General features: G+C 70.5%; 57 protein-coding genes, 3 pseudogenes and 1 riboswitch. Of the genes and pseudogenes, 30 read left to right on the top strand and 30 right to left on the bottom strand.

The features are described from left to right. Positions 1-137 precede the first annotated feature (137 nt). The gene (locus R4I43_RS33035) at positions 138-659 is read right to left on the bottom strand and encodes a VOC family protein (RefSeq protein ID WP_324269651.1); all 522 of its coding nucleotides are present in this window, start codon (positions 657-659) and stop codon (positions 138-140) included. Between the two features lie 109 nt (positions 660-768). Here R4I43_RS33035 and ligD point away from each other — a divergent pair, with 109 nt between their 5' ends. Next, positions 769-2,331, top strand: coding sequence for a non-homologous end-joining DNA ligase (gene ligD / locus R4I43_RS33030; RefSeq protein WP_324269650.1), 1,563 nt, complete (start codon positions 769-771; stop codon positions 2,329-2,331). A gap of 175 nt (positions 2,332-2,506) precedes the next feature. Here ligD and R4I43_RS33025 read toward each other — a convergent pair whose 3' ends face one another. The 5 genes from R4I43_RS33025 to R4I43_RS33005 all read right to left on the bottom strand — a co-directional run bounded on the left by R4I43_RS33025 (position 2,507) and on the right by R4I43_RS33005 (position 6,089). Further along, positions 2,507-3,184 carry an iron-sulfur cluster assembly protein gene (locus tag R4I43_RS33025; protein ID WP_324269649.1) on the bottom strand — a complete coding sequence of 226 codons (678 nt, stop codon included), beginning with the start codon at positions 3,182-3,184 and terminating at the stop codon, positions 2,507-2,509. Next, positions 3,181-4,185, bottom strand: coding sequence for an amidohydrolase family protein (locus R4I43_RS33020; protein ID WP_324269648.1), 1,005 nt, complete (start codon positions 4,183-4,185; stop codon positions 3,181-3,183). The genes R4I43_RS33025 and R4I43_RS33020 overlap by 4 nt, the downstream gene beginning before the upstream one ends. A 15-nt stretch (positions 4,186-4,200) precedes the next feature. Beyond that, positions 4,201-5,229 carry an NAD(P)-dependent alcohol dehydrogenase gene (locus R4I43_RS33015; RefSeq protein WP_324269647.1) on the bottom strand — a complete coding sequence of 343 codons (1,029 nt, stop codon included), beginning with the start codon at positions 5,227-5,229 and terminating at the stop codon, positions 4,201-4,203. Between the two features lie 173 nt (positions 5,230-5,402). Next, positions 5,403-5,792 carry a cold-shock protein gene (locus tag R4I43_RS33010; RefSeq protein ID WP_324269646.1) on the bottom strand — a complete coding sequence of 130 codons (390 nt, stop codon included), beginning with the start codon at positions 5,790-5,792 and terminating at the stop codon, positions 5,403-5,405. A gap of 96 nt (positions 5,793-5,888) precedes the next feature. Next, the gene (locus R4I43_RS33005; protein WP_324269645.1) at positions 5,889-6,089 is read right to left on the bottom strand and encodes a hypothetical protein; all 201 of its coding nucleotides are present in this window, start codon (positions 6,087-6,089) and stop codon (positions 5,889-5,891) included. Positions 6,090-6,300: 211 nt separating this feature from the next. Between R4I43_RS33005 and R4I43_RS33000 the strand changes: the two genes are divergently transcribed. Continuing rightward, positions 6,301-7,056: an enoyl-CoA hydratase/isomerase family protein gene (locus tag R4I43_RS33000; RefSeq protein WP_324269644.1), complete on the top strand. Its 756-nt coding sequence runs from the start codon at positions 6,301-6,303 to the stop codon at positions 7,054-7,056. A 195-nt stretch (positions 7,057-7,251) separates the two neighbouring features. Then, positions 7,252-8,394: an alkaline phosphatase PhoX gene (locus R4I43_RS32995; protein WP_324269643.1), complete on the top strand. Its 1,143-nt coding sequence runs from the start codon at positions 7,252-7,254 to the stop codon at positions 8,392-8,394. On the opposite strand, the gene R4I43_RS32990 is transcribed toward R4I43_RS32995, so the two are convergent. Then, complete coding sequence (locus R4I43_RS32990) at positions 8,395-8,856, bottom strand: MarR family winged helix-turn-helix transcriptional regulator (protein WP_324269642.1); 462 nt, start codon at positions 8,854-8,856, stop codon at positions 8,395-8,397. It lies immediately after the preceding gene. Between the two features lie 58 nt (positions 8,857-8,914). Between R4I43_RS32990 and R4I43_RS32985 the strand changes: the two genes are divergently transcribed. The 3 genes from R4I43_RS32985 (at position 8,915) to R4I43_RS32975 (ending at position 10,781) form a co-directional block, all read left to right on the top strand. Continuing rightward, positions 8,915-9,322 carry a DUF5313 family protein gene (locus tag R4I43_RS32985; protein WP_324269641.1) on the top strand — a complete coding sequence of 136 codons (408 nt, stop codon included), beginning with the start codon at positions 8,915-8,917 and terminating at the stop codon, positions 9,320-9,322. Positions 9,323-9,378: 56 nt separating this feature from the next. Continuing rightward, positions 9,379-9,975, top strand: a complete 597-nt coding sequence (locus R4I43_RS32980) for a helix-turn-helix domain-containing protein (RefSeq protein ID WP_324269640.1) — start codon at positions 9,379-9,381, stop codon at positions 9,973-9,975. A gap of 65 nt (positions 9,976-10,040) precedes the next feature. Further along, entirely contained in the window at positions 10,041-10,781 is a 741-nt protein-coding gene (locus tag R4I43_RS32975; RefSeq protein WP_324269639.1) for an SDR family NAD(P)-dependent oxidoreductase, read from the top strand. A gap of 24 nt (positions 10,782-10,805) precedes the next feature. Here the strand turns inward: R4I43_RS32975 and R4I43_RS32970 are convergent, their stop codons facing one another. The 3 genes from R4I43_RS32970 to R4I43_RS32960 are packed head-to-tail and all read right to left on the bottom strand — an operon-like array spanning position 10,806 to position 13,386. Next, on the bottom strand, positions 10,806-11,759 hold the full coding sequence (locus R4I43_RS32970) for a pyridoxal-phosphate dependent enzyme (RefSeq protein ID WP_324269638.1): 954 nt from the start codon (positions 11,757-11,759) through the stop codon (positions 10,806-10,808). A gap of 35 nt (positions 11,760-11,794) precedes the next feature. Then, complete coding sequence (locus R4I43_RS32965; RefSeq protein ID WP_324269637.1) at positions 11,795-12,196, bottom strand: Zn-ribbon domain-containing OB-fold protein; 402 nt, start codon at positions 12,194-12,196, stop codon at positions 11,795-11,797. An 11-nt stretch (positions 12,197-12,207) separates the two neighbouring features. Then, on the bottom strand, positions 12,208-13,386 hold the full coding sequence (locus R4I43_RS32960) for a thiolase family protein (protein ID WP_324269636.1): 1,179 nt from the start codon (positions 13,384-13,386) through the stop codon (positions 12,208-12,210). Positions 13,387-13,503: 117 nt separating this feature from the next. Here R4I43_RS32960 and R4I43_RS32955 point away from each other — a divergent pair, with 117 nt between their 5' ends. The 3 genes from R4I43_RS32955 (at position 13,504) to R4I43_RS32945 (ending at position 15,851) form a co-directional block, all read left to right on the top strand. Beyond that, entirely contained in the window at positions 13,504-14,241 is a 738-nt protein-coding gene (locus tag R4I43_RS32955) for a gamma-glutamylcyclotransferase (protein ID WP_324269635.1), read from the top strand. Between the two features lie 22 nt (positions 14,242-14,263). Then, positions 14,264-15,223, top strand: a complete 960-nt coding sequence (locus R4I43_RS32950) for an adenosine deaminase (RefSeq protein WP_324269634.1) — start codon at positions 14,264-14,266, stop codon at positions 15,221-15,223. 82 nt (positions 15,224-15,305) lie between these two features. Continuing rightward, the gene (locus R4I43_RS32945) at positions 15,306-15,851 is read left to right on the top strand and encodes a type 1 glutamine amidotransferase domain-containing protein (RefSeq protein ID WP_324269633.1); all 546 of its coding nucleotides are present in this window, start codon (positions 15,306-15,308) and stop codon (positions 15,849-15,851) included. A gap of 1 nt (position 15,852) precedes the next feature. Here the strand turns inward: R4I43_RS32945 and R4I43_RS32940 are convergent, their stop codons facing one another. From R4I43_RS32940 to R4I43_RS32925, 4 genes are all read right to left on the bottom strand, one after another. Further along, entirely contained in the window at positions 15,853-16,470 is a 618-nt protein-coding gene (locus tag R4I43_RS32940) for a class I SAM-dependent methyltransferase (RefSeq protein WP_324269632.1), read from the bottom strand. A gap of 44 nt (positions 16,471-16,514) precedes the next feature. After that, entirely contained in the window at positions 16,515-17,438 is a 924-nt protein-coding gene (locus tag R4I43_RS32935) for a DivIVA domain-containing protein (RefSeq protein WP_324269631.1), read from the bottom strand. Between the two features lie 251 nt (positions 17,439-17,689). Further along, on the bottom strand, positions 17,690-18,091 hold the full coding sequence (locus tag R4I43_RS32930) for a VOC family protein (RefSeq protein WP_324269630.1): 402 nt from the start codon (positions 18,089-18,091) through the stop codon (positions 17,690-17,692). 232 nt (positions 18,092-18,323) lie between these two features. Then, complete coding sequence (locus R4I43_RS32925) at positions 18,324-18,761, bottom strand: MarR family winged helix-turn-helix transcriptional regulator (protein WP_324269629.1); 438 nt, start codon at positions 18,759-18,761, stop codon at positions 18,324-18,326. 125 nt (positions 18,762-18,886) lie between these two features. Between R4I43_RS32925 and R4I43_RS32920 the strand changes: the two genes are divergently transcribed. Together R4I43_RS32920 and R4I43_RS32915 are read left to right on the top strand one after the other, a co-directional pair. Beyond that, a complete protein-coding gene (locus R4I43_RS32920; RefSeq protein WP_324269628.1) occupies positions 18,887-19,465 on the top strand; it encodes a quercetin 2,3-dioxygenase in 579 nt (192 codons plus the stop codon). Then, entirely contained in the window at positions 19,462-20,286 is an 825-nt protein-coding gene (locus R4I43_RS32915; RefSeq protein WP_324269627.1) for an alpha/beta hydrolase, read from the top strand. The genes R4I43_RS32920 and R4I43_RS32915 overlap by 4 nt, the downstream gene beginning before the upstream one ends. A 49-nt stretch (positions 20,287-20,335) precedes the next feature. On the opposite strand, the gene R4I43_RS32910 is transcribed toward R4I43_RS32915, so the two are convergent. The 3 genes from R4I43_RS32910 to R4I43_RS32900 form a co-directional block, all read right to left on the bottom strand. Continuing rightward, positions 20,336-21,013 (bottom strand): GntR family transcriptional regulator, encoded by a 678-nt coding sequence (locus R4I43_RS32910; protein ID WP_324269626.1) that lies wholly within the window; start codon positions 21,011-21,013, stop codon positions 20,336-20,338. Positions 21,014-21,111: 98 nt separating this feature from the next. Continuing rightward, a complete protein-coding gene (locus R4I43_RS32905) occupies positions 21,112-21,927 on the bottom strand; it encodes a peptidoglycan-binding domain-containing protein (protein WP_324269625.1) in 816 nt (271 codons plus the stop codon). Between the two features lie 134 nt (positions 21,928-22,061). Beyond that, entirely contained in the window at positions 22,062-22,286 is a 225-nt protein-coding gene (locus tag R4I43_RS32900) for a helix-turn-helix domain-containing protein (RefSeq protein ID WP_324269624.1), read from the bottom strand. A gap of 52 nt (positions 22,287-22,338) precedes the next feature. Between R4I43_RS32900 and R4I43_RS32895 the strand changes: the two genes are divergently transcribed. Both R4I43_RS32895 and R4I43_RS32890 read left to right on the top strand, forming a co-directional pair. Further along, positions 22,339-22,959, top strand: a complete 621-nt coding sequence (locus tag R4I43_RS32895) for an MSMEG_1061 family FMN-dependent PPOX-type flavoprotein (protein ID WP_324269623.1) — start codon at positions 22,339-22,341, stop codon at positions 22,957-22,959. An 11-nt stretch (positions 22,960-22,970) separates the two neighbouring features. Further along, complete coding sequence (locus R4I43_RS32890; protein ID WP_324269622.1) at positions 22,971-23,105, top strand: hypothetical protein; 135 nt, start codon at positions 22,971-22,973, stop codon at positions 23,103-23,105. A 123-nt stretch (positions 23,106-23,228) separates the two neighbouring features. Here R4I43_RS32890 and R4I43_RS32885 read toward each other — a convergent pair. Both R4I43_RS32885 and R4I43_RS32880 read right to left on the bottom strand, forming a co-directional pair. Continuing rightward, positions 23,229-24,218: pseudogene (locus R4I43_RS32885) on the bottom strand (RNA-guided endonuclease InsQ/TnpB family protein). A 19-nt stretch (positions 24,219-24,237) separates the two neighbouring features. Continuing rightward, entirely contained in the window at positions 24,238-24,429 is a 192-nt protein-coding gene (locus R4I43_RS32880; RefSeq protein ID WP_324269657.1) for a helix-turn-helix domain-containing protein, read from the bottom strand. A 106-nt stretch (positions 24,430-24,535) separates the two neighbouring features. Between R4I43_RS32880 and R4I43_RS32875 the strand changes: the two genes are divergently transcribed. The 4 genes from R4I43_RS32875 (at position 24,536) to R4I43_RS32860 (ending at position 26,683) form a co-directional block, all read left to right on the top strand. Beyond that, positions 24,536-24,988 carry an NUDIX domain-containing protein gene (locus R4I43_RS32875; RefSeq protein WP_324269621.1) on the top strand — a complete coding sequence of 151 codons (453 nt, stop codon included), beginning with the start codon at positions 24,536-24,538 and terminating at the stop codon, positions 24,986-24,988. An 85-nt stretch (positions 24,989-25,073) separates the two neighbouring features. Next, positions 25,074-25,250, top strand: coding sequence for a hypothetical protein (locus R4I43_RS32870; protein ID WP_324269620.1), 177 nt, complete (start codon positions 25,074-25,076; stop codon positions 25,248-25,250). Beyond that, positions 25,247-25,711, top strand: a complete 465-nt coding sequence (locus tag R4I43_RS32865) for a cytochrome P450 (RefSeq protein ID WP_324269619.1) — start codon at positions 25,247-25,249, stop codon at positions 25,709-25,711. Before R4I43_RS32870 ends, R4I43_RS32865 begins: the two co-directional genes overlap by 4 nt. A 183-nt stretch (positions 25,712-25,894) precedes the next feature. Further along, positions 25,895-26,683, top strand: coding sequence for an NPP1 family protein (locus R4I43_RS32860; RefSeq protein WP_324269618.1), 789 nt, complete (start codon positions 25,895-25,897; stop codon positions 26,681-26,683). A 19-nt stretch (positions 26,684-26,702) separates the two neighbouring features. On the opposite strand, the gene R4I43_RS32855 is transcribed toward R4I43_RS32860, so the two are convergent. After that, positions 26,703-27,548, bottom strand: a complete 846-nt coding sequence (locus R4I43_RS32855) for an SMP-30/gluconolactonase/LRE family protein (protein ID WP_324269617.1) — start codon at positions 27,546-27,548, stop codon at positions 26,703-26,705. 94 nt (positions 27,549-27,642) lie between these two features. Continuing rightward, entirely contained in the window at positions 27,643-29,106 is a 1,464-nt protein-coding gene (locus R4I43_RS32850) for an AAA-type ATPase lid domain-containing protein (protein ID WP_324269616.1), read from the bottom strand. Positions 29,107-29,283: 177 nt separating this feature from the next. On the opposite strand from R4I43_RS32850, the gene R4I43_RS32845 reads away from it, so the two are divergent. The 5 genes from R4I43_RS32845 (at position 29,284) to R4I43_RS32825 (ending at position 33,642) form a co-directional block, all read left to right on the top strand. Continuing rightward, positions 29,284-30,282 carry an amidohydrolase family protein gene (locus tag R4I43_RS32845; protein ID WP_324269615.1) on the top strand — a complete coding sequence of 333 codons (999 nt, stop codon included), beginning with the start codon at positions 29,284-29,286 and terminating at the stop codon, positions 30,280-30,282. A gap of 1 nt (position 30,283) precedes the next feature. Further along, positions 30,284-31,018, top strand: a complete 735-nt coding sequence (locus R4I43_RS32840) for a metal-sulfur cluster assembly factor (protein ID WP_324269614.1) — start codon at positions 30,284-30,286, stop codon at positions 31,016-31,018. After that, the gene (locus R4I43_RS32835) at positions 31,015-32,040 is read left to right on the top strand and encodes an NAD(P)-dependent alcohol dehydrogenase (protein ID WP_324269613.1); all 1,026 of its coding nucleotides are present in this window, start codon (positions 31,015-31,017) and stop codon (positions 32,038-32,040) included. The genes R4I43_RS32840 and R4I43_RS32835 overlap by 4 nt, the downstream gene beginning before the upstream one ends. Before the next feature lie 15 nt (positions 32,041-32,055). Next, complete coding sequence (locus R4I43_RS32830) at positions 32,056-32,379, top strand: putative quinol monooxygenase (RefSeq protein WP_324269612.1); 324 nt, start codon at positions 32,056-32,058, stop codon at positions 32,377-32,379. A gap of 78 nt (positions 32,380-32,457) precedes the next feature. Further along, a complete protein-coding gene (locus tag R4I43_RS32825) occupies positions 32,458-33,642 on the top strand; it encodes an MFS transporter (protein WP_324269611.1) in 1,185 nt (394 codons plus the stop codon). Here R4I43_RS32825 and R4I43_RS32820 read toward each other — a convergent pair. Together R4I43_RS32820 and R4I43_RS32815 are read right to left on the bottom strand one after the other, a co-directional pair. Next, the gene (locus R4I43_RS32820; RefSeq protein ID WP_324269610.1) at positions 33,632-34,216 is read right to left on the bottom strand and encodes an MSMEG_1061 family FMN-dependent PPOX-type flavoprotein; all 585 of its coding nucleotides are present in this window, start codon (positions 34,214-34,216) and stop codon (positions 33,632-33,634) included. The genes R4I43_RS32825 and R4I43_RS32820 overlap by 11 nt on opposite strands. A 40-nt stretch (positions 34,217-34,256) precedes the next feature. Then, positions 34,257-35,255: an iron-siderophore ABC transporter substrate-binding protein gene (locus R4I43_RS32815; RefSeq protein WP_324269609.1), complete on the bottom strand. Its 999-nt coding sequence runs from the start codon at positions 35,253-35,255 to the stop codon at positions 34,257-34,259. A 190-nt stretch (positions 35,256-35,445) separates the two neighbouring features. On the opposite strand from R4I43_RS32815, the gene R4I43_RS32810 reads away from it, so the two are divergent. The 7 genes and pseudogenes from R4I43_RS32810 (at position 35,446) to R4I43_RS32780 (ending at position 42,198) form a co-directional block, all read left to right on the top strand. Further along, entirely contained in the window at positions 35,446-36,216 is a 771-nt protein-coding gene (locus R4I43_RS32810) for an SDR family NAD(P)-dependent oxidoreductase (protein WP_324269656.1), read from the top strand. 90 nt (positions 36,217-36,306) lie between these two features. Beyond that, positions 36,307-36,954: an amidohydrolase family protein gene (locus tag R4I43_RS32805; RefSeq protein ID WP_324269608.1), complete on the top strand. Its 648-nt coding sequence runs from the start codon at positions 36,307-36,309 to the stop codon at positions 36,952-36,954. Continuing rightward, positions 36,891-37,247 (top strand): annotated as a pseudogene (locus R4I43_RS32800) (amidohydrolase family protein); the annotation flags it as partial. The gene R4I43_RS32805 and the pseudogene R4I43_RS32800, both read left to right, overlap by 64 nt. After that, a riboswitch (cobalamin riboswitch) is annotated at positions 37,245-37,426 on the top strand. (Overlaps the previous pseudogene by 3 nt.) Positions 37,427-37,492: 66 nt before the next feature. After that, positions 37,493-38,482 carry an ABC transporter substrate-binding protein gene (locus tag R4I43_RS32795; protein ID WP_324269607.1) on the top strand — a complete coding sequence of 330 codons (990 nt, stop codon included), beginning with the start codon at positions 37,493-37,495 and terminating at the stop codon, positions 38,480-38,482. Then, complete coding sequence (locus tag R4I43_RS32790; RefSeq protein ID WP_407691355.1) at positions 38,479-39,501, top strand: FecCD family ABC transporter permease; 1,023 nt, start codon at positions 38,479-38,481, stop codon at positions 39,499-39,501. The genes R4I43_RS32795 and R4I43_RS32790 overlap by 4 nt, the downstream gene beginning before the upstream one ends. A 42-nt stretch (positions 39,502-39,543) precedes the next feature. After that, on the top strand, positions 39,544-40,551 hold the full coding sequence (locus R4I43_RS32785) for a Gfo/Idh/MocA family protein (RefSeq protein WP_324269606.1): 1,008 nt from the start codon (positions 39,544-39,546) through the stop codon (positions 40,549-40,551). Positions 40,552-40,602: 51 nt separating this feature from the next. Further along, entirely contained in the window at positions 40,603-42,198 is a 1,596-nt protein-coding gene (locus tag R4I43_RS32780) for an SMP-30/gluconolactonase/LRE family protein (protein ID WP_324269605.1), read from the top strand. Between the two features lie 168 nt (positions 42,199-42,366). On the opposite strand, the gene R4I43_RS32775 is transcribed toward R4I43_RS32780, so the two are convergent. From R4I43_RS32775 to R4I43_RS32765, 3 genes are all read right to left on the bottom strand, one after another. Beyond that, complete coding sequence (locus R4I43_RS32775; protein WP_407691354.1) at positions 42,367-42,570, bottom strand: DUF397 domain-containing protein; 204 nt, start codon at positions 42,568-42,570, stop codon at positions 42,367-42,369. A gap of 233 nt (positions 42,571-42,803) precedes the next feature. Next, entirely contained in the window at positions 42,804-43,007 is a 204-nt protein-coding gene (locus R4I43_RS32770) for a DUF397 domain-containing protein (RefSeq protein ID WP_324269653.1), read from the bottom strand. Positions 43,008-43,106: 99 nt separating this feature from the next. Continuing rightward, entirely contained in the window at positions 43,107-43,361 is a 255-nt protein-coding gene (locus R4I43_RS32765; RefSeq protein WP_324269652.1) for a Scr1 family TA system antitoxin-like transcriptional regulator, read from the bottom strand. On the opposite strand from R4I43_RS32765, the gene R4I43_RS32760 reads away from it, so the two are divergent. Then, positions 43,296-43,622: a hypothetical protein gene (locus R4I43_RS32760; RefSeq protein WP_324269658.1), complete on the top strand. Its 327-nt coding sequence runs from the start codon at positions 43,296-43,298 to the stop codon at positions 43,620-43,622. The genes R4I43_RS32765 and R4I43_RS32760 overlap by 66 nt on opposite strands. A gap of 7 nt (positions 43,623-43,629) precedes the next feature. Here the strand turns inward: R4I43_RS32760 and R4I43_RS32755 are convergent, their stop codons facing one another. The 4 genes and pseudogenes from R4I43_RS32755 to R4I43_RS32740 all read right to left on the bottom strand — a co-directional run. Further along, positions 43,630-44,037, bottom strand: coding sequence for a VOC family protein (locus R4I43_RS32755; protein ID WP_324269604.1), 408 nt, complete (start codon positions 44,035-44,037; stop codon positions 43,630-43,632). After that, a complete protein-coding gene (locus tag R4I43_RS32750) occupies positions 44,034-44,900 on the bottom strand; it encodes an AraC family transcriptional regulator (RefSeq protein WP_324269603.1) in 867 nt (288 codons plus the stop codon). The genes R4I43_RS32755 and R4I43_RS32750 overlap by 4 nt, the downstream gene beginning before the upstream one ends. 29 nt (positions 44,901-44,929) lie before the next feature. Beyond that, positions 44,930-45,187 carry a hypothetical protein gene (locus R4I43_RS32745; protein ID WP_324269602.1) on the bottom strand — a complete coding sequence of 86 codons (258 nt, stop codon included), beginning with the start codon at positions 45,185-45,187 and terminating at the stop codon, positions 44,930-44,932. Between the two features lie 18 nt (positions 45,188-45,205). Then, a pseudogene (locus R4I43_RS32740) lies at positions 45,206-45,349 on the bottom strand (transaldolase); the annotation flags it as partial.

Here is a 45,349-nt window from a genome sequence, read left to right as displayed (position 1 = left end):
GCAAGCACTACGCCACTTCACCACCAGCCCCCGCAAAATCGGCCGCATCGTCCAAGCAGCACTCGTACTCACCCACCACGAACACGGCCGCCTGACCTAACCCCTACTGAGAACACCTCAATGGAAATCGTGCGCGGTCAGTCCTCCAGCAGTGGCGTGCCGTTGAACACGGCGAGTTCCTCGCGGTAGAACTCCAGGCCGATGCCGTTGGGGTCGCGGATGTAGAGGCTGTCGTCGACGCCCCGGTCGGGACCGGTGTAGGCGATGCCGGCCTCGTCGAGGCGCCCGCGGGCGGCGGCGAAGTTCTCGGCGTCGGTCGACAGCGCGATGTGCTGCACCGCGCCGATGGTCTCCTGGAACGGCGGGTGGTCGTGACCGGGGAAGTCGAAGAACCCCAGCAGGTTCCGGTTGCCGACGTCGAAGAAGAAGTGGCTGGAGCCCGCGTAGTCGCGGTTCTCCACCAGCTCGACCAGCGGGAAGCCCAGCAGCTCCTGGTAGAAGCGGATGGTCTCCTCGACGTCCTTGCAGATCAGCGCCACGTGGTGGAAGCCCTTGACCGTCGGTGCCGGGCGCTGCGCGCTCTGCTTCAGGTACCGGTCGCGGAGCTCGTCGCGACGAGCGCGGACGGCCTCCAACTCGGCTCCTCGCGGTTGCGGCATGGCCGAACTCCTTTCGTTTTCAACCAATTCTACGGGCATTCCGCCCGCCCGGCGATCAGCTGGGACCACGACGGATGTGACCAGCCGCCCGGCGTGGCACGCTGAGCCGATGAACGAGGGTCGGCTGGCGACCTACCGGCAGAAGCGCGACTTCGAGCGCACCGCCGAGCCGCGCGGCGAGAGCGCCACCGGCACCGGCGACCGGTTCGTCGTGCAACGCCACCGCGCCCGCCGCAAGCACTACGACCTGCGCCTGGAGTTCGACGGCGCGCTGCTGAGCTGGGCGGTGCCCAAGGGGCCGACGCTGGACCCGTCGGTGCGCAGGATGGCCGTGCAGGTCGAGGACCACCCCCTCGAGTACGCCGACTTCGAAGGCACCATCCCGGCCGGCGAGTACGGCGGCGGCGACGTGATCGTGTGGGATCGCGGCACCTGGACGCCGGGAGAGGACGACCCGGCCGCCGCGCTGGAGGCCGGCACCCTGCACTTCGAGCTGCACGGCGAGAAGCTGCGCGGGCGGTTCGTGCTGGTCCGGCGCGGTGAGAAGCAGTGGCTGCTGCTGCACAAGCGCGACGAGCACGCCGAGGACGGCTGGGACCCCGAGCAGCACCCGGTGTCGGTCAAGAGCGGTCGCACCAACGAGGAGGTCGCCGCCGCCCCGGAGGCGATGTGGCGCGGCGACCTGCCGGCCGATCGCGCCGAGATCCGGCTCCGCCCGAACTGGGACCCGCCGACCGACGCCGAACTCGACGAGCTGGAGCGGCTCAAGACCAAGGGGACCTGGGAGCTGCAGGGCCACCGGATCTCGCTGACCAACCTCGACAAGGTCCTCTTCCCCGGCCTCGACGGCGAAGAGCCGATCACCAAGCGCGAGCTGGTCGCCTACCACGCTCGGATCGCGCCGGTGATGCTGCCGTACCTGGCCGATCGGGCGTTGAACAGCCACCGCTTCCCCAACGGCGTGGACTCCCCCGGCTTCTGGCACAAGGAAGCCCCCAGCCACGCACCGGACTGGCTGCGCACCTGGGAGTACCCGGGCGCCGATGACGACGACGTGAAGCGCTACATCGTGCCGGACAGCCCCGCAGCCCTGGCCTGGCTGGCCAACTACGCCGCGCTGGAGCTGCACCCGTGGACCTCGCCGATCGACGACGTCGAGCACCCCACCTGGGCGCTGTTCGACATCGACCCCGGCGAGCAGACCAGCTTCGACGACGTGCTGACGCTGGCCCGGCTGCACCGGGCGGCGATGGAGCACCTGGGGGTGGTGGCGAAGCCGAAGGTGACCGGGCAGCGCGGGGTCCAGATCTGGGTGCCGATCGAACCGCGCTACACCTACGCCGAAACCCGGGCCTGGGCGGAGAAGGTCTCCCGCGCCGTCGGAAACACCGTGCCGGAGCTGGTGAGCTGGTCGTGGGCGAAGTCCGAGCGACGCGGCCTGGCGCGACTGGACTACACGCAGAACGTCCTCAACAAGACGCTCGTCGCTCCCTACAGCGCTCGCCCGCGCCCCGGCGCCCCGGTCTCGGTTCCCCTCGAGTGGGACGAGCTCGACGATCCCGACCTCACCCCGGACCGCTGGACCATCCGCACGGTGCTGGATCGCCTCGCCACCACTGGCGATCCCTTCGCCGACCTCGTCGGCCACCGCCAGCCGCTGCCCCCGGTCTGACCCTCATCCGCTCGACAGCCCCTCTCTCGTCACCCGGACACCGCCAACGGACCATTGATTTCACTCCGCACTGAACTCATCATCACTACCGACATCGCCTCGTTGACACGATTTCAATGGAAATCGGAGTTCTGATTTCCATTGAAATCCGGTCAACCCGGGTGGGGTGGGGTCGTCAGGAGTGGGGGTAGCGGGTGTGGAGGAGGCCTTGGCACCAGCTCTTGTTGGCTTCGATGCCGAAGCGGGTGGTGCGGGCGATGCGCAGGCGGGCGGGGAGCTCGTCGACGGTGAGCGGCAGGCCGGAGTCGTCGAGCAGGAGCGGCGCGGCGTCGTCGTCGCGGAAACCGAGGCGACGGCGGTGGCGGCGCAAGGCATGCGCGTCCGGGATGTCGCCGAGCGTCAGCGACGTGAGCTCGTCGTGCGTGCGGCCGGCTCCGAGCAGCCCTGCGGCGAGGCGCTCCTGCTCGGCGGCGTGGGCCTTGCGCAGGAACACCGCGCGGAGCTCGTCGAGCTCACCCGCGGAGAGTCCGGGGAAGGCCGCGTCGAAGCCCTCCCCCGCCGCGACACCGGCGTTGATCTCCTCGGAGGCGAAGTGGTCGAGCAGCCGGACCGCGGCGCTGCCGACACCGGGCAGCGCGATGAGCGCGTCGTGGGCGTCGGAGACCATCAGGTAGGCGAAGTTCGGCGCGCAGAAGTAGGTCGGCAGCCGCAGGTCGACCTCCACCCGATCACCGTCGACCTCGCAGCGGGCCACGAATCCCAGCTCGGTGATCGGCCGGTCCAGCTCCGGGTCGACCACGTCGGCCAGCGCCCGGCCCACCGCGTCGACGTCCACAGTGGATGCCGCTGTCATCGCGCGACCGCCGCCCGCGCGGCCGGGACCTGCACCGGCACCTCGATGTCGTAGAGCCGGGCCAGGTTGAGCCCCAGGACCTTCCGCTTGATGTCCGGGGTGAGCACGCCGTACTCGTCCTGCATGTCCTCCGGGATCTGGAAGTCCACGAACTTCTCGATCAGCCACTTCGGCGTCCAGATCGCGTAGTCGCTGGCGAAGGTCAGGCGGTTCTCGTCCAGCCAGTACAGCAGCTCGCCGATGATGCGGGCGAAGTAGCGCGGCCGGGAGTGGATGAACGGCATCGCCACCGCCAGCCCGCCGTAGACGTTGGGCTCCTGGGTGGCGATCCAGCAGAAGTCCTCCAGCCGCGGCAGACCGCAGTGCTCGACGATGAAGTTCAGCTCCGGGAACTCGGTGGCCGCGTCGTCGACGTCGGCCACGTCGAAGGCGTCCCGGTTCAGCGGGTAGATCGTCGGTCCCTTGTGCACGTGGATGTTGCGGATGCCCAACTCCTGGCACTTGTCCAGGTACCGGTAGGACCACGGGTCCGACAGCTTCCAGCCCTTGGAGGCGCCCTTCCACTCGGCGGTGTAGAGCTTCACGCCGCGCAGGTTCCAGCGCTCCGTCAGCCGCTCCAGCGCCACCAGCCCCTCCTCCTCGTCGCGCGGGTCCCAGCTGCCGTTGACGATGAAGCGGTCCGGGTACTTCTCGGCGAGCGTCCCGTCGCGTTCGGTGGTGTTGAAGCCGTTGACGAAGAAGTCGGTCAGGTAGGTGGGCTGGAAGATCGCCTTGTCGACGTAGCCGACCTCGAACAGGTCGTGCAGGACGTCCTGCTCGCTCTGCACCTGGAAGTGCTCCAGCGACCACTTGTGCTCCTCCGGGCTGAGGTTGGAGTGGTAGTCGTAGAAGCAGTTGAGGAACCCGGTGCCGTACCGGTTGGCCTGGTTGGCGGGCGTGCCGTCCCAGAAGTGGATGTGACCGTCCACGATGAAGTACTGCTCGTCGCCGCTGACGTACATGACGGGTTTCCTTTCCTAGGGCACGAGGATCGCCCGGCCGCCGGGAATGCGGCCCGCGTCGAGATCGGCGAGCGCGTCGAGCGCCTCGTCCAGCGAGTAGGTGCGGGTGCGCAGCGAGACCTTGCCCTGCGCGGTGAGCGCCATCAGCTCGTCGAGGTCGTTGTAGGAGCCGACGAGGTTGCCGATCACGTTGATCTCGCGGGAGATCACGTCGATGGTCGGGATGTCGACCCGCCCGCCGTAGCCGATGACGAAGTAGGAACCGGCCTGCCTGGTCATCGCCACGCCCTCGGCCTCGGTGCCGCCCTCACCGACGAAGTCGAGCACCACGTGCGCTCCCCGGCCGCCGGTGATCTCCAGCGCGGTGTCCACCTGGGAACCGTCGGCCGGCACCACGTGGTGCGCGCCGAGCTGCGCCGCCAGCTCCAGGGCCTGCTGCGACCGGTCGATGACGGTGATCTCGGCGGGGGTCGTGGCCAGCAGCGACTGCAGGCCGATGTGGCCGAGCCCGCCGGCGCCGATGAGCACCACGTGCGTTCCGGCGTGCAGCAGCGGGACGGCCTTGCGGACCGCGTGGTAGGCGGTCAGCCCGGCGTCGGCGAGCGCCGCGACCTCAGCGGGCTCCAGCCCGTCGTCCAGGCGCACCACGGAGCGGGCGTTGGTGAGCATCAGCTCGGCCATGCCGCCGTCGGCGTTGATGCCGGGGAAGGTGGAGTTCTCGCAGTGCACGTCGTCCCCGGAGCGGCAGGCTCGGCAGAGCCCGCAGGTCACCAGCGGGTGCAGGATGACGCGGTCCCCGGGCGCGGTGTTGCTGACCGCGGAGCCGACCGCGCGAACCGTCCCGGCGTTCTCGTGGCCGATGACGTAGGGCAGCTGCACGCCGCTCTTGTCCTGCCACTGGCCCTCGATGATGTGCAGGTCGGTGCGGCACACCCCGGCCGCGTCGATCTCGACCAGCACGTCCCAGGGACCGGTGACCTCCGGGTCCGGGACCTCGTCGACGACCGGTTTCCGCTCGTACTCGTGCACTCGAACCGCTCGCACCGCCGACCACCTCCGGCTCCACCAGGACGAGTCCGTCCCCCAGGTTGCGCCGGAGCGGCCATGACCGCCCGCTGGAGCGGTCTGATTCGTTCAAGTGCGCAGGGCGCGGTTCGGCCGCGCGCCAGACCGCGTTTCGCGCGGTGGGCGGTGGATGCGCTTGCCGCTCAGGGCGTTCAGGCGTCGACCCAGCCGTGGCGGACGGCGATCTGGGTGAGCTTCTGGCGGACCTGCAGGATCTGCTCGGCGGTCATCGTCGGCGCGGAGGTCAGCAGCGCCTCGGTGACGGTCTCGTGGAACTCCTTGGCCGACAGCACGTCGAAGAGCTCCTCGCCGGGAGGCTGCTCCTCGGAAGCCGCGGACTGCCGCAGGATGCGGACGTGGGAGGCCTTGGGGCCGCGGTCGCTGTCCTCCAGGTCGAACTCGACGACCACGCCGGGAGCCACCAGCCGCTTGTCGAAGGTCAGGTCGTTGACGTGGATGAAGACGTCCTCGCCACCGACGTCGGGTGCCACGAAGCCGTATCCGCGCACTTCGTCGAACCTGATGACCTTGCCGGTGACCATCTCCCGCACCCCGCCTTCACCCCGTACCCGCGCCGCAGGTCAAGCACTGTACCTTCGGACCCGCCGCCGAGGCCAACGCCGTCCGATCAGGACGGTTCACCGGCGCGGCATCGGGATGTCGGCGTCCGGGCGGCTGCGCTCCTTGGGGCCGTGCTCGATGAAGTCCGCCGCGAACCTGATCCCCGCCTGGTAGGCCTCCACCCGGGCGCGGCCTATCTCGGCCTCGATCGTCTCCGGGAACAGCTCCTCCGCCAGCGAGCGGATCTCCGCCAGCCGGCTGCGGGTCTCCTCGTCCATCCTGTTGCCACCCTTCCGCGTGAACACTGCTGAAATCCTCACGGTTGTTCGCGTTCTTCGCACGACCGGGCAAGGCTAGACCCGTCGCCCCGCCCGACCCGATCAGGTGAGCAGGAGGATCTTCGTTAGGCCGGACACCACTGCGGGCCACGGGTGTCGATCTGCGGTTACGATCCGCCGGACGACAGCAGGACTGGTGCATGGAGGCGGCATGAGCGACGGCCGACTGGGGCTGGAAGTCGATCAGAACGTGGCGCGGATCACGATCGACAACTCCGGCAAGCGCAACGCGATGAACGCCGCGATGTGGCACCGGCTGCCCGAACTGCTCGCCGAGATCACCGACGACCCCCAGGTGCGGGTCGTCGTGCTCACCGGCGCCGGTGACGCGTTCTGCGCCGGGGCCGACATCTCCGAGCTGCACCGGATCGAGGGGCCGGAGGGCAGTGCGACCGAGCCCGCGGAGCGAGCGCTGCTGGACTGCCCGCTGCCGACGATCGCGCTGATCAACGGCCTGTGCATCGGCGGCGGCTGCCAGCTCGCGGCGGCCTGCGATCTGCGCATCGCCGCCGAGTCCGCCCGCTTCGGCATCACCCCGGCCAAGCTCGGCGTGGTGTACCCGTCGTCGAGCATCGAGCGGTTGACCGAGCTGGTCGGCCCGTCGGCGGCGAAGTTGCTGCTGTTCTCGGCGGACTTCTTCGACGCCGAGCGCGCGCTGGGGATGCGGCTGGTCGACGAGGTCGTCGCCGACCCGGCGGCGCGGGTGGCCGAGCTGGCCGGCACGATCGCGGGCCGTTCGCAGCTGAGCGTGCGCGCGGCCAAGGAGCTGGTCGACCTGGCCGCGCTGCGGCAGCCGCTGGGCGAGCGCGCCGCGCACTGGCACGAGGTGGCCGGCGAGACCGGCGAGACCGCCGAAGGCGTCACCGCGTTCCTCGAGCGCCGGTTGCCGGATTTCCCGTACGCGTAGCGGCGTTTCCACCCGGCCGGCCCATCACCGCACCTCAACCACCGGCTCTGACCACTGTGGACGCGTCGGCACCACCGGCGGTTCTGGTGCCTTACACGCACTGTTCATCCTTCTCGCGGTGATCCGTCCCCGGATGTCGATCTACGGTCGCGATGCCCGAACGCCGTGCATCCCACCTCGCACCGGAGGAAAGCCGTGGAACGTCGCACCTTCCTGCGCGCCGCCGTCACCGGCGGTGCCGCTGTGGCCTTCAGCTTCAGCGTGACCCGCGAAGCCATCGCCTACCCCGCGCAGACCGGGCCCAGCCCGTACGGCCCGCTGCAGCCGGCCGACGCCAACGGCCTGGAGCTGCCCGCGAACTTCACCAGCCGCGTGCTCGCCCACACCGGCGAGCAGGTCGCGGGCACCGGGCACATCTGGCACGGAGCGCCGGACGGCGGCGCGTGCTTCGCCGACGGCGACGGCTGGATCTACGTGTCCAACTCCGAGCTTCCGCTGGGCACCGGCGGGGTCAGCGCGCTGCGCTTCGACGCCGCCGCCACCATCACCGGCGCCTACACCATCCTGTCCGGCACCACGCTGAACTGCTCCGGCGGCGCGACGCCGTGGAACACGTGGTTGTCCTGCGAGGAGACCGACCGCGGCTACGTCTTCGAGACCGATCCGTGGGGCGGCGAGCCGATCCGCCGCGACGCGATGGGCCGGTTCAAGCACGAGGCCGCTGCCGCCGACCCGGACCGCGCGGTCGTCTACCTGACCGAGGACGAGTCCGACGGCAACTTCTACCGCTTCGTGCCCACGACCTGGGGCGACATGTCGGCCGGGACGCTGCAGGTGCTCGCCGAGGCCGATGGCGCGCTGACCTGGGTCGACGTCCCGGATCCGACGGGCGCGACGGTCCGCACCCGCCACCAGGTCGACGCGGCGCGGGTCTTCGACGGCGGCGAGGGCGCCTACTACCGCAACGGCACCTGCTTCTTCACCACCAAGGGCGACAACCGCGTCTGGGCCTACGACGCGGTCAACAACGTCCTCAACATCGCCTACGACGACGACCTCACCCAGGACGGCCCGCTGTCGGGTGTGGACAACATCACCGGCGCCCCGGCCGGCGACCTCTACGTCGCCGAGGACGGCGGGAACATGGAGATCTGCCTGATCACACCGGACGACGTGGTGGCGCCGTTCCTGCGGGTGACCGGCCAGGACGAGTCGGAGCTGTGCGGGGTGGCGTTCAACCCGGCCGGTGACCGGCTGTACTTCTCCTCGCAGCGCGGCCCGGCCGGCAACAGCGGCGACGGCTACACCTACGAGATCACCGGACCGTTCCGGAAGTGATCACCTGGCGTCCAGCGCGCGCCTGCTGGCGGCGATGACCTTGCCCAGGGCCAGGTGGAGCTCTTCGAGCTCGGAGAGCTCCACGCCCAGGGTCTTGACGATCTCGTAGGGGATCTTCTCCGCCTCGGCCCGCAGGCGCTCGCCTTCGCCGGTGAGCGCGACCTCGAGCCTGCGCTCGTCGCTGCGGCTGCGGGTGCGCACCACGTACCCGACCGTCTCCAGCCGCTTGAGCAGGGGCGAGAGGGTGGCCGCGTCGGCGTGCAGGGCCTCGCAGAGGTCGGTGACCGAGCGCGGCGAGCGCTCCCACAGCGCGAGCATCACCAGGTACTGCGGGTGCGTGAGGTTCATCGGCGCCAGCAGCGGCCGGTACAGGGAGATGACGTTGCGGGAGGCGACCGACAGGGCGAAGCACACCTGGCGGTCGAGCGCGAGCGGGTCCTCGCCCAGGTCGGGGGTCTGCACGGGGTCAGCTTACCCACATTCCACGACGCGCTAATAGTTAGTGTGCTAAGCATTGGGTGTGAGCCGACACCCTGACTCCCGGCCGAAGCGCCCGGACCCGCCGCGGTGGATCTGGTACGCCTTCGGCGGCCGCCTGCCCAACCGGTACCGCGACTGGGTGCTGCACGACGTCACCTGCCGGACCTGGGTGCTGCGGCACGCCGCCCGCAGCCTTGTGCAGATCTCCCCCGGGCTGCTGTTCCTGCTGCTGCCGGGCCCGCTGTGGATCCGGGCGATGGCGGTGCTCGGCGGCGTCATCCTGGCGTTGTGGTACTCGCTGTCCTACATGGAGCACACCTGCGAGTACCGGCTGCACAAGCACGGCTTCCCCATCGGCACCGGCCGGGCGACCCGCGAGGCCGCGCACGCCGAGGCCCGCGCGAAGAAGGCCTCGCGCTACGACGAGATCTACCGCAACGACGGCTGAGCGCATCCGGGTGAGCCCGGTGGCAATCGAGCTTGCCGCGATGGCAAACTGGAGCGGTGGACGGGGAATTCGGGCAAGCGCTGGAAGCCGTGGGACCGCGGTTGCGGGCGCTGCGACGGCAGCGCGAGACGACTCTCGCGGACCTCTCGAACGCCACCGGCATCTCGGTGAGCACCCTGTCGCGGCTGGAATCCGGTTCCCGGAAGCCGACGCTGGAACTGCTGCTGCTGCTGGCCAAGGCGCACGGCGTCACCCTCGACGAGCTCGTCGACGCCCCGCCGACCGGGGATCCCCGGCTGCACCTGCGGCCGATCAAGCGCGGCGGCATGACGATGCTGCCGCTGACCCGGCGCGCCGGGGGCATCCAGGCCTACAAGCTGATCATCCCGGCCTCGGCCCGCCGCGGCGAACCGGTTCCGCAAACGCACGAGGGCTACGAGTGGCTCTACGTCCTCAACGGACGGTTGCGGATGATCCTCGGCGAGCACGACCTGGTCCTGTCCCCCGGTGAGGCCGCGGAGTTCGACACCCGCGTCCCGCACTGGTTCGGTCCCGCCGACGACCAGACCGTCGAATTCCTCAGCCTCTTCGGCAAGCAGGGCGAACGGGCCCACCTGCGCGCCCGCCCGAAGGACGACCCCGACGCGCGTTGAGGCACCCGGGTGCGGATCCGGCAGGTTAGGTTGGGCCCGACGCGCGAGCTTCGAGGAGGATTTCGATGGGCAAGCCAACGCCGGTGGCCGTGGTGACCGGAGCGAGCAGCGGGATCGGTGCCGCGAGCGCGAAAGCCCTGGCCGACGCCGGTTTCGAGGTCGTGGTCGGCGCGCGCCGGCTGGACCGGTTGAAGGAGGTCGCCGACGAGTTCGGCGGCCGGGCGCTGGAGCTGGACGTGACCGACCAGGCGTCGGTCGACGCCTTCACCGGTGCCATCGAGCGCTGCGACCTGCTGGTGAACAACGCCGGTGGCGCGGTCGGCGCGGAGACCATCCTGGAGTCCAAGGACGAGGACTGGCAGTGGATGTACGAGACCAACGTGATGGGCACCCTGCGGGTGACCCGCGCGCTGCTGCCGAAGCTGCTGGAATCCGGTGACGGTCAGGTCATCAACATCGGTTCGGTCGCCGGGCGCGAGCCCTACGCCACCGGCGGCGGCTACAACGCCGCCAAGCACGCGGTCGCGGCGCTGTCGCGGGTGCTGCGGCTGGAGATGTTCGGGCAGCCGATCCGGGTGTGCGAGATCGACCCGGGCCTGGTGCAGACCGACTTCAGCCTGGTCCGCTTCCGCGGCGACCAGGACAAGGCCGACGCCGTCTACCAGGGCACCACTCCGCTGACCGCGCAGGACGTCGCCGAGACCGTGTCGTGGGTGGCCACGCGTCCCCCGCACGTCAACGTCGACCAGATCCTGCTGCTGGCCCGCGACCAGACCTCGGCGCGGGTGATCAACCGCTCGGAGTGATCGCGCTCGGGGGCTGGGTCGTGCTCAGCCCCCGAACCGCTGAGACCAGGCCATGACGTCGGCCGGGGTGGCGTTGCCGCCGCAGACTACGAGACCGAGCTTGACGCCGGTGCGCTCGGCGATGATCCGCCGCGCCGCCGGCAGCAGGCAGCCCGCGGCCGGTTCGGCCCACAGCTTCGCGTGCTGAGCCAGGTCCAGAACGCCTCGCACGGCTTCGGAATCGGGCACCACCAGCACGTCGTCGACGAGCTCGCGCACGTGCTGGTAGGTCAGCTCGGAGACCGCGGGGGCGCTCAGCGTCGACACGATCGACGACAGCTCCACCGGCACCGGTCCCCCGGCGGCCAGCGCCGCCGACATCGCTTCGGCGCCTTCGGTTTCCACTCCCCAGATCCGCACTCCCGGGCGTCGGGCGCGCAGCGCTGCGGCCACGCCCGAGATCAGGCCGCCGCCACCGATGCTCACCAGCACGTCGGTGAGCTCGCCCGCGTCCTCGGCGAATTCGAGCCCGACCGTGCCCTGGGCGGCGACCACGACCGGGTCGTCGAAGGGGTGGACCAGCGTGCTGCCCTCGGCGCGCAGGGTCTCGGTGAGCGCGAACGCGCCTGCCATGTCCTCGGCCAGGTGCACCGTCGCCCCGGCCGACTCGGCGACCTCCACCGCCCGCTCCGGCGCGGACCGGGGCATCACCACGGTCGCCTTGACGTGCAGAGCGCCGGCCATCACGGCCAGCCCGATGCCGTGGTTGCCACCGCTGACCGCCACCACCCCGGCCGCCCGCTCGGCCTCGGTCAGCGACAGCAGCTTGGCCACCGCACCGCGCGCCTTGAACGACCCGGTGCGCTGCAGCAGCTCCAGCTTCGCCGTCACCGGCACGCCGAGCAGTTCCGCAAGCCCCGCACTGCTCACCGTCGGCGTCCGCACCACGTGCCCGGCGATGGCGCCCGCAGCGGCCTCGACGTCACCGATCCCGATCATCACGCGCCTCCCCGGAAGTGCTCCACCCCCGCACCCTAGTTCGGCCCGGCCGGGCGGAAGTACGGGACCACCTCGTGCTCGGGGTCAGGCCCGGAGGGTTCGAAGGCGACCTGGACGCGGAGGTCGCCGAGGTCGGCGTCGGGGTCGACGCCGTCGAGCCGGGTCCACCACCAGGGCCCCTCGTCGAGTTCGACGATGCCGACGATCAGGCGGAACGCGCCTCCGTCGGGAAGCTTGTGGTGCACCACGCTCCAGGACACGACACGACCGGTGCCCCGGGCGGCGACCTGCTCGACGTCGTCGTCGGCGGCGATCGGGGTGTGCGGGCTCAGGTGTTCGCCGGTGTCGCGACGTCGGGGCAGGCGGAACTCGCCTTGGCGCGTTCCGTCGAAGAACGCGGCGCTGGCGTGGTCCCTGACCACCGGCACGAGTGCCATCGAGGGCTCCTTCAGGCGGACAGCACGAGGGTGCTGTGGTGGGAGAAGATGCCGCCGTTGCCCGACACGAGCACGAGTTCGTGGTCGGGCACCTGGCGGTCGCCGGCTTGACCGCGGGCTTGGATGATCGCCTCCGACAGCGGCGTCATGCCCCACATGTAGTAGGAGGACAGCTGTCCACCGCCGGTGTTGACCGGCAGCGAGCCGCCGGGGCCGAGCACGCCCGGGGTGGACGCGAACTCGCCGCCCTCCCCCTTGGCGCAGAAGCCGTAGTCCTCCAGCGTCAGCAGCACGGTGAAGGTGTAGCAGTCGTAGAGCTCGGCGAGATCGATGTCGTACAGCGACACCCCGGCCATCCGCAGCGCCGCCGGGCCCGCTTGGGCGGCACCGCTGACCAGCCCGAAGTCGTCGTCGCGGCGCAGCGATCCACCCGGGTGCGACTGCGCCCAGCCCAGCACCGACACCGGTGGCTGCGCCAGCGAGGCCGCGCGGTCACCTCGCGTGACGATCACCGCGATGCCGCCGTTGGACACCAGGCAGCAGTCCAGCAGGTGGAAGGGCTCGGCGACCAGCCGCGACTCCTGGTGGTCGGCGATGTCGATCGGCTCGCGGAACCGCGCCAGCGGGTTGAGCGCGGCCCACGCGCGCTGGGCCACGGCGATCTCGCCGAGCTGCTTGCTGGTGGTGCCGTAGGCCTGCATGTGCCGTCGCGCGGCCAGCGCGTAGAAGGAGTTGGGGCCGGTGAAGCCGCTGGCGGCGACGAGACCGCCCCAGCCCTTCGGCGAGTAGCGCTCGGCGCCGTAGGCGGCCCCGGTGGAACCGCCCTCGCGCAACGGGGCGTCTGCGAACACGCAGGCCACGACGTCGGCCATGCCGGCTTCGACGGCCATCGCCGCGTGCTGGACCATCGCCCCGGCGGTGGAGCCGAACGACTGCATCTGGCTGAGCAGCCGCAGGTCCTCCAGCCCCAGGTCGTCCTGCAGGCTCAGATCGACCCCGCCGGTCAGGCCGGCCGACACCAGCAGGCCGTCGACGTCGCCGAGCCGCAGCCCGGCGTCGGCAGTGGCCCGCCGGACGGCCTCGGCGGCGAACTGCTGCGCGGTGCGGCCGTAGACCTTGCCCATCTCGGTCATGCCGAGACCGGCGATCGCGGCCCGCCGATGCGGCGGCAGGTCACTGCGACTGCTCATCCGTCCCCCTTCCGGACGATCTCGGTCCGAAATTAGGCCAGCGCATCCGCTTTGTAAACCGATCAGCGACCGCGCTGCTGGTTGCGCGCAGCGCCGCAGGGTGGGCATGTTGGTGCTGTGACGGTGGTGAACGCGTTGGGGCCTGCGACTTTCCGCGATGCCGAATTCCCGGCCGACCCCTATCCCGGAGCCCGCCCCGGCCACTCCTACCTGCACCTGGACGGCCAGGGCTGGCGCCTGTGGCCCGATGTCTCCTCGCCGTCGGGCTGGCGGGTCGGCTCCGGCTGTCTCGACGCCTTGCTGACCGGTCTCGGCGCGGAGCCGCTGGCGGCGCGTTGGCCGGTGCTGGCCTACGGCTCGAACGTCTGCCCGAGCAAGATCACCTGGTTGCGCGAGGAGCTGGGGCTCGGCGGCCCGGTCGTGGTGCTCAGCGCGACCTGCACCGGGCTGTCGGCGGTGTGGGCCTCCGGCGTGCGCGCCCGCGACGGGCAGCGCCCGGCGGTGCTGGTCTCCGCGCCCGGCGTCGTCGAGCACCACGCGGTGTGGCTGGCCACCGCCGAGCAGCGGCGCGTCCTCGACGCGTGCGAGGGGCGCGGTGAGCGCTACCGCCTGGTGCGGCTGCACGGTCCCGAACGCGTCGAGCTGGAGACCGGGCGCACCGCGCACGTGCTGGCCTACGGGGCGTTGGGCGAGATCCGCCGCCCGCTGCTGGTCGACGGGCGGTGGGTGCCCTGCAACACCCTCGGCCAGCACGAGGCCCGCGAGCTCACCGGCATCCCCGCCACCTCCGACGGCCTGACCTGCACCGAGATCGTCGGAGAGCCGGGCCCGCCGCCCGCAGCAGCACCCCGGTAGGTTGGCGCCGGGGAGGAAACACATGCTGCCGACTGCGGAACTGCACATTCACATCGAGGGAACGCTCGAGCCGGAGATGCTGGTCGAGCTGGCCGCGCGCAACGGTGTCGTGCTGCCCACCAGCGATCTCGACGAGCTCCGGGCGAAGTACGACTTCAGCGATCTGCAGTCGTTCCTGGACCTGTACTACGCGAACCTGGCGGTGCTGCGCACCGACCAGGACTTCTACGACCTGACCAGCGCCTACCTCGCCCGCGCCGAGCGGGCCGGGGTGCGGCGGGCGGAGATCTTCTTCGACCCGCAGGTGCACCTGAACAACGACGTGCCGCTGGGAGCGGTGTTCGAGGGCATCACCGGTGCGCTGCACGACTCGCCGGTGTCCACCGATCTCATCCTGTGCTTCCTGCGCGACTTGGGGCCGGACGCGGCGGCCGAGACGCTGCGCATGGCGCTGCCGTACCGGGAGCGGTTCATCGGCGTGGGGCTGGACTCCGCCGAGGTCGGGCACCCGCCCGCGCCGTTCGCCGAGGTCTACCAGCAGGCCGCTGCCGAGGGCCTGCACCGCGTGGCCCACGCCGGTGAGGAAGGCGGGCCGGAGTACGTGCGCGACGCCCTGGACGTGCTCGGCGTCGAGCGCGTCGACCACGGCATCCGCGCGATGGAGGACCCGGAGCTGGTGGCGCGGCTGCGCGACGAGCAGGTCCCGCTGACCGTGTGCCCGCTGTCCAATGTGGCCTTGCGGACCGTCGACAAGCTCTCCGACCACGTGCTGCCGGCGATGCTCGACGAGGGTCTGCTGGTGTGCGTCAACAGCGACGACCCGGCCTACTTCGGCGGTTACGTCGACGACAACTTCGCCGCGCTGCGCAGCCAGCTGGGGCTGACCGAGGCGCAGCTGGCGACGCTGGCGCGCAACTCCTTCGACGCGTGCTTCGTCGCCGACGAGCTCAAGGCCGCGTGGAAGGCCGAGGTCCCCGGCTGAGACCGTCCCCAGTGGACGGGTTTGGATCACCTCCCTTCACGGGTACTTCACCGAGCGGGGTACCCGTGAAGGAGGTTCAACGATGGCTGACGCACTCAGCGGCCGCACAGTCGCGATCCTGGCCACCGACGGGGTGGAGCAGGTCGAGCTGACCGGCCCCCGCGACGCGATCGAACAGGCGGGCGGCCAGGTCGAGGTGGTGTCGCTGGAGTCCGGCGAGATCCAGGCGATGAACGGCGACATCGACAAGGGCGACCGCTTCCCGGTGGACCGGGAGGTCTCGCAGGTCTCGGCGCGCGACTACGACGGTCTGGTGCTGCCGGGCGGGACCATCAACCCCGACCAGCTGCGCCGCAACGGCACCGCGGTGGCGTTCGTGCGCGATTTCGTCACGGCGGGCAAGCCGGTGGGCGCGATCTGCCACGGCCCGTGGACGCTGGTCGAGGCCGACGTGGTCAAGGGGCGGCAGCTGACGTCGTTCCCGAGCATCCGCACCGACATCCGCAACGCCGGCGGCGACGTCACCGACCAGGAGGTCGTCGTCGATGACAACCTCGTGACCAGCCGCAACCCGAAGGACCTGCCCGCCTTCCAGGAGGCGGTGATCAAGGCGATCGCGTCGAGCTGAGTCAGCTGCGCTTGCGGGCCGCGAGGCGTTCGATGAGGCCGAGCTTGAAGCGCTCGCGTTCGACCACCTCGAAGCCCGCGCCCGCGAGGTGCCCGGATGGGCGGCGGCGGAAGTGCTCGCCGCCCATCGGCACCGTGATCACCTCTGCGGCTCGTTGCAGCAGGCGCACCGGCCACGCGGTGCTGACGACGTGGTCGGCGAGCAGCAGCAGTCCTCCCGGCCGCAGCACGCGGTGCATCTCGGCGATCGCCTTCTCGTGCTCGGGGATCGCGCACAGCGAGAACGTGCACACCACGGTGTCGAACGCGCCGTCGGGGAACTGCAGCTGCCGGGCGTCGCCGTCGACGAGCTCCGCTGGCAGGCCGAGCTCGTCGCGGCGCTGCTGCGCGAACCGCAGCATTCCGGGACTCCACTCCACGCCGGTCAGGCTCGTTCCGGCCGGGTAGAGCGGCAGGTTGAGGCCGGTTCCGATCGCGACCTCCAGCACCTCGCCGCCTGCGCGGCCGCAGATCCACTGCCTGCTGTCGCCCGCCAGGTATCGGTCGAAGCGGGCCATGATGCCGTCGTAGGAGGGTGCCGACTTGTCCCAGTACCGCCGCAGCTTCTCCGAGCGCTCCACGTCGCGGACGCTACCGCAAACGACCGAGCGCGCACGGGGCGGATTCAGCGACGCGGTGGGCGGCGGCGGCCGGGGATCATCCGCTGCCGGGGCGGCCGGTTGTCGCCGGCGTGCCCCGGGAACGCACCGGTCTGGGCGGCGACCGGGGGCAGGATGGTGCCGGTTCCGGTGGCAGGCGGCAGGTTCGTCCCGGTGCCCACCGGGCGCATCCCGGTTCCCGTGGCGGTCACGGGCCGCATGCTGGTCCCGGTCGAGGTCACCGGCGGCAGGTTCGTGCCGGTCGCGGTCACCGGGCGCATGTTGGTGCCCGTGTTGCGGGTGATGTTGCGGATGCTGGAGGACACCATCACCAGGAACGCCAGCACACCGGCCTCGTCGTAGCCGGGCATGCCCGGCGCAGGCGGCTTGAACTGGGCGTTGAGCACGTCGTTGGGGGTGAGGTCGTCCATCCCGCGCAGGGTGGCCTGCACCCGGTCCATGAACGCGTCGACCTCGGCCTTGTCCAGCGCCGAGCTCTGCGAGGTCGCCGGTTGCAGACCGCGGAAGCGCTCCGGTTGCGCCTGTTCGGGCGCGGGCTCGACGATCTGCGCCGGTTCGGGGGCCGGGCGCTGGGGCTGCGGTGCGCTCGCGGTTTCCTCGGGCTCCCTGCGGATCTCCTCCTGCTTGCGCGCGGGTTCCTCCGCCGGTCGGGACTTGCGGCGCTCGTCGGCGCGCACCTCGAGCTTCATCAAGGTCAGCGCGACCCTGTCCAGGAATTCGTCGACCTGCGCCTTCTTGTAGGCGCGCCCGCCGCGCTTGCGCGGGCTGAAGTTCCTCGTCAGCACGTCGCGGGCGGTGACCAGGTGCTTGCCGCGCAGCGTCACCTCGACCCGCCCGAGGAAGTGATCGACCTCGGCCTCGTCGTATCCGCGCTCTTTGCGCCAGGCCCGGCCGAAGACGACATTTCGCACGTCATCAGGGGTCAGCATTGCTCAGGCCTCCACAGGGCGTCCGCATCATTCCTCTCGGACGCATACCCGGCGCTTCCCGCCGAGCCCCCGACCGCCCGTTTCGCGCGCTCCAGCTTGCCCAAACCGGGACGTGAGATCAAGACCCAGCCCGCCCATTCACGGTGAGCCAGCTGTGGTAACCCCGCGTGCCCCTTCTCCGTTGCGAGGCGCGCGGGTTCACGGCGGAGGAGCCGCACTGTCCACTTCGGACATCGAGGCGCTCGCCGAACTCACCCCGGTGGCGCGAAGAACTCGAGCGCGATGTTGTCGGGATCGCGGAACTGGACGCCGGAGCCGTAGTGGGCGTCGACGATGCCGCCGTGCTGGATGTCGAGGTCGTCGAGCCGGTGGCACCAGGCCTCCAGCTCGGACCGGTCGCGGCAGGCGAAGGCCACGTGGTCCAGACCGGGCCGGTGCTCGTCGAACGCGCTGATCCGCGCTCCGCGGGAGTGCGTGTGCAGCCCGAACAGCTGGCCGTTGGCCAGCGCGAACACCGTGTGGTGGAAGCCGCCGTTGGTCTCGTCCTCGTCGAGCACCGGTTCGGAGCCGAACAGCGCCCGGTACCAGCGGGTGCTGCGCTCGAGATCGGACACGGTGACCGCGATGTGCGCGATGGGTGGGAACTCGGCCATGCCAGCCTCCTCGGGAACTGCACCCGGGCAGCGGCAACCGCCCCGGCGCGGTGTTCCACTCATGGTGCACACACCGCGCCGGTGGCGGAACCTCCAGCAGCTGGTCCGTTCGCCTCACGCGGGAATCCGGCCCTCGACCACCGGGCGCAGTTGCGCGTTGACGACCTCCACCACCGCTGCCGGCCTTGTGACCACAACGTCGAACAACCCGCCTTGTCGGTCGTCGCCGCGGTCAGCGGATCACGGGTGGATCGCCCCAGGGCTGGTCGAGGGCGGTGCGGAGGGCGGTGACGGCGTCCTCGCCGATGCGCCCGGCGAGTTCGCCTTCGATGGCGGCGATGGTGCGCAGGGCCTTGCGGTGCACGCGTTCGCCTTCGTCGGTGACGCGGACCAGCCTGCTGCGGGCCGATGCCGGGTCGGCGACCTGTTCGAGCAGGCCCATCGCGATCAGGCCGTGCACGGCCTGGTGGACCGACTGGCGGGTGGTGCCGATCCGGCGGGCGAGCTCGGCGGCCGAGGTGCCCGAGTCGTCGAGGCTGGCGAACACCGCCGCTTGGGCGACCGTCACGGGCTGCTCTCCGGAGAGCTGCATGCTGTTGTGCAGCGCGTCGTCGAACCAGCGCTTGGCGGAGGCCAGCAGCTGCGGCACGTTCGGGGGGGTCGTGTCCATGAGTCCTCGGCTTCCGGGCGGCGTTTCCGGCTACACGATCGCACGACACGCGTCCCCGCTCGTTCACACCTCGCCATTCGTCAGGTAGCTTGACGTTGTCGCACCGCGAAGCCCGGGGAGGAATCATGACCAACGAGTTCGCCACGCCGTACCGGACGCGCTCGCAGATCCCGCCCGAGCCGGGCAAGCCCTACTTCGTCGAGAAGGGGCAGGGCGACCGCGCGCACCTGTTCGGGGACCTGTTTACGATCTACGCGGGTGGCGAGCAGACCGAGAACACCTTCAACTTCTTCACCTGCGAAGGCCCGAAGGGCGACATCATCCCGGCCCACTCCCATCCCGACACCTACGAGGTCTTCTACGTCACCGACGGCGCGGTCCGGCTCTTCGTCGAGGAGACCGGCGGCGAGCAGCACGAGAAGCTGCTCACGTCCGGGGATTTCGGCTTCGTCCCGAAGAACTGCCCGCACGCCTACCGGATCGAGCGGCACCACAGCCGCATCGTCGGTGTGGCGGCCGGGCCGGGCGGAACCTTCGAGCGGTTCTTCGAGAACCTGGGCGCGCCGACCGACGACCCAGGACTGCCGGTCGCACCGGTGGTCCCGGAGCCGCACGCGTTCGGTTCCGTGGGCCAGCGCTACGACGTGCGCTTCCTCCCCGACCACCAGTGGCGCACGCCCTCGGCGATCGAGGAGCGGTCATGACCTCACTCCCGGCGGCGATCCCGGTCGAGTGCACGCAGGGGCGCCTGGTGCGGGCGGTGGCGTACTCGACGCGCTCCGGGTTCCGGCCGCTGCTGGCCGACGTGCACCGGCCACCGGTGGAGTCCGCTCCCGTGGTGCTGTTCGTGCACGGCGGGGGCTGGCGGGTCGGTTCGCGGGAGTCGTTCTGCCCGACGTGGCAGGACTGGTCGCCGAGCCCGTTCGCACGGCTCGTCTCGGCCGGGTTCGCCGTCGTGTCGGTCGATTACCGCCTCAGCGGTGAGGCCGTCTTCCCCGCGCAGCTGGACGACGTGACCGCCGCGCTGCAGTGGATCCGTGACCGCGCCGCCGATCTGGGGGTCGACGCGGAGCGGATCGTGGTGTGGGGCGAGTCCGCGGGCGGGCATCTGGCCGCGCTGCTGGGGCTGACCGCCACCCGGGAGGCTCCGGGCGCCATCGCGGGTGTGATCGACTGGTACGGGCCGAGCGATCTGAGCGCGATGTCCTCGCGCGAGGACCCGGACTCGCGCGAAGCGCACCTGCTCGGCGCCACCGCCTCCGAGGCGCCCGAGGTGGCGCGGCTGGCGAGCCCGGTCGCGCACGTGCACGACGCCGCTCCCCCGTTCCACCTCGCTCACGGCACGGCCGACGAGGCGGTCCCGGCCGAGCAGAGCAGCCGGCTCGCCGAGGCGCTGCGCGAGGTGGGCGCCTCGGTCGAACTGGACCTGGTCCCCGACGCCGGGCACCTGTGGCGAGGACCCGTCGACGGCGAGCGCCTCTTCAACCGAGCCGTGGACTTCGCGCGGCGGGTCACGGCCCGCTGATCCGCGCGCTTCTGCACCGACCGCAGCACCGGCGAGCCGGGGCGAACCCCTACCGGGAGCCGAAGCGCGTCTGGGTCTTGTCGACCTCGGGCAGGGCTTCGATGACGCTGCCGAGGTGGGCGCGCATGGCCGACTCGGCGGCCTCGGCGTCGCCCGCGCAGATGGCTTCGATGATCGCCAGGTGCTGCGGCAGCGACACCGAGGGACGTCCCGGGTGCATGGCCAGCCGGAACTGGTGGCGGACGTTCTGCCCGCGCAGCCGTCCGAGGACGTCGCAGGCGGTCTCCTGGCCGCTGATCCGCAAGATCAGCGCGTGCAGGCGCTTGTTGATGTCGGAGTAGCCGAGCACGTCGCCTGCGGCGACGGCCTGCTGCATCTGCTCGCCGATCTCGCGCAGCTCACCGTGCTCCTGCTCGGTGGCGCGCTCGGCCGCGCGCGCCGCGCACAGGCCTTCGACGACCATCCGGACCTCGGTGATCTCGATGGCCTCCTGCAGCGACACCGCCCGCACCCGCGCGCCCCGGTTCTGGATGCGCTCCACCAGGCCCTCGGTGGTCAGTTGCACCAGCGCGTTGCGCACGGCAGCGCGGCTGGCACCGAACTCCTCGGAGAGCTCGGCCTCCACCAGCCGCTGGTTCGGGGCGAAGTCTCCGCTGGTGATGGCCTCGCGGATGGCGTCCACGACCGGAACTTCCTGGCCGATGTCGTCCCGCTTCGCTGTGGTCACTGCGCCTACCCCGAGATTGGTGACAATTTTGTCCACCAATTCTAGCTGGCCGGTGGCGCCGAGCCGCGCACCGTCCTCACCAGGCGGAAAGCCCCGCCTCACCCGCGCTCGTGAGCTTCCCACCAGGTGAACGGCGCGCGGTAGGTCTCCGGGGTGTTGTCGGGCGCGTGGCTGGCCAGCCCGTTCTTCCCGGCGTGGTAGTCGGCGATCTGGTCAGCGGCCTCGCGGTGGGTGTCGGTGTCGCCGATCGCGATGGCGTGGATGTGGTACGGCCAGTCGGCCTGCTCCGGGGTCCGCAACCAGGCCGCGAAACCGACCTCGCGCAGCGCCTTCACGGTCTTCCAGCGCTGTTCGGCGCTGAGCTCCGACACCGCGATGTCGATGGCGCCACCGCCGGCGTGCGTGCACGAGGAGGCATCGCTGCAGCCCTGGTAGGAGCCCTGGGACACGGTGATCTTCCAGCCGAGCTTTCCGTCGGCTTCGGCGAGCATGTCGGCGGTGCGCTGGTTGACCGGCTGACCGGAGTAACTGGTGCGCCCGCCGACGTCGATCTTGCGCTCGACGCTGAACCGCCCGTCACCGAGCTCGGTCAACGAGCTCGGGCCCGGGATGCCGTTGGCGCCGATGCCGCTGTGACCGAGGTCTTGCTGCCACTCCGAGTAGGCGGCGACGGTCTCGGTGCCGTACCAACCGTCGGCTCCGGTCTGGTGCCCCTCGGCCGACAGCGCTCGCTGCACGGCTTCGACACCGGCGTCACCGGGCAGCTTCGTCTGCCCGGTGACGGGTTCGACCTGGGACTGCACGACGACTTCGTCCATGTTGACGGCCGGCGCGGCTTCGGCTCGTGCCGCACCGAGGCCACCGGCGCCCACCACGAGCGCGAACGGCAGCACTGCTGCGCGAAAGGGGAACATCGACAACTCCTCCACCCACTCGGGAACACCCCGATCATGCGGTGGAGGATCGCGAAACCCACCACCCCGAGCCAGGATTCAGGGGTTCCGCTGCGCCACTCGGCCCCTCCGGGCCTAGACCGGCCGGCGGACCCCTACCGGGCCGGGCGGCTTCGGTAGACGCCGGGGTGCTGGCCGGTGAGCCGGTGGAAGGTTTCGGCGAAGGCGGCCGGTTTCCGGTAGCCGACCGCGCGAGCGGCGGTCCCGACCGATGCTCCCGCCGACAGGTGGGCGAGGGCTGCCCGGATGCGGACCCGGGTGCGCCACTGGGCGAAGGTCATGCCGGTCTCGGTGGTGAACAGCCGGCTGATGGTGCGCACGCCGCTTTGACGGCGAAGGCCTCGGCCTCACCAGGTCGAGTCAGGAGGCGCCATGACCCCAGCTCTCAGGAAGGTCCCGTTCGACGAGATCCGGGCTTCGCTCGGCGAACCGGACGCGATGATGAAGGTCAAGAAGCAGGCCCGGCTGGACAGGCACCTGCGCCGGTTCATCGCGCACTCGCCGTTCCTGTCGATGGCGACCGCGGATGCCGAGGGAAACGTGGACTGCTCGCCGCGCGGCGACCACCCGGGGTTCGTGAAGGTCCTCGACGACTGCACGCTGGCGATTCCCGACCGGCCGGGCAACCACATCGCCGACTCCTTCCACAGCCTCGCGTCCCATCCCGGCCTCGGGCTGCTGTCCTTCGTCCCGGGAGTGCGAGAAACGGCGCGGGTCAACGGTTCCGGATACGCGACCGACGATGCCGAGGTCCTGGCCCGGATGCAGACCGAGGGCCGGACGCCGTCGCTGGCGATCGTGGTGCAGGCCGAGGAGGCGTTCCTGCACTGCGGGCGCGCGCTGCTGCGGTCGCGGCTGTGGGATCCGGCCAGCCAGGCGCTCGCCGAGGAGATCCCCTCCGCCGGCGAGATCGCCGCCGACCAGTTCGGCATCGACGTCGAACCCGACACGCTCAACTCGATGCTGGAACACGAGTACCAGCGACTTTACTGAGAGGCACGACGGTGCAGAAGGCCATCATCGACGACATCTCCCCCATCGCCGAGGGCGTGGTGGCGCTGACGCTGCGCGGCGACGGCGAACCGCTGGCGGCGTGGGAACCGGGGGCGCAAGACGCGGGTGCGGTAGCCCGGTCGTGACGAGTTCCCGGCATCGGGGGGCGTTTTCCGAGAAGTGCCGCCAAACTGGTGAGTGAGCCGCATGAACGGAACGACAACGACTCGATTTGACTGAGGGGGCCGCGACTCTTGACTGCTCCCCGCCTAAGGGCGAGGGATTCCCATCGAGCTCGCGCTCGATAGTTCCTGCTTCATAGCCGGTCGCCCCGTCCGGGAGGAGTCCCGTTGAGGTCTTACACCAGCTCCACAGGCAGACACCGCCAGCCCGGCGGCCAAAATGTTCTTGGCTGCGTTGATATCCCGGTCATGCCAGGCACCGCAGCCATCGCAGGTCCATTCACGAAGCTTCAGCGACATGCTCTCCGTGAGCTTCCCGCACGCGGAGCACGTCTTCGACGAAGGGAACCACTGGTCGATCACAACCAGGTCCCGCCCATACCAAGTGCATTCGTACTCCAACATCGACCGCAACTCCGACCACGAAGCGTCGCTGATCGCGCGGGAAAGGCTCCGGTTACCGACCATGTTGCGCACGGCGAGGTCCTCAATCACGACCATTTGGTTCTCACGGACGAGTCGAGTGGTGACCTTATGCAAATGGTCCCGTCAGCGGTCAGCGATCTTCGCCTGAACACGGGCGACCTTGAGGCGGGCTTTGTTCCGGTTGTTGCTGCCCGCCTCCTTGCGAGCGAGCGCACGCTGGGCCCGAGCCAGACGTGCACGCTCCCGATCGCAGTGTTTCGGGTTGGTGATCTTCTCGCCGGTCGACAACGTCACAAGCGACGTGATTCCGGCGTCCACCCCGACCACGCTCGTAGTGGGAGCCTCATGGTCAACCGTGGTTTCCACCAGGATCGACACGAACCAACGCTGTGCGCTATCACGCGAGACAGTTACCGTGGACGGCTCCGCCCCCGCAGGGAGCTGACGAGACCACACGATGTCCAAAGGATCCCGCATCTTCGCCAGCGTCAGCGTACCGTCACGCCACTTGAACGCGGAACGGGTGTACTCAGCCGAAGCACGGGACCTCTTGCGGGACTTGAAACGCGGGTACTGGGCCCGTTTGTCGAAAAACGCGGTGAATGCGCTCTGCAGATGCCGAAGTGTCTGTTGCAGCGGAACCGACGACACCTCGGAGAGAATAGCGAGATCATCGGACTTCTTCCAGCCAGAAGCATCGCGGAGGTTTCGTGTAGTTCACCCGTCGTTGTTCGGTGAACCACGCGCGAGTCCTCGCATCCAAGGCGAGGTTGTAAACTTTGCGGACGCAGCCGAAGGTACGCGACAGCTCTGCTGCCTGCTCCTCCGTGGGATGGAAGCGGTACCTGTATGACCGCCACACCCGCCCCCTCGCCACGTCTCATATTCTATCGAGTTGGTTTTGAGCGCCGGGCCTGGGTGGCCACTACGAACATTCGGGATCGGTTCCTCACCCGATTGGATTTTCGATGAACAGTGCACAACTCGCCGAACTCGTCGCCCGCGACGCCGCCGACGGTGTCGGTCAGCAGGTGGTCCGCGCGCTCATCGTGCGCGCGGACCGGGCGTTGCTGCTGCGCCGACCGAAGCACGAATTCCGCGGCGGTGTCTGGGAAATGCCCGGTGGCAAGGTTGAACCGCACGACTGCGACCTGCTGGCGGCGCTGCGCCGCGAGGTCCACGAGGAGACCGGGCTGGCCGTCACCGGATTCACCCGCTACCTGGCCGCTTTCGACTACATCAACCGCAAGGGCCGCTACGTCCGCCAGCACACGTGGTCGGTGACCGTCGCCGGTGAGCGCGTGCGACTCACCGAACACGACGCCTACACCTGGACGAACGCTCGCGACACCCACCCGATCAGCCCGGAAGATCGCGATCTGATCCACCGGCACGCGCAGCGAGGGAGGACACCCCTGTAGGGGTCACCCGTTGTGCTCTCGACAGCCTGATCAGGTCGCCCCAGGGATGGACTGCACCGCTTCTCGCGCCCTCCTGGAGACAACGATGTCCGAGGTTCCGCTGATCGCGCTCGACCCGCTCGCCGCCGACCACCACGGTGAAGCCGCGCGCATGCGCCGGGCCGGCACCGTCGTGCGGGTGCTGCTTCCGGGCGGGGTGGTCGGCGGCGAGCGGTCACCGAGCACGCGGCGCTGGCCGAACTCGTCGCCGATCCGCGGGTGAGCAAGGACTGGCGGAACTGGACGGCGGTGCGCGACGGCGAGATCGCCGACGACTGGCCGCTGATCGGCATGGTGAAAGCGGTCGAGGAGACGTTGCGGTGGGACGCGCCGATCGGCAACTTCCCGGCGCGCTACCCGCTGGAGGACATCACCATCGGCGGGGTGACGATCCCGCGCGGGGAGGCGATCATCGCGCCCTACAGCGGGGTCGGGCGCGATGAGGCGCACCACGGGCCCGATGCCGGGCGGTTCGACCTCACCCGCGTCCCGGAGCGGCACCTGGCGTTCGGCGGCGGGCCGCACTTCTGCCTCGGTGCGCACCTGGCGCGGCTGGAGGCCGTCGAGGCGGTGTCGGCGCTGTTCGCGCGCCACCCCGCTCTGGCGCTGGCCGACGACGAGCCGCTGTCGCCGGTGCCGTCGTTGTTCAGCAACTCCGTGCAGCAGCTGCGGGTTCGCCCGTAGCGGGTTCTTTTCCCACCGGCCCGGCACGATTTCGCCATCGCGCCGGGATTTCCCGGCGAAAATGGGAAAATCGCAGGCCAGACCGCGTCGAGAACAATTCTGTTCAATTCGATTTCTCCTGCCCGGAACCGCCGTGCATTTATGATCACTTGAGTTCCGGAACCGGAGAGGAGCGGTCGTCAGATGAACACCGTGGACGAAAAGTCCCGCGCCCGCAGGGCAGGTCGGCTCGCGGCAGGCGTTGCGGGAGCCGGGGTTCTGCTGCTCGCGCTGCCGCCGGCGATCGCCGCCGCCGACCCGCCCGCCGCGCTGCCCACCAGCGCCGCCGAGGCCGACGCGAAGTGGCAGCCCGCGTTCGACTACGACGGGGACGGCTGCTACCCGACCCCGTCGATCGGGTCGGACGGCACCATCGCTCCCGGCCTGGACACCACCGGCGCGGTCAACGGCAGCTGCCACGACCAGTCGGACCTGGACAACACCAACTCCTACTCGCGCTCGAAGTGCAACAACGGTTGGTGCGCCTACGTCTTCGACCTGTACTTCGAGAAGGACCAGGCCGTGGACGGCAGCGGGCTCGGCGGCCACCGCCACGACCTAGAGCACGTCATCGTGTGGGTGGAGAACGACGAGGCCAAGTACGTCTCGACCTCCGCGCACGGCGACTACTCGACCTTCCCGGCCAACGAGGTCCAGTGGGAGGGCACCCACCCCAAGGTCGTCTACCACAAGGACGGCGCGGGAACGCACTGCTTCCGCCTGGCCGGAGCCGACGAGCAGCCGGAGAACCACTACGGCACCTGGCAGTACCCGGCGCTGGTGAGCTGGGACAACTGGTCCGACACCGGTTTGCGCGACAAGCTCACCTCGGCCGACTTCGGCAGCGCGAGCCTGGCGATCAAGGACGGCGCCTTCAACGGCAACCTGGAGAGCGCCAAGCCGGAGGGAATCGCCTTCGACCCCAACGCCTGAGTTCCAGCGGGGACGTCGCTCAGCCCGCGTAGGTGCGGACCGGCAGCCCCCGGACGCCGGGGTCGGTGGCGAAGACCGCGCCGGCCGCGGGGTGCCGGTGCAGGTCGGTGTCGACCTGCGAGGTCGTGATGTAGAGGCGGTCGAGGTCCTCGCCGCCGAAGGTGCAGGCGGTGACCTTCGGGGTGGGGACCTCGATGATGTCGGCAAGCTCGCCGTCCGGGGTGTAGTGGCGCACGGCGCCGCCGCCCCACAGCGCCACCCAGACTCCGCCTTCGGCGTCGACGGTGAGCCCGTCGGGCGAGCCGTCGGCCGGGTCGATGCGGGCGAAGGGCCTCCTGTTGACGAGTTTCCCGCCGTCGAAGTCGAAGACGTCGACCCGCTGGGTGGGTGTGTCGGCGTAGTAGGCCCGCGTTCCGTCGTCGGTCCACATGAGACCGTTGGAGATGCTGACGTCGGGCACGACGGGTTCGACCCGGCCCTGCGGGTCGAGGCGGTAGAGCGTTCCGGCGCCCGGGGTTTCGGCGTAGGCCATCGAGCCGCAGTAGAAGGCGCCGTCGGGGCCGCAGCCGCCCTCGTTCATCCGCACCTCGGTGCCGCCCCACAGCTCGGGCAGCGGCCGGACGTCCTGCAACGCGTCGTCGGCGAGGGCGAATCCGCGCTCCAGGGCCAGCACCGCGCCGCCGGCCTCCCTCGGGCGCAGCGCGGCGGCGACGGACCCGACGTGGTCTCGCCGGACCGCCCCGGTGGCGTCGAGGGTCAGCACGTCGCCGACGAGCATGTCCACCCAGCGCAGCCCCGGCCAACGCGGGAACCACACCGGCCCCTCCCCGTGGGCGGCCAGCGGGCCCGTCACCTGCTCCAGCACGGATCAACCTCCCCGTCGCAGCACGATCTCCGGCGAGAAGCCTCCACAACGGAACGCCCGCTGTCCAGTTGCCCGCGCCCGCACGGCCTCCCGGTCAGGTGCGGGGCGCCCGGCCGGGGACCGTGATCCGGTACTGCGACATCTTGCGGTAGATGGTGGCGCGGCTGACGCCGAGTTCGCGGGCGGCTTCGCCGACGGTGGTGCCGGGTTCGGTGAGGCACCGGATGATCTCGTCGCGCTCCACCGCTTCGAGCCTGGTCAGCGGCCTGCCGGGGCCGGTGAAGACCTCCGGCGGCAGGTGGTTGAGATCGATCAGGTCGGTGCGGCCGGCCGCTTCGCGGACGACCTGGCGCAGCTGGCGGACGTTGTCCGGCCAGTCGTAGGAGGTCAGCGTCCGGATCGCCGAGGTGCTGAACCCGACGTCGCGACGCCGCCGCTGCCGCGCGAAGTGCCTGGCCAGCGGTTGGACGTCGTCGGGGCGGAACCGCAGCGCCGGCACCTCGGCGACGGTGTCGACGAGCCGTCGCAGCTCCTCAGGCATGTCCTCGGCGGACTCAGCGGTGAGCACGTAGGGCTGCATCCCGTCGCGGGCCCGGACCTCCCCGAGCCGTTCGGCCAGCTCACCGGTCGCCCACGCCGGGAGCCGATCGACGCCCGAGATGATCACGCAGGTGCTGTCCTTGCCCAGCTCCGGGGTCCACAGCTCCAGCCACGCCTCGACGTCGTCCGGGGCGGGCGGCCGCACGCTCAGCACGCGTTCGCGGCGCAGCTGCCGCCGCGCCAGCGAGGCCAGCGCGGTCTTGCCGACACCGGGCTCGCCGACCACGGCCACCGCGCGGCCCGCCCGGAACTCAGAGCGCGCCTCGGCGAAGACGTTGCGCCATCCGGGTGTCAGCACCGAGGCCTCAGGTGCCCGCATCCGGTCGGCGTAGACGCGGAACACCTCGCCGCGCGGCATCGGCTGCGCGCTGCGCCCGGCGCCACGGGCCAGCATCAGGGCGGTGGTGTTGCCCGCCGCCGACTGGGCCAGCGCCAGCAGCAGCTCGGAGGCCGAGTCCGACCAGGTGGTGAGGTTGACGCTGCCCGCGACACCGCCGCTGACCGGGTCCAGCACGGGTGCCGCCGCGCAGGTGTAGCCGCGCAGCCCGGCGCAGTAGTGCTCCTCTGCCTTGACCAGTGAGGGAGCCCGATCGGCGAGGGCGAGTCCGAGGCCGTTGGTGCCGGCGTTCTCCTCGGCGAAGTAGAAGCCCGGGGCCAGGTGGACGCGGTCCAGCGACCGGTTGATCGTGCCGTCCTCGCAGATGCGGCTGAGCACGAGGCCTTCCGGGTCGGTGATCATCATGCTGACCGGCTCGTTGGCGAGCGTCGCCTGCAGCCCGCGCAGCACGGCGGTCCCGCACTCGTAGAGCAGCGAGCCGGTGTCGACCGAGCCGGTGAACACCGGGCGCATCTCCTCGGCCGTGAGCCCGTAGCGGGCGCTGCGCCGCCAGGACGCGCGCACCCGGGGCGTGACGGTGGCCGGGCTGGCGGACTCTGGCGCGCTCCGGTGCAGGTGCATCGCAAACCTCCAGGTGACGCGTCTTTGCGCCGGTGCACTCAGGGTAAGCGCACGGGGCAAGCCTCCAGCTCGTCGCGCTGTCTCAAAGTGAGACACGCGAGCACTGCCCGCCCAGGTGGGCCGCTCCTAGCGTTGCCTCCCGAACGTGCCACAGCAGTCACGTAGCGGAGGAAGCACATGTACAGCAAGGACGGCGAGAACTACTTCATCGTGGACGCCCACGTCGCGCTCTGGGACGGCCGTGCCACCAACCAGCGCAACGTCCACGGCAAGCAGTTCATCGACTGCTTCTACGACTACCACCGCAACCTCAGCCCGGAGTCCGAGGTCTGGCCCTACGAGGACTTCCTGTACCAGGGCGGTGAGCGGCTGATGCGGGACCTGTTCACCGACGGCTACGTCGACCACGCGATCTTCCAGCCCGCGCTGCTCAGCGCCTTCTACGGCAACGGCTTCGGGCAGACCGAGGAGGCTTTCGCGCTGGCGCAGGAGCACCCGGACAAGCTCACCTACAACCACTGCTGGGACCCGCGTTTCGAGCAGGCCGGGCTGGACCAGCTGCGCCGCGACGCGGAGCGGTTCGGGTTGAAGGGCGTCAAGCTCTACACCGCGGAGTGGCAGGGTGATTCGCGCGGTTACAAGCTCGACGACCCGTGGACGTACAAGTACCTGGAGGCCTGCCAGGAGCTGGGCATCCGCAACATCCACATCCACAAGGGCCCGACGGTCCGCCCGCTGGACCGCGACGCCTTCGACGTCGCCGACGTGGACAAGGCGGCCACCGATTTCACCGAGCTGAACTTCGTGGTGGAGCACTGCGGTCTGCCGCGGCTGGAGGACTTCTGCTGGATCGCCACCCAGGAGCCCAACGTGCACGCGGGATTGGCGGTGGCGATGCCGTTCATCCACTCCCGGCCGCGCTACTTCGCGCAGATCATCGGTGAGTTGCTGTACTGGCTGGACGAGGACCGCATCCAGTTCTCCAGCGACTACGCGATCTGGACGCCGAAGTGGCTGATCGAGAAGTTCGTGGACTTCCAGATCCCGGAGGACATGACCGAGTACGCGCCGCTGACGACGGATCAGAAGCGCAAGATCCTCGGTCTCAACGCCGCTCGCATGTACGGCATCGAGGTACCCGCCGGCCTGGGAGCGGCGGAGAAGGTGGGGGTGTGAGATGACCTCCGAGCTGCGCAAACCGGCCTGGGAGGCACTGCACCAGGTCATCGACCCGGAACTGGACGAGCCGATCACCGATCTGGGGTTCGTGCGCTCGCTGGAGGTGACCGAGTCGGGCGAGGTCGAGGTGCACCTGCGGTTGCCGACCTCGTTCTGCGCCCCGAACTTCGCCTACCTGATGGCCTCGGACGCCAAGGACGTGCTGCGCGCGATCCCGGGTGTTGCCTGCGTGGTGGTCGAGCTCGACGACCACCACGACTCGGAGCTGATCAACGCGGGGCTGGCGGCCGACGCCGGTTACCGGGACACCTTCCCCGGTGAGGCCGACGAGGACCTGGAGGAGTTGCGCGCGACGTTCCGCCGCAAGGCCCACGCCGCGGCGATGGAACGGGTGCTGACCCGGTTGCTCAAGGACCGGCCGGAGCTGGCCGAGGAGGACCTGCACGCGATCACCGTCGCCGATCTGCCGGACGAGCCGGCGACGCGGTCGCTGCTGAACCGGCGCGCGGCGGTGGGTTTCGACAACTCGGCGTCGGCGCTGGTGCTGGTCGACGACGCGGGCGATCCGTGCACTCCCGAGCAGGTGCCGTTCCGGTTGCGCTTCGCCCGCGCGACGCGCATCTCCGTGGAGGGCAATTCGCACTTCTGCCGCGGGCTGCTGCGCACCCGCTACCCCGGTTCCGCGGCCGACCAGGCGCCGCGGGCCACGACTTCAGGAGGAAGAGCATCATGAGAGCAGTGCAGGTCGTCGGCTACCACGAGCCGATGCGGCTGACCGAGGTGGCGACACCGGAGCCGACCGGGCCCTACGACGTGGTGGTCAAGATCGGTGGCGCCGGGGTGTGCCGCACCGACATCCACATCCTCGAAGGGCAGTGGGCCGAGAAGTCCGGTGTCGCACTGCCCTACACGATCGGGCACGAGAACGCGGGCTGGGTGCACGCGGTGGGCAGCGCGGTCACCAACGTCTCCGAGGGCGACAAGGTGATCGTGCACCCGCTGGTGACCTGCGGGTTGTGCCGGGCCTGCCGGTTCGGCGACGACGTTCACTGCGAGCAGTCGCTGTTCCCGGGCATCGACACCGCGGGCGGCTACGCCGACTACCTCAAGACCTCGGCGCGCAGCGTGGTGCGCATCGACGACTCGCTGGAACCGGCGGACGTGGCGGCCCTGGCCGATGCCGGGCTGACCGCCTACCACGCGGCGGCGAAGGCGGCGCGCAGGCTGCGCCCGGGCGACAAGTGCGTGATCGTCGGCGCCGGCGGGCTCGGCCACATCGGCATCCAGGTGCTCAAGGCGATCTCGGCGGCGGAGCTGGTGGTGCTGGACCGCAACCCGGAGGCGGTGAAGCTGGCGGTCGACATCGGCGCCGATCACGGCGTGATCGCCGACGGCACGCACGTCGAGCAGGTGCAGGAGATCACCGGCGGGCACGGCGCCGAGGCGGTCATCGACTTCGTCGGCGAAGGCGGGGCGACCTCCGACGGTGTGCGGATGCTGCGCCGCGCCGGGGATTACCACGTGGTCGGCTACGGCGAGAACATCGACGTGCCGACGATCGACATCATCTCCACGGAGATCAACTTCATCGGCAACCTGGTGGGTTCCTACAACGACCTGTGCGAGCTGATGGTGCTGGCCGCCCGGGGTGATGTCCGGCTGCACACCAGCAAGTACCCGCTGGAGCGCTTCCAGGACGCCCTCGACGACCTCGACGCCGGCCGCATCCGGGGCCGCGCGATCCTGACCCCCTGACCAGGAGGAACGCTGATGATCTTCATCACCGCGAAGTGGCGGATCAAGCCCGAGCACGCCGAGGACTGGCCGGAGATCTCCTGGTCGTTCACCGAGGCCACCCGCGCGGAGCCGGGCTGCCTGTGGTTCGACTGGTCCCGCAGCCTCGCCGACCCGACCGAGTACGTGCTGGTCGAGGCCTTCCGCGACGACGAAGCGGGCTCGGACCACGTGACCTCGCAGCACTTCCACGACGCCCGCGAGGAGCTTCCGCCCTACTTGGCGGAGACCCCGCGCATCATCAACGCCAAGCTCGACCAGGACGACTGGTCGGAGCTCGGCGAGATGGCCGTGGACTGACCGGGGCGAGGGGGTGTGCTCCAGCGCACCCCCTCGACCCGGATGGTTGCCGTGGCTAATGGCCTACTGTCCGGGGACATGACCGCTTCGCCGATCACGCGGGCGCCGAACCGCTGGCTGATGCTGGCGATCTCGATGTTCGCGCAGCTGGCGGCGACGGTGTTCACCAACGCCGCGCCCGCGCTGATCCCGAACCTGCACTTCGAGCGCGGGCTGTCGTTGTCGCGGGCGGGCCTGATCGCCGCAGCACCGCTGGCGGGCACGATGTGCACGCTGATCATCTGGGGCGCGATCGTCGACCGGATCGGTGAGCGCGTCTCGCTGCTGATCGGCCTGAGCATGCTCGCCCTCAGCGCCGCCGCGGCGGCGCTGGCCGGATCGCTGGTGCTGCTGGCGGTGCTGCTGTTCCTCGGCGGCGCGGCCGGTGCCAGCTCGAACTCGGCCAGCGGCCGGGTGGTCTCGGGCTCGTTCCCGCCGCGACGGCGCGGCATGGCGATGGGGATCAGGCAGACCGCGCAGCCGCTCGGCGTGGGCCTGACGGCGGTGCTGGTGCCCAATCTCGTCGAGGCGCAGGGCCTGACCGTCACGATGCTGACCGTGGCGGGCGTGTGCGCGGTGGCGGCGGTGCTGGTGGCGGTGGTGATCGTCGATGCGCCGAGGCCGTCGGTGGCCGAGTCCCGCCGCAACGGCCACAGCAGCAACCCCTATCGCGGTGATCGGCGTCTGCTGCGCATCCACGGCGTCTCGATCGCGCTGACCGTGCCGCAGCAAACGGCCTGGACCTACATGCTGGTCTGGTTGATCGCCACGCAGCACTGGAGCACGGCGGCGGCCAGCGCCCTGGTCGGGACCACGCAGCTGTTCAGCGCCCTGAACAGGGTCGGAGCGGGCATCTGGTCGGACCGGATCGGCAGCCGGTTGCGCCCGATCCGCTACTTCGCCTTCGGTTCGGCGATCGCGATGGGCGGACTCGCCGCGTTCTCCGGCACTCCCCTGGCGCTGACGTTCATGATCGTCGCCTCGATCGTGGCGGTGGCCCACAACGACCTGGCGTTCACCGCGGTCGCCGAGATCGCCGGGCCGCACTGGAGCGGCCGGGCGATGGGCGCGCAGAACACCGGCCAGTCGCTGACCGCGACGGTGGTGCCGCCCGTCATGGGCGCGCTCATCGCGGCGGCCGGCTACCCGGTCGCCTTCGCGGTGGCCGGGTGCTGCGCGCTGCTGGCCGTTCCGATGGTTCCGACCAGGCGGGTCACGCCTTGAGCGACTGCTGGGACTCGAAGAGCGCGCTGATGCCGGGCTGTTCGCCCTCCGGCCAGGTCTGCGGCCGCCAGACGCCGGACTTGAGCAGCGCCCGCCCGCAGTGCACGAACAGCTCCTCGACGCGAACCACCACCGCCAGCGCCGGAGGCACGCCCTTGAGCGCCAGGTCGGCCATGAACGGCGCGGATCGCACGATGGTCGCCGCACCGTTGACCCGGAGCACGTGGTTGACACCGGGGATCAGGAACAGCATCCCCAACTGCGGGTTGACCAGCACGTTGTGCAGCCCGTCCATCCGCCGGTTGCCGGGCCGCTCGGCGTAGGCGAGGGTCTTGCCGTCGTCGAAGACCACGACGCTGCGGGCGGTGTCGCCGCGAGGCGAGACGTCGATCATCCCGTCGGCGCCGGTGGTGGCCACGAAGAACAGCCGCGACCGCTCGATGAAGCGGCGGCTGACGGCGTCGATCCCGGAGACCACCTTCTCGGCGATCTCCGGGTGCGGCGGCTCGACGACCTCGCGGAGTTGCGCTGCTGAGGTGACCTGCTCGGCCTCACTCGGGTCCCACGAGGGCACGCGTCGTTCTCCTGACCAGGGGTTGCGGTGCCTGCGGGCCTCAGCCCGCCTGCGCCTGCTCGATCAACGGCACGACCTTATCCACCGCGTAGGACATGCCCGCGGCGGTCCCCGCCGAGAAGGCCTGCACGGCTTGCTCGTCGTGCAGCACCACGGCGCGGCCTTCGCGGACCGAGGGCAGCGACTGGAACATCCGGTCCCCGTCGATCTCGGTGGCGGCCAGCCCGATCGGGAACATCACGGTCAGGTCGGCGTTGAACAGGTCCATGCGCTCCGGGGAGACGCTGACGAAGAAGTTGTTCCCGGCCATCGCCTGCACGGCCGGCGATTGGCGGAAGCCCAGTCGCTCCATGAACTCCAGGCGGGCACCGCCGTTGACGTAGGCGCCGTAAGAGCCGACCATCTTCGCGCCGACGGCCACGCTCTTGCCGGCGAACTGCGTGTGCGCGGCGGCGGCCTGCTGGAACTTGGCCTCCAGGCCGGCCTTCTGCTCGGCGGCCTCGGCGGACTTGCCCAGCGCCTTGCCGACCATCTCCAGCTGCTGGTCCCAGGTGGTCAGGTAGGACTCGCCGCCCGGCGGGATGCTCACCACCGGCACGCCGAGGCGGTTGAGGAGGTTGTAGCGCTCCTTGTCGCCGCTGGCGCGGGTGTCGAGGATGAGGTCGGGCTGGAGCGCCGCGACGGCCTCCATGTCGACCTCCATCGTGCCGAGCATCTTCGGCGGCGTGGTGTAGCGCTTGTCGGCGGGGATCCACGTTGGGACGCCGTCGCCGCCGACCGGAAGCCAGTCGGCGGCACCGACGGGCTGCACGCCGAGGCTCAGCGCCGTCTCGGCGTCGCCCCACCCGAGCGCGACGACCCGCTGGGGACGCTCGGGAACGGTGACGTCACCGAACGCGGTCTTGATGGTCACCGGGAACTGCCCGTCGGCCGACCCGGCGGCCGGCTGATCCTGCTCGGGACCGGTTGCGCCGCAACCGGTCAGGGCGATTCCCAGCAGGGCCACCATGATCAGCCCCAGGGTCCGCATCCAGCGCATTTCCACACCTCACTGCAAGTTAAGTGCGGCTAACCTAACTAACGCTCCGTGCGGAGTCCAGCCCCGGAGCCACCCAGCGTCACCGACGTTCGTCACACGGGTCCTCTGCGGACGATCGCAGGTGAGCAACTTCCGGACGGCTCGCGCGTTGAGCCTGACGACGGTCGGGGGACGTGCGGAGGGACGCGAGATGGACAGGCTCAACGGCAAGCGCGTGCTCGTCACGGGCGGCGCTTCGGGCATCGGCCAGGCGGGCGTGCTGCGCCTGCTCGACGAGGGCGCTCGGGTGCTGACCACCGACGTCGACGAGACCGGGCTCAAGGAGACCGCGCGGCGCGCCGCCGAGGCCGGCACCTGCGACCGGCTGGGGACCCTGCCGCTGGACATCTCCGACGAGGACGCCGTCGACGCCACCGTCCCGGCCGCCGCCGAGCAGCTGGGCGGGCTGGACGTGCTGGTCAACGCGGCCGGAACGCTGCAGGCCACGCGCACCCACGAGTGCTCGCTGGAGCTGTGGAACCGGATCCTCGCGGTCAACCTCACCGGCACGTTCCTGGTCACCCGCGCCGCGTTACCGGCACTGCTGGAGACCGGCGGCGGCGTGGTGATCAACTTCAGCTCGACCTCGGCGAACTTCGCCCACCCCTACATGGCGGCGTACGCGGCCAGCAAGGGCGGCATCCAGTCGTTCACCCACAGCATCGCCCTCGAGTACGCCAAGCAGGGGCTGCGCGCGGTTTCCCTGGTGCCGGGCGGGATTCGCAGCGGCATCACCGAGACCACCGCCGACAAGCTGCCCGCCGACACCGACTGGGACTTGTTCACCAAGCTCTCCCCCGCGCTGGGCAGCGGCTTCGCCCCGCCCGAGCACGTGGCCGGCGTGATCGCGATGCTGGCCTCCGACGACGGCGCCTTCATCACCGGAACCGAGATCCGCATCGACGGCGGCACCCACCAGTAGTCCACAGTGGATTCCGACGCGCGGTCTTGACCGCGGTGGTTTCCTGGTCGAAGCAGCGCACGACTGGGGTGGGCGAACACCGAACTGGACATGTTCGGGTTCCTGGACCAGCTCGGCCCCTACAAGGGGCTGCCCGAGTCGACCGCGCCGAACCCGCTGTCGGACCTGTGGACGGCGGGCACGCTGCTCACCGTCCCGGACGGGCGCGGCACCCAGTTCGGCCCGATCCCGACGGTCTCACCCGGCGCCGGTCGGGCCGAGATCGACGCGTTCGTCGCCGACCGGCTGGCCGAGGGCTCGGACTACATCAAGGTGATCCGCGAGGACGGCAGCCTCTACGGCGACGAGCGGATGCCCACGCTCACCCGAGAGCAGGTCGCGCTGGCCGTGGAGGCCGCGCACCGGCGGGGTGCGCGCTGCGTCGTGCACACCACCACGCGGCGCGACGCCGGGGCCGCGCTGGCCGCCGGAGCCGACGGCCTGGCCCACGTTCCCGGCGACCCGATCAGCGAGCAGACCCTCGACATCGCCGCGCGCAGCGGCGCCTTCGTCACCGCCACGCTGAGCGTGTTCAACGGCATCGGCTGCGCGGGTGAAGCCGGGCGGGTGCTCAACGACCCGTTGATCGCGCCGCACCTCTCGCAGGAGCAGCGAGACGGGCTGCGGGTCGACGGAATCACCTGCATGCCCACCGCGCCGCCGCGGCCAACGTCGGCGCCCTGCACCGGGCGGGCGTGACGATCCTGGCGGGCACCGACCTCGGCAATCCCGGTGTGGCGCGGGGTGCGAGCCTGCTCTCCGAGATCGGCCTGCTCGCCGAGGCGGGCCTGCCTCCGGTCGCCGCCCTGCGCGCGGCCACCGGCGCACCGGCCGAGCGCTTCGGCCTGACCGATCGAGGTGTGCTCGAGCCCGGCAGGCGCGCGGACCTGCTGCTGGTCAACGGCGACGCCACCCGCGATGTGCGGGCGGTCCGGGACATCGATGTGATCTGGCGCAACGGCCGCCGGATCGACCGCACCCCTGCCGGTTAGACTCGGTCGCGAGCCGGTCGTGCCACGTGTGGCCGATGGGAATCCGGTCGGAAGCCGGAGCTGACGCGCAGCGGTAGGGGTGACGGGCGAGCCCGAGCCACTGGATCGCACTCGATCCGGGAAGGCGGTTCGCCCGGTGGGGCCCGAGCCCGAAGACCTGCCGGCTCCCCGGTTCCGCACCCGGTTCCGGGAATTCGGCCGACCAGGTCTCGCGCATGGGCCTGGGGTGAGGATTTCCGCACGACGTGTTCTTACGCTGGACGCGCACGGGCCTGATGCTGCTCTGCGCCACCGCACTCGCCGCCTGCTCCGCACCTGCCACGGAGTCCGCTCCCCCTCGGGTGTCGTTCCCCAACTGCGACGGGCAGGTCTCGGTGTCCGAGCCGCCCGAGCGGGCGGTGAGCCTGAACCAGTCGACCACCGAGATCATGCTGTCGCTGGGACTGGCCGACCGGATGGTGGGCACCGCGACCTGGACCGATCCGGTCGACCCGGCGCTGGCCGCCGAAAACGCGAGGGTGCCCAAGCTCTCCGACAAGAACCCGTCGTTCGAATCGGTGCTGGCCACCGAACCGGACGTGGTGCTGGGCGCCTACCGGGCGGTGTTCACCGACGAGGGCGTGGCCGCGCGGGAGCGCTTCGCCGAGCTCGGCGTGCCGACCTACCTCTCCCCGTCCAACTGCCTGCCGGAGGAAGCGCCTTTGGGCGATCCGGTCGAGCTCGACGACATCTACCGCGAGGTGCGCGAGATCGCGACGCTCTTCGACGTCGAAGAGCGCGGTGAAGCGCTGGTCGCGCAGCTGCAGCAGCGGGTCGCCGCCGCCCAGCGCAAGGCACCGTCCATCAAGGACACCTCGGTGCTGTTCTGGTTCGCGCGCACCGAATCGCCCTACATGGCCGGGTCCACCGGGTCGCCGGCGATCATGACCCGCGCGCTGGGGGTGCGCAACGCCTACGACGACGTGCGGTCGATGTGGCCGCAGGTCTCGTGGGAGGACGTGCTCGCCCGCGACCCGGACCTGCTGGTGCTCGGCGACCTGACCCGCGACGGCGAGGGCGATTCCCTCGCGGCCAAGCAGCAGTTCCTGCGCACCGACCCCGCGATGTCGCAGCTTCCCGCCGTGCGCGTGGGCCGGTGGATGAGCATGACCGGCACCGAGATGAACGTCAGCCTGCGCACCATCACCGGCATCGAGCGGCTGGCCGACCGGCTCGCCGAGCTGGAGCGCAGGTGAGGACCGGTCGCCTGCCGGCCCCGCTGATCGTGCTGGCAGGGATCCCGGCGCTGCTGCTGTCGATGGCCGTGGCCGTCACCCTCGGCCCGGCTCCGCTGTCGGTCGCCGACGTCGCCGGAGTGGTGGGCGCGCGGCTCGGGCTCGGCGAGACCGACGTGTCGACGATCGGCCAGGGGATCGTGTGGCAGCTGCGATTGCCGCGCGCGGCGCTCGCGGCGATCTGCGGTGCGGGGCTGGGGATGTGCGGCGCGGTGCTGCAGTCGTTGCTGCGCAACCCGCTCGCCGATCCGTTCCTGCTGGGCGTGTCGGCCGGCGCCTCGACCGGTGCGGTGCTGGTGGTGATCCTCGGGCTCGGAGCCGGTGCGCTCGGCCTGACCGCCGGTGCGTTCGCCGGGGCGCTGGTGGCCTTCGCGCTGGTGATGACGCTGGGCGCGCTGGCGGGCGGGACCACCACGCACCTGGTGCTGGCCGGAGTGGCGGGCACGCAGCTGTTCTCGGCGCTGACGTCGTTCGTGATGATCACCTCGGCCGATGCCGAGCAGACCCGGGGCGTGCTGTTCTGGCTGCTCGGCTCGCTGTCGGGTGCGCGGTGGAACGACGTGGCGGTCTCGGGCGCGGTGTGCGCGGTCTGCCTGCTGCTGTGCCTGGCGCGCGCCGGTGCGCTGGACGCCTTCGCGCTGGGCCAGGAAACGGCCGCGGCGCTGGGTGTCCACGTCGGGCGGCTGCGGATCGTGCTGCTGGTGGCCACCGCGCTGCTGGCCGCCACCCTGGTGGCCTCGGCCGGTGCGATCGGTTTCGTCGGCCTGGTCCTGCCGCAGGCGGCCAAGCTGCTGGTGGGGCCGCGTCATCGCGCGCTGCTGCCGGTCACGGCCGTGCTGGGCGCGATCCTGCTGGTGTGGGTGGACGTCCTGGCGACCACCGTGGCCGCGCCGCAGGAGGTTCCGGTGGGCGTGATGACCGCCCTGGTCGGCGTTCCGGCCTTCGCCGTCCTGCTCGCCCGGCGCGGCCGAACTTCGTGAGCCTCCCGCGCGGCTTCACCCGATTCCCCTAGGCTTCGGGCAATGGAGGCATTGAGAGTGCGATGGGGCGTGCTCGGCTGCTCCGCCATCGCCGAGCGGCGGGCGCTGCCGGCGCTGCACCAGATCGACGGGTCCGTGGTCGCCGGGTTCGCCAGCCGGTCGACGGCCACGGCCGAAAGGTTCGCCGCCGAGCACGGCGGGACCGCGATGAGCTACCAGCAGTTGGTCGAGTCGCCGGACGTGGACGCGGTCTACCTGTCGCTGCCGAACTCGCTGCACTTCGAGTGGGCGAAACGCGCGCTGCAGGCGGGAAAGCACGTGCTGTGCGAGAAGCCGATGACCGTGTCGGCCGAGCAGACCGGTGAGCTGGTCGCGCTGGCCGCCGAGCGCGAGTTGGTGCTGCGGGAGAACTTCGCGTTCCTGCACCACCCGCAGCACGAGGTGGTGCGCGAGCTGGTCGAGCGCGGGCGGCTGGGCCGGCTGCGCACGTTCAGCTCGGCGTTCGGCGTGCCGCCGCCCCGGGCGGGCGACATCCGCTACGACCCCGCGCTGGGTGCCGGGTGCCTGCTCGACGTCGGGGTGTACCCGATCCGGGCCGCGCAGCTGATGCTCGGCGAGGGCCTGACGGTGGCCGGGGCGACGCTGCGGGTGGACTCGGGAACGGGCGTGGACGTGGCCGGGCACGCGTTGCTGGTGTCGGAGAACGGCGTGTTCGCCGACCTGGAGTTCGGGTTCCAGCACAGCTACCGCTCCCGCTACGCGCTGTGGGGCGATGCCGCGCACCTGAGCTTGGAGCGCGCGTTCACCCCGCCCGCCGAGCACCGCCCGCAGCTGCGGCTGGACGAGCAGGACCACGCCGAGGAGTTCACCCTCGACGCCTCGCACCAGTTCCGCGACTCGCTGGCCTCCTTCGCCGCCGCCGTCCGAGACGGACGCCGCGCGGAGATCGAGCGGTCGTGGCTGCGCGGCGCCCGCGAGACCGCGCGCTTGGTCGAAGCGGTCCAGCAGACCGCGGTCCGGGTCAAGCAACGCGGCGCGATCCCGTCCTGAGTCCCGTGCGATACCTTGTTTAAGTCACACGACTTAAACAAGGGAGTGCAGGTGCCGGGCACGCGTTTCAGCAACTTCGGCAGGCCCCGCAGCGACCGGTGGCGGATGAGCCGGCTCAACGAGCCGAGCCCGCTGCGGGGTTCCAACGGCATCGCCTTCGGCCCGGACGGGCGGCTCTACGTCGCGCAATTCCTGGCCGGGCAGATCAGCGCCGTCGACGTCACCACGGGCGCGGTGGAGATCGTCGTTCCCGCCGACGGACCGGTCCAAGCACCGGATGACCTGGCCTTCGGCGCTGACGGGTCGATGTACGTCGCCGACATCACCCCGCAGCGGGTGTGGCGCCGCTCCCCCGACGGCGAGTTCACGCTGCTCTCCGAGGAAGTTCGGGTGCCCAACGGGATCACCTGCGTCGGGAACCGGCTGTTCGTCAACGAGATGCGCCCCGGGGGCCGCGTCGTCGAGCTGATGCCCGGCACAGGTGAACTGGTCGTGCTGGCCGAGGGGCTGGCGATGGGCAACGCGATGCAGCAGGGGCCGGACGGGGCCCTGTACTACCCGCACATGATGACCGGGCAGGTCTGGCGGGTCTCCCCCGACGGCGGCGATCCGCAGGAGGTCGCCGAGGACGTGCACGAGCCGGTCGCGGTGCGCTTCGACCACGACGGCGCGCTGGTGGTGCTCTCTCGGGGCGTCGAAGGCATCGTGACCCGCATCGACCCGGACACCGGTCGCCGCAGCATCGTCGAAACCGGTGTCGCCGGGATGGACAACGCTGCGTTCGACCGGGAGAACCGGATGCTGGTGTCCAGTTACGGCAGCGGCGGGGTCACCGAGGTCGAAGCGCTCGGCACTCGCACGGTCGTGGGTCGCGGCCTCAACGGCCCGTTCGGCGTGACCGCCGACGAGGCGGGCCGGGTCTACGCGGGCGATCACTTCCGGCTGGCCGACGGGGACCTGGTCACCGGGGACCTGATCCAGCCGGTCGCGGGCGGCGCCAGCCACGGCGTGGCCGCAGGTGGCGGGCTGGTGCACATCACCTCAGCGCACGGTGACGTCCGGAGCTTCGACCCCGCGACCTGCGAGGTCCGGCTGCGGGCGAAGGGTCTCGCCGAACCGACCGGCATCGCGGTCACCGGCACCGGCCTGCTGGTCGCCGAAACCGGCGCCGGCCGGGTCATCCACATCGACGACGCCGATGCGGTAAGCATGATCGCCGAGCTCCCGCACCCGGTGGACGTCGCCCTCGACGCCGAAGGACGCCTCTTCGCCTCGGACGACTCCCTCGGCGCGGTCGTCCGCGTCGAGGACGGTTCGGTCGTGACCGTCGTGGAGGGCCTGGACCAGCCGCAAGGCGTCACCGTCCACGAGGACACCCTCTACGTCGTGGAAGTCGGCACCAAACGACTCCTCGCGGTCTCCCCGACAACCGGGGAAACCCGAACCGAAGCCGAATCCCTCCCGGTCGGCCTGCCCCCGGGCATCCAGCGCGAGGACCCGATCCCCACCCTCTTCCCGCCGGCACGACCCCGGGCGTTCGCCGGACTGACCACCACCCCCGACGGCACCCTCCTCCTCGCCGCCAACGGAGAAGGCACGGTCCTCCACCTCACCCCGCACGAGCAGACCCGGCAACACCGACCCTGATCCGGCCCTTCCGACTGGCCCGCTCACTCCGCGCGCCGAAGTTCCCACTCGAATTTCGCGCGAAATTCGAATCCCGACCTCGGAAGGCCGCTGTCGTGGGTGCTCGTCGAGGTGGTCCGCGCATGAGAAACGCCCCGTCGAAGCGGGGCGTTTCTCGTGGGCGAGGAGTCAGCGGTCGAAGCGACCGGACTTGAGGGCGGCGATGAAGTCCTGCCACTGCGGGCTCGTGGTGATGAAGTGGCCGGCGGCGGGGTTCTTGGTGTCGCGCACGGCTGCTCCGGAGTCGGCGGTCCGGCCGACCTCCACGCAGTTCTCAGCCCCCTGACTGAAGCTCGACTTGCGCCAGTTGGCGGTGGGCGAGGTCGGGGGCATGATCATCACTCCGTTAGGTCAGCTCCTTGATCCTGCGGTCCAGCATCTTCACGGTCGCCCGGTCGGATGCGGCGACCATCCGCAGGCTATCGAAAGCGGTGACGTAGCGGGCGCACCTGGCCATCTCTCCGCCAAAAAGGACTACCAGATAACACAATCCGCCCTACTCCCTGAAGTCCAGGGCGGGGTGTGGATCGCTGGAACGACGAACGACAGCGTTACCGCATGCTGACTTAGCGGTCGAAACGGCCGATCTTCAGAGCCGTGATGAAGTTCTGCCATTGCGGAGCAGTGGCGGTGAAGTGGCCAGCGGCGCGGTTCTTGGTGTCACGCACTGCCGCTCCGGCATCAGACGTGCGGCCGACCTCCACGCAGTTCTGCGCCCCCTGGCTGCGGCTCGCCTTCCGCCAGCCCCTGACGGATTGAGACGGGGGCATGGTCACCACTCCACTAGGTCAGTTCCTTGATCCTCCGATCCAGCATCTTGACCGTCACCCGGTCAGGTGCTGCGACCATCCGCAGGGTATCGAACGCCTTCACGTAGCGGTCCGTGTGGGCGGTTTGTCGAGGTAATCCCCACTGGTGAGCGCTTCGGTGTAAACGAACGTCGCCGATGGCTCATCCAGATGCAACAGCGTCCAGGACGATCCGAGCGCGACGTGCTCTCCCACGTCGAACGGTAGGACCTGCACGGTGATGTTGGGCCGGGCAGCCATCGTGCGAAGATGCTGAAGCTGGTCACGCAACACTCCACGTCCACCGACCTGCCGGTGGAGCGCGGCTTCACCGATGACGCACCAGAGTTGCGGCGCATCATCGCCGAGCAGGGGATGCAGCAGACCGAGCAGGCGCAGCGCCACTTCTGGTTGCCGATACCGAACGAGAACCTACCGGGCGGCGTGCGGCACGCGTTCCGGGGTGCTCGCTGGGATGGGCTGGCCTCCGCCGAGACGGTGTGCGGCGAATTCGTCGGCATGGCCCAGCCCAGCGAGCTCGACTGGATCTACTTCCCCACCTGCGGGGAGTGCAACTCCCGCCTCAAGGGCGAATGAACCGGTCTCACGGGCGAGGTTCGCCCTGGTAGTAGCCGAACGACCAGAGATTTCCCTCCGGGTCGCGGACGCCGAACTCGCGGTTGCCGTACTCCTGGTCGGCGATCTCCCGGAAGATCTCCGCGCCTGCCGCGCGGACTCGTTCGTAGAGGGCGTCCGGGTCCTCGGTCACCACGTACATGCCGCCGGTGCCGGGTTCGCGGGACCATTCCTGGCCGGGCCTGTAGGAACCGAGCATGATGCCGCCGCCCTCGGGCCAGTCCAGCTGGGCGTGAGCGACGACGTCCCCGTCGGTGTAGGCCGCGGTTTTGATGAAACCGAGCTTGTTGACGAGGAAATTGATGAGCGCGGGTGCGTCGTGGGCTTGGAGCGTGGGCCACACGGTGGGTGCGGGCTTGGTGTTCGCTGTGGTCATACCGCGAATTCTTCCGCCGGTTGACCGGCGCCCGCTTGGATGTTTCGGAGCTCGTGCCCGATCCAGCGACTCGGGCTGCACCCGGCGTACTGCTGGAAGTCGCGGACGAGGTGCGAGTGGTCGTAGTAGCCGCAGGAGTGCGCCACGGCCGCCAGGTCCAGCGGGGTCCGCTCGCGGACGGCCCGGGCGATGCGCTGGCGGGCGTGCTCGAAGCGCATCAGCCGCGACGCCGCCTTCGGGGAGATCCCGAGCTCCGCTTTGAACACCGAGTTCAGCTGGCGTTCGCCGAGGTGGACGTGGCGGGCCAGGGCGCTCATCGAGCCGGTGCCGCGATGCCAGGCGATCCACTTCCACGCCTCGACCACCTCCGGGCGCGGCTCCGGGCTCGCCTCGGCGGCGTTCGCGCGCAGGTAGGTGGCCAGGGCGGCGAAGCGCTCCGGCCAGCTGGTCAGCTCGGCGAGCCGCTGGCGCAGGTCCTCGGCACCGCTGCCGAGCACCTCGCGCGCGTCAACGGCCTGTTCCCGCAGCTCACCGGCGGGAACGCCGAACAGTCGCCGCAGCGCCAGGGGCCGGACGGCGAGCTGGATGCCGCTCTGCACCCGCGGCTGGGTGATGTAGGCGGGTCTGGTGTGCAGTCCGCCCAGCACCAGGTGGGTGCTGTCGGCGTCCTGCCCGGAGCGCTCGAACCCGGAGATCACCGGCTCGTCGAAGGTCAGCACCAGCGTCAACGCCGGTGAGGGGAGCCCGCGGTGCAAGGCGGGCTGGTCGAGGAGCGAGGTGTAGCCGACCGCGGAGACGACGGCGTCGGGCACCAGTTGTCCGCCCTCGACGAACCGCCACTCCCCCTGGTCCAGCTCGGTCACCTCACCCATCATCCACGCGCCACCGACATCTAGTCGGTTTCCGGGCGCTCCTCGGCGATGCGGTCGTCGAGGCTGCGGCCCTCCCGCTGCTCGCGCGGGGTGGGCCGCTCCTCGGCCGTGCGCGACCAGCCCTCCGGTGGTTCGACCCCGCGCTCCAGCGGATCGGTGCCGAGCTCGTCCTCGTCGAGGTCTTCGGCCGACTGCAGGTTGGCCGGGTCCTCCGGGTCCTGCGGGTCGGGCCCGGTCTCGTCCGGTGTGGGCGTGGAAGCATCCACCGGATCAGACATCTCATCCTCCTCTGTGGACTACGCGAGCCGTTGTCCGACGGTGTCGAGGAGTTCGGTCCAGGACTTCTCGAACTTGTCGACGCCCTCGGTCTCCAGCGCCTTGAACACGTCGTCGAGGTCGATGCCCGCGGCGGCGAGGTCGTCGAAGACCTGCTGGGACTC

Origin of the sequence: Saccharopolyspora mangrovi, from assembly GCF_035320975.1 — a bacterium.
In the GTDB taxonomy this organism is placed as follows: Bacteria; Actinomycetota; Actinomycetes; order Mycobacteriales; family Pseudonocardiaceae; genus Saccharopolyspora; species Saccharopolyspora mangrovi.
This window is presented reverse-complemented; position numbering and strand designations above follow the sequence as displayed.

Coding starts and splice junctions, on each gene's coding strand:
- R4I43_RS33035 (WP_324269651.1), bottom strand. CDS start 659: ATGCCGCAACCGCGAGGAGCCGAGTTGGAGGCCGTCCGCGCTCGTCGC.
- ligD (WP_324269650.1), top strand. CDS start 769: ATGAACGAGGGTCGGCTGGCGACCTACCGGCAGAAGCGCGACTTCGAG.
- R4I43_RS33025 (WP_324269649.1), bottom strand. CDS start 3,184: ATGACAGCGGCATCCACTGTGGACGTCGACGCGGTGGGCCGGGCGCTG.
- R4I43_RS33020 (WP_324269648.1), bottom strand. CDS start 4,185: ATGTACGTCAGCGGCGACGAGCAGTACTTCATCGTGGACGGTCACATC.
- R4I43_RS33010 (WP_324269646.1), bottom strand. CDS start 5,792: ATGGTCACCGGCAAGGTCATCAGGTTCGACGAAGTGCGCGGATACGGC.
- R4I43_RS33005 (WP_324269645.1), bottom strand. CDS start 6,089: ATGGACGAGGAGACCCGCAGCCGGCTGGCGGAGATCCGCTCGCTGGCG.
- R4I43_RS33000 (WP_324269644.1), top strand. CDS start 6,301: ATGAGCGACGGCCGACTGGGGCTGGAAGTCGATCAGAACGTGGCGCGG.
- R4I43_RS32975 (WP_324269639.1), top strand. CDS start 10,041: ATGGGCAAGCCAACGCCGGTGGCCGTGGTGACCGGAGCGAGCAGCGGG.
- R4I43_RS32970 (WP_324269638.1), bottom strand. CDS start 11,759: ATGATCGGGATCGGTGACGTCGAGGCCGCTGCGGGCGCCATCGCCGGG.
- R4I43_RS32965 (WP_324269637.1), bottom strand. CDS start 12,196: ATGGCACTCGTGCCGGTGGTCAGGGACCACGCCAGCGCCGCGTTCTTC.
- R4I43_RS32960 (WP_324269636.1), bottom strand. CDS start 13,386: ATGAGCAGTCGCAGTGACCTGCCGCCGCATCGGCGGGCCGCGATCGCC.
- R4I43_RS32950 (WP_324269634.1), top strand. CDS start 14,264: ATGCTGCCGACTGCGGAACTGCACATTCACATCGAGGGAACGCTCGAG.
- R4I43_RS32945 (WP_324269633.1), top strand. CDS start 15,306: ATGGCTGACGCACTCAGCGGCCGCACAGTCGCGATCCTGGCCACCGAC.
- R4I43_RS32935 (WP_324269631.1), bottom strand. CDS start 17,438: ATGCTGACCCCTGATGACGTGCGAAATGTCGTCTTCGGCCGGGCCTGG.
- R4I43_RS32930 (WP_324269630.1), bottom strand. CDS start 18,091: ATGGCCGAGTTCCCACCCATCGCGCACATCGCGGTCACCGTGTCCGAT.
- R4I43_RS32925 (WP_324269629.1), bottom strand. CDS start 18,761: ATGGACACGACCCCCCCGAACGTGCCGCAGCTGCTGGCCTCCGCCAAG.
- R4I43_RS32920 (WP_324269628.1), top strand. CDS start 18,887: ATGACCAACGAGTTCGCCACGCCGTACCGGACGCGCTCGCAGATCCCG.
- R4I43_RS32915 (WP_324269627.1), top strand. CDS start 19,462: ATGACCTCACTCCCGGCGGCGATCCCGGTCGAGTGCACGCAGGGGCGC.
- R4I43_RS32905 (WP_324269625.1), bottom strand. CDS start 21,927: ATGTTCCCCTTTCGCGCAGCAGTGCTGCCGTTCGCGCTCGTGGTGGGC.
- R4I43_RS32895 (WP_324269623.1), top strand. CDS start 22,339: ATGACCCCAGCTCTCAGGAAGGTCCCGTTCGACGAGATCCGGGCTTCG.
- R4I43_RS32875 (WP_324269621.1), top strand. CDS start 24,536: ATGAACAGTGCACAACTCGCCGAACTCGTCGCCCGCGACGCCGCCGAC.
- R4I43_RS32870 (WP_324269620.1), top strand. CDS start 25,074: ATGTCCGAGGTTCCGCTGATCGCGCTCGACCCGCTCGCCGCCGACCAC.
- R4I43_RS32860 (WP_324269618.1), top strand. CDS start 25,895: ATGAACACCGTGGACGAAAAGTCCCGCGCCCGCAGGGCAGGTCGGCTC.
- R4I43_RS32850 (WP_324269616.1), bottom strand. CDS start 29,106: ATGCACCTGCACCGGAGCGCGCCAGAGTCCGCCAGCCCGGCCACCGTC.
- R4I43_RS32845 (WP_324269615.1), top strand. CDS start 29,284: ATGTACAGCAAGGACGGCGAGAACTACTTCATCGTGGACGCCCACGTC.
- R4I43_RS32840 (WP_324269614.1), top strand. CDS start 30,284: ATGACCTCCGAGCTGCGCAAACCGGCCTGGGAGGCACTGCACCAGGTC.
- R4I43_RS32835 (WP_324269613.1), top strand. CDS start 31,015: ATGAGAGCAGTGCAGGTCGTCGGCTACCACGAGCCGATGCGGCTGACC.
- R4I43_RS32830 (WP_324269612.1), top strand. CDS start 32,056: ATGATCTTCATCACCGCGAAGTGGCGGATCAAGCCCGAGCACGCCGAG.
- R4I43_RS32825 (WP_324269611.1), top strand. CDS start 32,458: ATGACCGCTTCGCCGATCACGCGGGCGCCGAACCGCTGGCTGATGCTG.
- R4I43_RS32815 (WP_324269609.1), bottom strand. CDS start 35,255: ATGCGCTGGATGCGGACCCTGGGGCTGATCATGGTGGCCCTGCTGGGA.
- R4I43_RS32810 (WP_324269656.1), top strand. CDS start 35,446: ATGGACAGGCTCAACGGCAAGCGCGTGCTCGTCACGGGCGGCGCTTCG.
- R4I43_RS32805 (WP_324269608.1), top strand. CDS start 36,307: ATGTTCGGGTTCCTGGACCAGCTCGGCCCCTACAAGGGGCTGCCCGAG.
- R4I43_RS32785 (WP_324269606.1), top strand. CDS start 39,544: ATGGAGGCATTGAGAGTGCGATGGGGCGTGCTCGGCTGCTCCGCCATC.
- R4I43_RS32775 (WP_407691354.1), bottom strand. CDS start 42,570: ATGCCCCCGACCTCGCCCACCGCCAACTGGCGCAAGTCGAGCTTCAGT.
- R4I43_RS32770 (WP_324269653.1), bottom strand. CDS start 43,007: ATGCCCCCGTCTCAATCCGTCAGGGGCTGGCGGAAGGCGAGCCGCAGC.
- R4I43_RS32760 (WP_324269658.1), top strand. CDS start 43,296: ATGCTGAAGCTGGTCACGCAACACTCCACGTCCACCGACCTGCCGGTG.
- R4I43_RS32755 (WP_324269604.1), bottom strand. CDS start 44,037: ATGACCACAGCGAACACCAAGCCCGCACCCACCGTGTGGCCCACGCTC.
- R4I43_RS32745 (WP_324269602.1), bottom strand. CDS start 45,187: ATGTCTGATCCGGTGGATGCTTCCACGCCCACACCGGACGAGACCGGG.